Genomic DNA, 45,071 nt, shown 5'->3' on the forward strand with positions numbered 1-45,071 from the left:
AGTGAAACGATGCATCGCCGATGGTAGTGTGGGGTTTCCCCATGTGAGAGTAGGTCATCGTCAAGATTAAATTCCGAAACCCCTATCTGCGTATGCAGGTAGGGGTTTTGTTTTTGCGCGCGAAAAACTCAGCAACCTTGCTCCCATGCAATCTTTGTTCAGATAAACCCACGAATCTTCACTGATACCTTCAAGGGAATGCCCTGTCCGGCCGATAACCCGATGGACGGTAGTCTCGCGCGATGCCAAACAGGGCAGCGAAGTTGAGCGCGTCCCTGTGGTTCATCTTTTTAATTGCCTGGAATCTTTGATGCTGGCGTACCACCAAAAGAGCTTTTTGATCGTCGATGATTTCTCGGATTTCCGTAGTTCGGTCCGGTCGATGTTGCGCGAGTTGGGTGTGAAAGATGTCGACACGGCCGACACGGGCGAGGTCGCGCTGCGCATGTGCTCGCAGAAGCGCTACGACTTCATCCTGCAGGACTACCACCTGGGCGACGGCAAGAAGAACGGTCAGCAGGTACTCGAAGACCTGATGATCGAAAAACTGATCAGCCACGAAAGTATCTTCGTCATGGTTACTGCCGAGAGCAGCCAGGCCATGGTGCTCAGTGCCCTCGAACACGAGCCGGATGCCTACCTGACCAAACCGTTCAACCGCGCCGGCCTGGCCCAGCGTCTGGAGCGGTTACAGCAGCGCAAGACCTTGCTCAAGCCGATCATGCAAGCGCTGGATCGCGGCAAGCCGGTTGAGGTCCTCAACGCCTGCATTGCGCTGTGCAAGCAGGACCCGCGTTACTCGCCGCTATGCCTGCGCTATCGCGCTGACGCACTGCGCGACATGAACCAGAACGAAGTGCTCGAACGGTTGTACAACAGCATCCTCGCCGACCGTCCGTTGCCCTGGGCCTACGTGGGGCTGGGCCGCCTATTATTCAAGCGCGGCCAGGTCGCCCAGGCCAAGGCGCTGTACGAAAAGGCGCTGAAGGTCTTTCCGATGATGCCGGGTCTGTACGACGGGCTGGCCGATGTTCTGGTGGCGCAAGGCAACAGCAAGTCGGCACAACGGGTGCTCGAAGAGGCGGTGCGCCTTTCCCCCCTGGCGGTCCGTCGGCAATCGCTGCTGGGCAAACTGGCCATGAGCAACGAAGACTTCGACACCGCCGCCAAAGCCTATCGCCAGGCGGTCTCCCAAGGTGCGCAGTCGCGCTTCAAGGATCCGGAGAGCAACCTCGGCCTGGCCCATGCACTGATCAGCAAAGGTAGTGAAAGGGGCTTGGACACCCGTGCACGGCTGGAGATCAACCAGACCTTGAGCGCGGTCGCCAAGGAAAACCCCAGTGACCCCGGCTTGCAGATTCGCGCGCGGCTGATGAAAGCCACCAGTTTGCTGATCAACGATGCGGAAACGGCCGACAAGCTCACCGAGCAGGCCTTGACCCGCCTCGACGGCATGGAGCAGTTCATGAGTGCCGATGCAGCCTTGCTGGTGGCCAAGCAGTTGAAGATGCTGGGACAGGCAGAGGCCAGCGACTCGATGCTCAAGAACTGTGCGGAAATCTACGGCGATGACCCGGCGGTGATGCGCGGTATCGCCAAGCAGACCGATGATCCGGCAATTCTCAACTCGGGCACGGCCGCAGCAGACCTCAACCGCCAAGGCGTGCGCAGTTACAAGGCCGGCGCCCTGACCGAAGCCCGCGAGCTGTTTCGCGGCGCCCTGTTGCTACAACCGAAGAACATCAGCATCGCCCTGAATATGGCGCAGGCCTTGTTGCACGGGGCCACGGCCGACCTCGAGCCGGGATTGCTCGAGGAGTGCCGCAAGTGTTTGAAGATGGTCGGCCTGATGCCCGAGAGCGACTCGCGGTATCCGCGTTATCAAAAGCTGCAGAACAAGGCGTTTGAGCAATGAGTGAAACTGATCAGGGGCTGGATTTTTCCACGGTGATTGCCTCCACCGTACACGACATGAAGAATTCCCTGACAGTGCTGATGCAGGCGCACGGCCAGTGGCTGGCCCGACTGCCCAGTGCCCAGCAGCACACCGATGAGCAGGGCGTGATCGACTTCGAATTCGCCCATCTGAATGGCATGCTGGTGCAGTTGCTGGGGCTATACAAACTCGGCGTCAACCAGTTGCCAGTGCGCCCGGATTACCATGAACTGGACGATTTCATCGAAGCCCAATTGGCCGCGCACCAAGAGGTGTTCAAGAGTCGTGGCATTCTCGTCACTTACGAAGTCGATCCCTTGAGCCCGCTGGGTTTTTTCGATCGCGAATTGATCGGCACGGTGCTGGCCAATGCCATCAACAACGCGATCCGTTTTGCCCGCCAGTCGCTGCTGATCAGCGTCGGTGAGGAAACCGGGCAGTTGGTGCTGACCATCAATGACGATGGCGAAGGCTACCCGGCCCAGATGATCGAGCGCCAGGAGCAGTACGTGCAAGGCATCAACCCGGCCAGTGGCAGTACCGGCCTGGGTCTGTACTTTGCCGCGCGCATTGCGCAGCTGCACCAGCGCAACGGCGTGCCCGGGCGGACCGAAATCAGTAATGGCGGGCCTCTGGGTGGCGGGCTGTTCAGTCTCTATCTGCCTTGAGACCCGTTAAAACCTGCGTCCACAGAGTCTGACTGAGCTTTTCAGCGGTTGTGCTTGATATTCCGAACGGCTGAAGCCTATTTTGTGCGGGTTGCCGTAAACGGCCTACACAACAACAAGGATAGCGTCATGACGACCGATGGCCTGGGTTCTCTCGCACAGCGATTGACCGGCATTGATGAGATTGAATGTGTCACCCCGGACCTCAATGGGGTGCCCCGCGGCAAGGTGATGACGGCCGCAGGATTTCTTGAAGGGCGGCGGTTGCAGATGGCACGAGGGGTGTTGCTGCAATGCATCATGGGCGGTTACCCACCTGCGCGTTTCTACGGCAGCGACGACGGTGACCTCGCGCTCAATGCCGACCCGCAACAGATCCATCGTTTGCCCTGGAGTGCCCAACCTCGCGCACTGGCCATCTGTGATGCCGACGAGTTGAGCGGCGAAAATTCGCGGCTGTCGACCCGCGGCCAGCTCAAGGCCGTGGTTGCCCGCTATGCCGCGCGAGGCCTGGCGCCCGTAGTGGCGACCGAGATGGAGTTTTTCGTCTTCGCCCCCAATACCGACCCGACCCAACCTTTCCAGCCACCCATTGGCGTGGATGGACGTCGCGAAGACGGTCATTCGGCGTTCAGCATCAGCTCCAACAATGGCTTGCGTCCGTTCTTCAATGAGGTCTACACCTGCATGGCGGCGTTGGGGTTGCCGCGCGACACCTTCATGCACGAAATGGGCGTCAGCCAGTTTGAGATCAACCTGCTGCATGGCGACCCCTTGCTGCTGGCCGACCAGACGTTCCTGTTCAAGCACCTGCTCAAGGAAGTGGCGCTCAAACATGGCTTGACCGTGGTCTGCATGGCCAAGCCTTTGGCCCACACGGCCGGCAGCTCGATGCACATTCACCAAAGCGTGGTCGAGCTCGGCACCGGCCGCAACGTGTTCAGCAACGAGGCCGGTGAGCCAACGGCGATGTTCCGTCACTTCATCGGCGGCCAGCAGGCCGGCATGGCGGACTTCACGGCGCTGTTCGCACCGAACGTGAATTCCTACCAGCGCCTGTGCCATCCCTTCGCATCACCCAACAACGCCTGCTGGTCCCATGACAACCGCGCCGCCGGGTTACGCATTCCCGCCAGTTCGCCAGCGGCACGCCGGGTCGAAAACCGCCTGCCGGGCGCCGACGCCAACCCTTACCTGGCCATCGCCGCCAGCCTGGCCGCCGGGCTGCACGGTATCGAGCAGCAACTGGAGCCGACCCCGGCTATCCAGGGCGAATTCAGCGTGCCGGAAAGTTTGTCGTTGCCATGTACCTTGCACGCAGCTCTTGAACGTCTGAAACGTAGCCAATTGGCGAAGGAACTGTTCGGCATGGAATTCATCGAAGGCTACATCGCCTCGAAGACCATGGAGTTGACCAGCTTCTTTGATGAAATCACTCCCTGGGAACGGCGCGTTTTAGCCGCCCAGGCCTAACCGACCCGTCGCTGTCGGGCTATCGTTGACGATAGTCCGATCCTCACCGCAAGGAGCCGCTCGGAACGCCGATGCGCCAAATCTGGAAATCCTTTCGAGCACTGTATTTCGCCTCGCTGATGATGTTGATCGGCTCAGGCTTGCTCAGCACCTACCTGGCCCTGCGCCTGGCCGCCGACCAGGTCGACGGCCTGTGGGTCGGTGCGTTGATGGCCGCCAACTATTTCGGCCTGGTCCTGGGCGGCAAGATCGGCCACCGGTTGATTGCCCGGGTCGGGCATATCCGGGCTTATTCGGCCTGTGCCGGGATAGTCGGGGCCGCCGTGCTCGGCCATGGACTGGTGGACTGGCTGCCGGCCTGGCTGATTCTGCGGATGGTCGTGGGCCTGGGCATGATGTGCCAGTACATGGTCATCGAGAGCTGGCTCAACGAACAGGCCGACGCCAAGCAGCGGGGCATGGTGTTCAGCGGCTACATGATCGCCTCCTACCTGGGCCTGGTGCTGGGCCAGTTGATTCTGGTCATGCACCCGTCCCTGGGGCTTGAGTTGCTGATGCTGGTGGCCTTGTGTTTCGCCCTGTGCCTGGTGCCCGTGACCCTGACCCGGCGCATTCACCCCGCGCCCTTGCATCCGGCGCCGATGGAGCCGCGCTTCTTCATGAAGCGGGTGCCGCAGTCCCTCAGTACAGTGCTTGGCGCGGGGCTGATCGTCGGCTCGTTCTATGGCCTGGCGCCGCTGTATGCCTCCCAGCAAGGGCTGTCCACCGAGCAGGTCGGCCTGTTCATGGGTAGCTGCATCTTTGCCGGCCTGGTGGTGCAGTGGCCGTTGGGCTGGCTGTCGGACCGTTATGACCGGGCAGTGCTGATTCGCAGCTTCGCCATTTGCCTGGCGCTGGCGGCATTGCCCCTGGCGATCATGCCCAAGGTGCCGCTGGAGGTATTGTTCATCGCCGGTTTTGCCTGCTCGCTGGTGCAGTTCTGCCTGTATCCGCTGGCGGTGGCGTTTTCCAACGACCATGTCGAGGGCGATCGACGGGTGTCGCTGACCGCCATGTTGCTGGTGACGTACGGGGTCGGGGCGAGCATAGGGCCATTGGTGGCGGGGGTGCTGATGAAGTTTTTCGGCAGCCAGATGCTCTACGCGTTTTTCAGCTTCTTTGCCCTGGTACTGGTCTGGCGCATCCGACCAAAAGCGGTGACCAACCTGCATCAGGTCGATGACGCGCCCCTGCACCACGTGGCGATGCCGGACAGTATGTCCAGTTCACCACTGGTGGCTGCGCTCGATCCGCGGGTCGACGAGCAGGTGGTGCAGGACCAGATGCAGAATGGTGCCAGCCCTGAACCGGAGCCTGATCCGGAGACCGAAGCGGGTACCAAGGCCGAACAGACGGATACCGATCCACCGCCGGACGATGAGCACCCCCACACGTTCACCGGGGCCAGGCCTTGATCTGAGGGCAAAAAAAACGGGCAGTCACCGCAAGGGGCTGCCCGTTTTTTTGCCTAGCGAATCAGAAATCGTCTTTGTCGAAACGCCGGGCTTCACGCTGCAGTTGATAGACAAAACGCTCGACCTGGCGCTGCACCAGGCCGCTCATGTTGTGAAAGCGAACACCGGCGAAGGTGGTGTCGATCCGCTCTTCGTGATGCAGGTAACGCAGCTCCACCGAGGTGCTCATGCTGCCGAAGGGCAGGGCGGCCAGGAAACGGTCGTAGACCTGGCCCAGTTGCAGCCCGCTGGTAATGTCGCCATCAAAACGCAGCTTGCAGCCGGTGGCGGAGATGTCCAGCAGCTTGCCGTTCAGGGGCACCTTGAGCTTCTCGCCAGCCAGTTCGATATTCACCAGTTGCGCCAGCTTCAGGGCTGCACGAAAGGCATTGCGGCGCTGGTGGTAGACCACCTCGTCGGGCAGTGTACCGCGGTAGCAGCGACCACCGTTGGATTCGTCGATGGCCAGGGTGCCGCTGCTCTCCCAGGCGATGCGCACGCCTTCGTGAAAGCCTTCGATCCGGAACGGTTCGCCCGCCAGCAGGAAGCGCTCGCCATCGCGCGGGATCATTTCGTCGAGGGCGATCATGTTGCTTTCGCGATCGACGTCCACCAAGTAGCTCTGGAAACGCTGGCTGCGCTCATGGAACGTGATGATCAGGGGATCATGGCTCTCTTGCAGCATGCGCAGGGTGCTGGCGATTTCCAGAGGTGTCGTGAGCACTTTCGGTGGCTGCGGAGTATCTTCCGCGCTTGAGGCATTGAACACGGTTTATCACTCTCCAGACAGAATACGGTCACACGCAATGGCTGGCATTCTGCCAGTATGTTTCGCGCCTTGATAGAGCGCGCTCAGTGGCGGGGTCAAGCCTGGCTGAGTGGGCGCGGCTTCACGAGCATGGCGGTTGAGCCGCGAGCGTCATAAAGGGTGGGGGACTCGCCGCCATTGAGAATTCTCAACTGATGGGCGGTGGAGGCTTGTTGCACCTGGATCGAGCGACCGTTGTGCGCGTTGGCGCTCTGGCACTCGTTAAGCAGATGATTAAGCGCTTCGCTCTGGGCCAGCAGTTGCGCGCCAAGACTGGACTGGGCGGCAAGCTGTTGCAGGCCACTGCTGTCGGTCGGCAGGTTGAGGCTGGCGAGTATTTCGCTGCGTCGGCGACCATGCTGGTCGAGCAGGACGATCAGGCCTTGCTTGCTGGCCAGGATCTGCTCCAGCCGTTGCATGTCGCGACCGTGCAGCGCCAGGGATTCTTGCCCCAGCAAATCGAGCAACTGTTGAGCTGGCTCAAGGTCGTCGGTGATCAGTTGCAGTAGATTGTTATCGTGCATGGCTGGCCTTGGGTTTTAAGCGTCCAAAAGCCTGGCGCAAGCCTGGGGCTAGCGCTGGGCTTCGAAGTTGAGCAGTTTGCTGGCGACGCGGTTGCTGTCGACTTTATAGCTGCCATCGGCAATCGCGGCCTTCAACTCGGCCACACGGGCTTTGTCGACTGCGGGCTGATCGCGCAGCGTGTCGCTGATCTTCTGCAACTGCTGGGCCTCGTTGCTGAAGTGGACCGATTCCCCACTCTGGCTGGTCGCGACCTGTTGGGACTGGGTCGACAGCGGCGCGGTTTGAGCGGCGTCAGCAGATTCCTGGTTGGCGCTGGTGCGCGTGCTGCTGGTGAGCGTGGGGGAGCTGTTCAAACGGCTGAAATCGATAACCATGATGCAAAAAACCTCTGGGAATTTGGACGCTTGCCATGTTTTCGGCCAAATCGCGAAAAACTTTAGGCTCATTTCTCGATGAGCACGGGCGCGTCGGCATTTGCCCTGCGTGAGGCACAGTTTAGGGAGTGGCTCGCAGCTGCGCCAGTTATCTACATGGCCACTTCCACCTGGCCGGGGGCTATGACCTGGGCCTTGATCACCCGCTGGGAGTTCAGGTTCTTGACCCGAATCTGTTGATTCATACCGCCATTGGCCAGGGCTTCCCCGGGCATTCGCACGCTGAGGGTACCACTGCGGGCCGTGATCACCACATGGTCGCCCTTGCGCACCACTTCGGCCTGCTCCAGGTGCACCAGGGTAATGACCTGGTCATTGACCATTGGTCGGACAATTTTTTGCCCAATTGCCTGGTCGACGCTGGTCAGGTACCCCTGGTTGATCAAGCTGATGTCGCGTTCACGCAGGATCACATCCGCCGGCTCGATGATTCCAGCACGCTTGAGCGGGCGAGTGCTGGTCACCACCTCACGGAACAGCCGGACTTGCGCGGGCACGAACACGGTCCAGGGCGAGGCGCCGTCGCAACGAACCTTCACCGTCACCCGGCCCACCGGCTTGGCCGGGCTCTCCAGGGAGGCTGTCAATTCCTTGTCGCAGGTGGGCAGGCGCAGGCGGGGATCGAGTTGCTTGACCTCGATCTCATAACGGCCTTCGGTTTGGCTGGACGCCAGATAGTCTTCAACAGTGAATTCAAGAAAGCCCTGAGTGACGCCGATAAGTAGATCAGGCAAGGTAAGCGGATCTGCAAGGGCAGGGCTGCCAGCGTTGAACAGGCACGCCGTCGCAGCCGCGCCGAGCAATCGGCGGCAGGTTGAAGTCAGGCGTCGGAAAAATGTCGTGTTCGCGTTCATAGCGGTTAAAAAGCAAGCGCCGTGCCGTTTAGTGATGAATGTGCGTCGCAACACACTTAGCGTTGGTGTAGGGGGCTGGGCATGGCTGGAGTAATGGATTCGGTAAACCAGCGCACACAACTGGTAGGGCAGAATCGCCTGGAGCTGTTGTTGTTCCGTCTCGACGGTCCGCAGCTCTATGGCATCAATGTGTTCAAGGTTCGGGAAGTGCTGCAATGCCCGAAATTGACCCTGATGCCCAAATCCAATCCTGTCGTGTGCGGTGTGGCAAGTATTCGGGGCGCAACCATTCCGATCATGGACCTGGCAATGGCCACGGGGGCGGGCGGGTTGCAGGACCAGAGCAATCCCTTTGTGATCATCACCGAGTACAACACCAAGACCCAAGGGTTCCTGGTGCGCTCGGTCGAGCGGATCGTCAACATGAACTGGGAGGAGATCCATCCGCCACCCAAGGGCACGGGCCACGATCACTACCTGACGGCGGTGACACGGGTCGATAATCAGTTGGTGGAAATCATCGACGTCGAGAAGGTCCTGGCCGAAGTGGCACCGGCACCGGAAGCGATTTCCGCCGGGGTGGTGGATGACGAGACGCAACACAAGGCGCTGTCGTTGCGGGTGCTGACGGTCGATGATTCGTCGGTGGCACGTAAACAGGTTTCCCGTTGCCTGCAGACGGTGGGGGTCGAGGTCGTGGCGTTAAACGACGGCCGGCAGGCGCTGGACTATCTGCGCAAGCTGGTGGAGGAGGGCAAGAAGCCGGAAGAGGAATTCCTGATGATGATTTCCGACATCGAGATGCCGGAAATGGATGGCTACACCCTCACGGCCGAGATCCGCAACGACCCGCGCATGCAAAAGCTGCACATCATCCTGCATACTTCGTTGTCAGGCGTGTTCAATCAGGCGATGGTCAAGAAAGTCGGTGCCGATGACTTCCTGGCCAAGTTCCGTCCTGATGACCTGGCATCCCGGGTAGTCGACCGGATCAAAGCAGCAGATATCAGCTAGGTGGCCTTTGCCCCTGGCGATCAACACGATTTTAGAGGCGGCATCTTTGTCTACGGGTAATTTGGATTTCGAACAGTTCCGGGTCTTCCTGGAAAAAGCCTGTGGCATTTTGCTCGGTGAAAACAAACAGTATCTGGTCTCGAGCCGTCTCAACAAACTGATGGAACAGCAAGGCATCAAGTCGTTGGGTGAACTGGTCCAGCGCATCCAGGTCCAGCCGCGCGGTGGTTTGCGTGAGATGGTCGTGGACGCGATGACCACCAACGAAACCCTCTGGTTTCGTGATACTTATCCGTTTGAAGTGTTGAAGAACAAGGTCTTGCCCGACGCGATCAAGGCCAGTCCCGGCCAGCGTCTGCGGATCTGGTCGGCGGCCTGTTCGTCGGGGCAGGAACCCTATTCGCTGTCGATGTCGATCGACGAGTTCGAGCGGACCAACATGGGCCAGTTGCGGATGGGGGTGCAGATTGTCGCCACCGACCTTTCCGGGACCATGCTGACCAACTGCAAGTCCGGCGAGTATGACAGCCTGGCGATTGGCCGCGGTCTATCGCCTGAGCGCCTGCAACGTTACTTCGACCCGAAAGGGCCGGGGCGCTGGGCGGTCAAGGCACCGATCAAGAGCCGGGTGGAGTTCCGCGCGTTCAACCTGCTGGACAGCTACGCCGGCCTGGGCAAGTTCGACATCGTGTTCTGCCGCAACGTGTTGATCTACTTCTCTGCTGAAGTGAAGAAGGACATCCTGTTGCGCATTCACAGTACGCTCAAGCCGGGTGGGTACCTGTTCCTCGGTGCGTCCGAAGCCCTCAACGGCCTGCCGGATCATTACCAGATGGTCCAGTGCAGTCCGGGGATCATCTACCAGGCTAAGTGATGGTCAGGTGGCAAAAAAGCGGGAGTCCTCAGAGGCTAATGCCGATCAGTTAAGGAGAAACGCCCCCCCCTATGTGGGAGCGAGCTTGCTCGCGATGGACGTGAACGATAACGCGTAAATGAATAAATACGCGGCGCTTTCAAGTCCATCGCGAGCAAGCTCGCTCCCACAATAGACGGCGTCGCTTAACTGATCAGCATTAGTCCTCAGAGGCTCCCGTTTTTTATCGTGCTGCACAATCCTTGTAGCAAGCCTGTCGAGCCGCCCAGGGCGGCAGAAAAGCGGCAGGTGCCGGAAGACGCTTGCCGCTTTTCTGGCATTGCCGCCTTGCCGCTGTCGGCCAGGGCCCCTGTTTGCGGGGGCGGGCAAGCTGGCACGGGGCTTGCTTTGAACCTGTTACGAAAAATCAGGTCACCCAAAGGTTTCCGACATGAGCATCAGCTTCGATAAAGCGCTCGGTATCCACCAACAAGCCCTCAGCTTCCGCGCCCAGCGTGCCGAAGTGCTGGCCAATAACATCACCAACGCCGACACGCCGAACTACAAGGCGCGGGATCTGGATTTCTCCGCGGTCCTGGCCGCCCAGGCCGACAAGAGCAAGAACGGCAGCTTCGCCTTGAACAAGACCAACAGCCGTCATATCGAAGCCCAGGGCCTGAGCAGTGGCGACGAGTCGTTGCTGTACCGCACGCCGATGCAACCGTCGATCGACCAGAACACCGTGGACGCCCAACTGGAACAGGCCAACTACGCCGAGAACTCGGTGAACTTCCAGGCCAGCTTCACCTTGCTCAATAGCAAATTCAAAGGGCTGGTAGCAGCCCTGCGCGGAGAGTAATCCATGTCCCTGTCCAGTGTTTTTAATATTGCCGGTAGTGGCATGAGTGCCCAGACCACGCGCCTCAACACCGTGGCCAGTAACATCGCCAACGCCGAGACCGTCTCGTCGAGCATCGACCAGACCTACCGCGCCCGGCACCCGGTGTTTGCCACCCTGTTCCAGGGCGGCCAGTCGGGCGGTGGTGACTCGTTGTTCCAGAACCAGGATGCGGCCGGCCAGGGCGTGCAAGTGCTGGGCGTGGTCGAGGACCAGAGCAATCTGGAAGCCCGTTACTTGCCGAACCATCCAGCAGCTGACCCCAAGGGATACGTCTACTACCCCAACGTCAACGTGGTTGAAGAAATGGCCGACATGATTTCCGCCAGCCGTTCGTTCCAGACCAACGCGGAAATGATGAACACCGCCAAGACCATGATGCAGAAGGTCCTGACCCTCGGTCAGTGATAAGGGGCAGCTTTGATGAGTGTTACCGATTCCACCAGTGGCCTGAGTCTCAACGACATTCTTGCGAACTCCAAGACCACCGTCAGCAACACCAGCAATGATGGCCTGGCCGCCGCTGCCGGCAGCAAGACCGGCAAGAACGAGCTGGGCAAGGACGCGTTCCTGCAACTGCTGGTGACCCAGCTGAAGAACCAGAACCCCCTCGACCCGCAGGACAACAGCGAGTTCGTCGCCCAACTGGCGCAGTTCAGCAGCCTGGAAGGCATCACCACCCTGAACTCCTCGGTCAACAACATCTCGAGCTCGTTCAAATCGTCCCAGGCCCTGCAGGCGTCGTCGCTGGTGGGCCGTTCGGTGGTGGTACAAACCGGTTCGGCCTATGTCGACAGCACTAAGAGCATGACCGGCTCGGTGGTCATCCCGGCCTCGGTGGCCGGCACCACGGTGACCATCAGCGACAAGGACGGCAAGGCGGTGAAAACCATCGAGCTGGGCAGCCAGGCCCAGGGCAACGCCAGTTTCGTCTGGGACGGCACCAACACGGCGGGCGAGAAAGTCGACCCGGGTACCTACACCTTCAAGGCCAGTGCGCAGATCGACGGCAAGGCCACTGACCTGATCACCTACCTGCCGGCGACCGTCAACAGCGTGACCCTGAGCCAGACCGGCGGCGAGATGATGCTGAACCTCGCCAACATGGGCTCCATCGCCCTGTCCAAAGTACAGACCATTGGTCTATAGAGCCGGCTAGCGCGGCAACAAGGAGTGGAATATGTCTTTTAATATCGGCCTTAGCGGTCTCTATGCGGCCAACAAACAACTGGACGTTACCGGCAACAACATTGCCAACGTCGCCACCACCGGCTTCAAATCTTCCCGCGTGGAGTTCGAAGACGTGTACGCGGCAAGCAAGCTGGGTAACGGCAACAAGTCCATCGGCAGTGGCGTGAGCCTGGCCAACGTGTCCCAGCAATTTCGCCAGGGTGATGTGACCAACACCGGTAACGTGCTGGACATGGCCATCCGCGGTTCGGGCTTCTTCGTGCTCAATGACGGCGGTTCGCTGACCTACACCCGCGCCGGGACCTTCAACGTCGACAAGGACGGCTTCATCACCAACAGTGCCGGCACCGCGCGCTTGCAAGGTTATGCGGTCGATGAAAACGGCAAGATCCTCAAGGATGTGATCGGCGACCTGAAAATCGACCAGGCGAACCTGCAGCCGAAAACCACCGGCAACATTTCCTCGAGTATCAACCTGAACTCCAGCAAGCCGATCATCGATCCGGCAGTCACCCCGTTCGACCCGACCAAGATCGGCACTTACACCGACATGTTCACCACCCCGATCTACGACAGCCAGGGTAACCAGCACAACCTGGACCAGTACGTGGTCAAGACCGGCGCCAACACCTGGCAGACCTACACCCTGGTAGGGGGGCGCAACCCGGACGGCTCGGCCTTCGTACCGGCCGGCCTGGGTTCGCCACCGGCAACGCCGAGCAACCAGGCGGCCATGACCATGAACTTCGGTTCCGACGGCAAGCTGCTGGACATCGACGCGCCAGCCAGTGGCAGCCCCTACACCGTCAGCGGCAACTCCATTGTCATGGGCGCGGACGTCTGGACGCCGGGCACAGTCAAGGATGGCGTGTGGACGGCCAACGGCGCCGTGGGCAATGCCACCGGCGTCACCAACGACCTGGCCCTGACCACCCAGTACAACTCGGCAACCATCCGCAACCTGCCGACCCAGGACGGCTACGCCACCGGCCAGATCACCAACCTGACCATCGACGGTACCGGTACGCTGTTCGCCAACTTCAGCAACAGCAAGTCCAAGGCGATCGGCCAGGTCACCCTGGCCAGCTTCAACAACGAGCAGGGCCTGCAGGCCGCCGGTGGCACCAGCTGGAAGGAGACCTACCTGTCCGGTTTTGCCGCGTACGACGCCGGCCAGACAGGCACCCTGGGTTCAGTGGTGTCCAACTCGCTGGAAGACTCCAACGTCAACCTGACCAACGAGCTGGTGGACTTGATCAAGGGCCAGAGTAACTACCAGGCCAACGCCAAGACTATCTCCACCCAGAGCACCATCATGCAGACCATCATTCAGATGGCCTGATGCCGGTGGGTTAAGCCTGCGGTACAAAAAAGCCCCTCATCGAGGGGCTTTTTCGTGGGGGCGAGACGCGTCAGCCCATCATGTCCTTGATCATCCGCTCCTGTTCCATGAGCTCGCGTTGCCGGGCATCGATCCGTGACGACAGCGGGAAGTTGCTGCCGGCGCGCCGCTTGGCGAAGTCCAGTTGCTGAATGGCCTGGCGGTAGTCGCCCACCAGCGCGAAATACTCGGCGCGCGCCTGGTGCAGCCCAATGATGTTGCCGGACAGGCCGCGGGTTTCGGCGACCATGTACCAGACATCCGGATCGTCCGGGCGGGTCTTGAGCAGGGCTTCCAGGGCTTTTTCGGCCTCGGCTGGGCGATTCTGCTTGAGCAGCAGGTCAACCCGGACCTGATTGAGCGGGTAGTTGCCCGGGAACTGACTGAGCATCCGGTCGACCCGGCTTTGCGCATCGGGCAGGCGGTTGCTGGCCATGTCCAGGTCGACCTGGGCCAGGTTGTAGATGATTTCATTGGGCGCCTTGGCCAGTAGCGGCTTCAGGCTCTCGCGGGCATCGCTGAGCTGGCCACCCTTGATCTGGGCAATGGCCAGGCCATAACGCGCCACGTCGTTTTTCGGGTTGTCATCCAGTTGCGCGCGAAAACGCTTGGCGGCCAGGCCCGGGGTTTCTTCGTAGATCAACTGCACGCGGGCGCGAATCAGCTGATAGGTCTGGGTATCTTCCTTGCCGCCGGCGGGCGCCTGCTCGGCGCGGTTGCGGGTGTCGGCGATTCGCGATTCGGTCACCGGGTGAGTCAGGAGGAATTCCGGCGGCTTGGCATCGAAGCGGTACTGGCGCCCCAGCCGTTCGAACATGCTCGGCATGGAGCGCGGGTCGTAGCCGGCTTTCTCCAGATTGACGATGCCGATGCGGTCGGCCTCCTGCTCGTTCTGTCGGGAGAAGCGCCGTTGCTCCTGGATCGCGGCCGCCTGGGTCCCGGCGATTGCCGCGATCCCGGCGTCACCGGCGCCGGCCGCGGCCACGATAATCCCGGCGAGCAGGGCGGCCATCATCGGCACTTGCATGCGTTGCTGGGCTTCTACACCGCGGGCGAAGTGACGTTGCGACAAGTGCGCCAATTCGTGGGCCAGTACCGAGGCGTATTCGCCTTCGGTCTGGGCGTTGAGAAACAGGCCACCGTTGACCCCGACAATCCCGCCCGGCGCGGCAAAGGCGTTGAGCTGGGGGCTGTTGATCAGGATGAACTCAAGCCGCCGGTCGTTCAGTTGGCTGGTTTCCACCAGGCGATAGACGCTGGTTTCCACGTAGTTTTTCAGTTGCGGGTCATTGAGCTGTGACACCTGGCTGCGCAACATGGCCAGCCAGGCGCGCCCCAGGTCGTGCTCCTGCTGGGGCGAGACGATGGCAGAACTGGCGTCGCCAAGTGACGGCAAGTCGTCGGCGAAGCCTGGTGAGGCAAGCAGGCAAGCGAGCGTCAGCAGCGTGGGGCGCAGAAAAGTCATGCACAAAGCCTTAGTCGACAAAGAGCTTACTGTAGCCGGACACTTGCCTCGGGACCAGATATTCTAGGCGGCTCAATCACCTGTGCGGAGTGAAGTAATGACCGACGTTGTAGCCCATGATGCCGAACTGGACGCCAGCGGACTCAATTGCCCGTTGCCGCTGCTCAAGGCCAAGATGGCGCTCAACGGCCTGCCCAGTGGCGCCGTGCTCAAGGTAATCGCCACCGACGCCGGTTCACAGCGCGACTTTCGCACCTTTGCCCGTTTGGCCGGTCATACCCTGCTGCGCGAAGAAGACGAAGCCGGTGTCTATCGCTACTGGCTGAAAAAAGCCTGACTGACTGGCCTGCCCCCCCGCCCTTAAGGATCATTGATGTTCAAAGTGCTACGCGACTGGATTCAGCGCTACTTCTCCGACGAAGAAGCAGTGGTGCTGGCCGTCCTCCTGGTCCTGGCCTTCACCGCCGTGCTGACCCTGGGCGGCATGCTCGCGCCCGTGTTGGCGGGGATGGTCCTGGCGTACCTGATGCAGGGCCTGGTCAGCACCCTGGAGCGCCTGCGCCTGCGCCTGCCCGGCGGGGTCGCGGTGGGGCTGGTGTTCGCGCTGTTCATGGGGGTGTTGCTGGTGTTTATCGTGGTGGTGGTGCCCTTGCTCTGGCATCAGCTCATCACCCTGTTCAACGAACTGCCTGGGATGCTCGCCAAATGGCAATCGCTGCTGCTGTTGCTGCCTGAGCGTTATCCGCATCTAGTGTCGGATGAACAGGTACTGCGGGCCATCGAAGTGGCGCGCAGCGAAATCGGCAAGTTCGGCCAGTGGGCGCTGACCTTCTCGCTGTCGAGCCTGCCACTGCTGATCAATATCATGATCTACCTGGTGCTGGTGCCGATCCTGGTGTTCTTCTTCCTCAAGGACCGGGCCATGATCGGCCGCTGGGTACGCGGCTACCTGCCGCGTGAGCGGGCGCTGATTACCCGGGTCGGCCAGGAAATGAACCGCCAGATCGCCAATTACATTCGTGGCAAGGTCATGGAAATGGCCATCTGCGGCGGGGTGACCTACATCGGTTTTGTCGCCATGGGCCTCAACTACTCGGCGCTGCTGGCGTTATTGGTCGGGGTGTCCGTGGTGGTGCCCTATGTGGGCGCAGTGGTGGTGACGGTGCCGGTGATGCTGATTGCCTTGTTCCAGTGGGGCTGGAGCGATCAGTTCATCTACCTGATGGCGGTCTACGGGATCATCCAGACCCTGGATGGCAACGTGCTGGTGCCGTTGCTGTTCTCCGAAGCGGTCAACCTGCACCCGGTGGCAATTATCTGCGCGGTGCTGCTGTTCGGCGGGCTGTGGGGGTTCTGGGGCGTGTTCTTCGCGATTCCCCTGGCGACCCTGTTCAAGGCCGTGCTGGATGCCTGGCCGCGCAAAGAGCCGGTGGTGGCGCCGCTGTTGTAGTTGTGGGCCTCATCGCGAGCAAGCTCCGTCTGCTCGCGATGGCATCATCCAAGACGCCGAACAAATCAGCCCTTGGCCAGCGCCAGCGCCGCCGCCAATACGGCATCCACATGGCCCGGCACTTTCACCCCGCGCCATTCCTGACGCAGTACACCGTGCTTGTCGATCAGGAAGGTGCTGCGATCAACCCCCATGTATTCCTTGCCATACAGCTTTTTCAGCTTGATCACGTCGAACAGCTGACACAGGGCTTCGTCCTTGTCGCTGATCAGCTCGAAGGGGAATTGCTGCTTGCACTTGAAGTTCTCGTGGGACTTCAGGCTATCGCGGGAGACGCCGAACACCTGGGTGTTGGCCGCGAGAAACACTGGGTACTGGTCACGAAAACCCTGACCCTCGGTGGTGCAGCCCGGCGTACTGTCCTTGGGGTAGAAGTAGATCACTACCTGCTTGCCCTTGAGGGCGGCCAGGCTGATGGTCTGCCCGCTGGTGGCGGGGGCTTCGAAGTCGGCGACCGGTTGGTCGATAGCGACGGCCATGGAAAAAGCTTCCTTACATTGGGTTCTGTGGGCGCCACGGTTCGATCAGCGCGTCCAGGTTCAGCGCGTCGGCGAAATCGAGGAACTGATCGCGCAGCCAACTGATCTGCACACCGGCCGGCAGGGTCACGGTGAAAGTGGCGTTGAGCATGGTGCCGCCAGTCTGGGGGGCTTGATAGGTGTCGCAAGTCAGGTTTTCCAGCTCGACGTGATGGTCGATGAAGAACTGGCACAGCTCATTGACGATGTCCGAGCGGTAGGCAGAGCTGACGTAAGCCACATACGGCAAGGCTTGCGGGCGGTTCTCCAACGCCGCGCTGCGCACCACGTTGACGGTGAAGGCGTGTTTCTTGGCCAGGCTCGGCAGACCGGCTTCCAGGCGCGCCAGGGCGTCCCAGGAACCGGAAATCTCCAGGATGAGTGCACTGCACTCGCCATGGCGAGTCAGGCGGGAGGTGACCACGGCGCAGCGATTTTCATGGCTGGCGCGGCACAGGACGTTAGTCAGCTCCATGGGGTTGGCGCCGAGGGCACTGATGACAAGGAATTGTTCGCGAACTGTGGGGGTGGACATGCAGCATTCCTAAAGCGATGAGCGGTCGGTACGTTTATAGGCTGATTCGTCGGGTGTGGGTCCGGATGCGCTATCAACAAAGCCCGAGCCAGAGGGTTGCTACGAGCTCATAAAAAGGTGAGTTCGGGTAGATGGCAACGCAGGGGCGGGGCTTGTGGAGCCGAAAATGGAGGCTGGAACCCGGCGCACGAGCCTGTCGGTACTGATCAAAGTCTGAAGGGTAGCGAAAAGCGGCGCCAAGGGGAATGGCATGAGCGCAGTACTTCGCTTGTGCAAGCATCTTGGCGCCAGTACCATTACCGCTCTCTTTTTCCGGCAGGAGCGGTTGCATGATTGCGGGCAGTATGGTGGCACTGGTCACACCCATGGATGCACAGGGTCGTCTGGACTGGGACAGCCTCAGCAAACTGGTAGACTTTCACCTGCAAAACGGCACCCACGCCATCGTGGCCGTCGGTACCACGGGTGAGTCGGCAACCCTCGACGTCAACGAACACATCGAAGTGATTCGTTATGTGGTCAAGCAGGTAGCCGGGCGTATCCCGGTGATCGCCGGTACCGGCGCCAACTCGACGCGTGAAGCGATCGAGCTGACCTCCAATGCCAAGACCGCCGGCGCCGATGCCTGCCTGCTGGTGACGCCGTACTACAACAAACCGACGCAAGAAGGCCTGTACCAGCACTTCAAGGCCATCGCCGAAGCCGTCGACATCCCGCAGATCCTCTACAACGTACCGGGCCGCACGGCGTGCGACATGCAGGCCGAGACCGTGATCCGCCTGTCGACCGTGAACAACATCATCGGGATCAAGGAAGCCACCGGCGACCTGTCCCGCGCCAAGGCCATCCTCGATGGCGTGAGCGAGGACTTCCTGGTGTTCTCCGGTGACGACGCTACTGCCGTGGAACTGATCCTGCTGGGCGGCAAAGGCAACATCTCGGTGACCGCCAACGTTGCCCCGCGCGACATGGCCGACCTGTGCAACGCCGCCCTCAAGGGTGACGCTGTGACCGCACGGGCGATCCACGAAAAACTGATGCCACTCAATAAAACCCTGTTTATCGAGTCCAACCCTATCCCCGTGAAATGGGCGCTGCATGAGATGGGCCTGATGCCGGACGGTATCCGTCTGCCGCTCACCTGGCTCAGCGAAGCCTGTCACGAACCGCTGCGACAGGCCCTGCGCCAGTCCGGCGTATTGGTTTAATTGAGGAAGTAATACGCATGAAGCGACTGGCCGGACTTTCCGCACTTGCCTTGATTATCTCCAGCACCAGTGGCTGTGGATGGGTCTGGGGCCCGGAAGGTTATTTCCGTGACCGTGGTAGCGATTACCTCGAAGCGCAACAGACTGCCCCGATGCAACTGCCGCCGGATGTCCAGACCGCCAAGCGCCTGGACCCACTGCTGCCGATCCCGCGCAACGTGGCCGACGACTCCGTCAAGGGCGAGTACGTGGTGCCACGTCCGCAGCCGTTGTCGGCCATTGCCGAGGCCAGCGACTACAGCCTGCAGAAAAGCGGCGACTCGCGCTGGGTGATGGCGCAGCGTCCACCGGCCGAAGTCTGGCCAGTGGCGGTGCAGTTCTTCCAGGACAACGGTTTCCGCCTGGATCAGCAGCGTCCGCAGACCGGCGAGTTCACCACCACCTGGCAGCGTGCCGACGAACTGTCGGCCACCATGACCAAGCGCCTGGCCAGCGCCGGCGTAGCCTCCGATGCCGAAACCCGCGTGCGGGTGCGCATCGAGCCAGGCGTGCAGCGCAACACCAGTGAAGTCTACGTGGTCAGCGCCGAGCGTCCCGCCGGCAGCAGCGACGACGTGGCCTTCACCAACCGTTCGGTCAACACCAGCCTGGACGCTGCGCTGGTCGACGACATGCTCGTCAGCATGAGCCGCATCTCCGAGAAGGGCGGTTCGGTGTCGATGCTTGCCTCCCGTGATTTCGATACCCCAAGCCGTGTCAGCCTGATCGAAGACGGCAGCGGCAACCCGGTGCTCAACGTCGGCAACGATCTGGACCGTGCCTGGTCGAGCGTGGGCCGTGCGCTGGAGCAGGGCGAATGGCGCGTGGAAGACATCAACCGCAGCCTGGGCCTGTACTACATCAACCTGGCCGAAAAAGCCGAGCGTAAAGACGAGAAGCCTGGCTTCTTCGCCAGCCTGTTCGGCAGTTCTCCGGTCAAGGAAGAAGTCGAGGCGCGCGCCGAGCGTTACCAGGTGCGCCTGAGCAAGGTCGGCGAGAACGTCCAGGTCACCGTCGAGAAAGACATCAACACCGTTGCGCCGGCTGAAGTGGCGCGCAAAGTGTTGGGCATGATTCAGGACAACCTGGGCTGATCAAATGCGTTTTGCCGTTCTCGGCAGCGGTAGCCAAGGGAACGGCACGCTGATAGCCAGTGACGACACCGTCGTGCTGGTCGATTGTGGTTTCTCCCTGCGAGAAACCGAAAAACGCCTGCTGCGCCTGGGGATAACCCCGGCGCAACTGAGCGCGATACTGGTGACCCACGAACATGCCGACCACGTGCATGGCGTGGGTTTGCTGTCTCGGCGCTACAATATTCCGGTCTACCTCAGTCGCGGCACCTTGCGCGGGATGCGCAAGCCGGTTGATCCGGCAGGGTTCGTGGCCGGGGGCGACCAGTTGCAGATCGGTGGGCTGGACATTGGCGTCATAGCCGTGGCCCACGACGCGCAGGAACCGACGCAGTACGTCTTCAGTGACGGCACCCGGCGCTTTGGCCTGCTGACCGACCTGGGTTCGTACTGCGCCACCGTGTTGGACGGCTACAAGGACCTCGATGCGTTGATGATCGAGTCCAACCACTGCCGCGACCGCTTGGCTCGCGGTCACTACCCGACCTTTCTCAAGCAACGGGTGGGTGGCGAGCTGGGACATTTGAACAACCACCAGGCGGCATTCCTGGTGTCCGAGTTGGGCTGGAAAGACCTGCAACACCTAGTACTGGCCCACCTGAGCAGCAAGAACAACCTGCCGCAGCTGGCCCGGCAATGTTTTGTCGACACCCTTGGGTGCGACCCGGACTGGCTGCAACTGGCCGATCAAGATTCAGGGCTCGACTGGCGACATCTCGCCTAGCCCATCTACTTAGCAAGCGGAGCCCATCATGGAAAAACGTGAAGAACTCTACCGCGGCAAAGCCAAGTCGGTTTACCAGACCGACGACGCTAACCGTTTGATCCTGCTGTTTCGCAACGACACCTCGGCGTTCGACGGCAAGCGCATCGAACAGCTCGACCGCAAAGGCATGGTGAACAACAAGTTCAACGCCTTCATCATGCAGAAGCTCGAAGCGGCCGGCGTGCCGACCCAATTCGACAAACTGCTGGGCGACAACGAGTGCCTGGTGAAGAAGCTGGACATGATCCCGGTTGAATGTGTCGTGCGTAACTACGCCGCCGGCAGCCTGGTCAAGCGCCTCGGTGTGGAGGAGGGCATGAAGCTCAACCCTTACACCTTCGAACTGTTCCTCAAGGACGACGCCAAGGGCGACCCGTTCATCAACGAATCCCACGTCGTGGCGTTCGGTTGGGGCACCGCCGAGCAACTGGTTCGCATGAAAGAACTGTCGCTCAAGGTCAACGAAGTGCTGAGCAAGCTGTTCGACGACGCCGGCCTGCTGCTGGTCGACTTCAAGCTCGAATTCGGCGTATTCCATGACGGCAGCATCGTCCTGGGCGACGAATTCAGCCCGGACGGCTGCCGCCTGTGGGACAAAGCCACCGGCAAGAAAATGGACAAGGACCGCTTCCGCCAGGGGCTGGGCGACGTGATCGAAGCCTACGAAGAAGTCGCCAACCGCCTTGGCGTACCGCTGTAATCGACGCAAGCATCTGATAGCACGGAAAAAAATTCACTTTAGGGTTTGCATTCGGTGAACCTGCTGTTATGATGCGCGCCGTTGGAGAGATGCCAGAGTGGCCGAATGGGACGGATTCGAAATCCGTTGTACCTTCACCGGTACCTAGGGTTCGAATCCCTATCTCTCCGCCATTATTGAATAAGACTAAGCCCCTGTAATCGTTAGAGATTACAGGGGCTTTTTCGTTTCCGTCATATTGTTTAGGGCATTTTTAGGGCATAAATTCTGCCCTGTATACCGCTCTAGTCCGCTCTAAACCCCAACATTTTCGACACTATCCCCGCCATGCTCTTGGTGTCTTTAGGTATCCATCTCCCGTAATGCTTTCGCACCATCGTTGTATCTGCGTGGCCCAGTTGCCTGGCCACCCATTCGACCGGGACGTAGCTCGACAGCATCTGGCTGGCAAAGGTGTGGCGACACTGGTTCGCCCCGCGGTGCCGGACCTCTGCTTTTTTCAGATGGGTGGTAAACCAGTTGCTCAACGTCTTACCACTCCAGAGCAGGCCGCTGGTCGAACTGCGGAAAAGAAACCTGACTTTCATTTTTTTGGAGGTGATGTTGTCGCGCTGGATGACAGTGATCTCCAGAGTGGGGGCTTCTTTGGCAGCGGCAATAATCTCCCGCATCAGTTCGAGGGCTGGGTCGATGAGCTCGACGACTCGAACCCTGGAGCGCTCTTTGGGGACTTTGAATTCACCGACGACCAATGCCCGGCGGACGTGTACCAGGCCGGCTTCAAGATCGACGTCTTCAACGGCGAGCCCGATTAGCTCGGACAGGGACAGCCCGGCCCAGCAGTTGAACTCAATCATCCGGGCGTCAGCTCGCCGGTCGGGATCCGCATTGCTGATCAACTTGATCTCGGTGCGACTGAAGGGGTCGGCATGCTCCAGGTCGACGTCAGATCCGACGTTGCTGATCCGGTCGAGCGGATTGGCTTTTAGAATGCCGTCTCCGAAGGCATCAGCCCAGACCCCGCGAACGACGGTGAAGATGTCGTTCACTGTCTTTGGGGCCAAGCCTTGCTTGAGCAATTGCGCCTGAAACAGCTCGATGTCGCTTTTGCTGATATCAACGATTCGACGTTTGCCGAATTTATTCTCGACGTGCCCGGACTTGCTCACGTAGTTGACTACCGTGCTCGATGCTTTGAGGGCGCGCTGAACCTCCAGCCACCTATCAATACCTTCCTTCACCGTGCGCTTGAGTGATGGGCCGCCGGTGCCAGTGAACATGGCGGCCCTGGGTGAGTTAGGGAAGTGGGCCGCATAGTCGAAGCGCCGACTATGCGCGCATCGACATGGAAAGCCTCATGGTGCCGGAGCTGGTCGATGCCCCGGCCGAACCTGCGCCCGCCCCGGCTGCGAAAGCAGTCGAGCGTCAGAGCGACGGTTTCTGGGAAAAGTTTGCTGGCGCCCTGGGTGTGGATCTCAACGGCCTTGACCACGATGCCCGCGAAGCCCTCGCGCTGAACGCTGCACGTCTGCTCAAGCAAAGTGTTGGCGGTTTGCAGCAGAGCCTGCGCACCCGCAGCGAGCTAAAAAACGAACTACGCCTGGCCCATACCATCGTTCAGGGCACCAACAAAAACCCGTTGAAGTTCGCCGTTGATGCCGGTGAAGCGCTGGACATTCTGTTGCAGCCCAACAAGCCAGGGCAGTTACCGCCTGAACAGGCGATCTCCCGTGCTTTTCGCGATTTGCAGGCGCATCAGGTGGCCTTGCTCACAGCCAGCCGCGCCGCTGTTCGCAGCACCTTGGAACACTTCTCGCCTCAACAGCTCACCTTGCGATTCGAGCGCGACAACAAGCCGTTGCTGGCCACGTCCGGCAGCCGCTGGAGGGCTTACAGCCGTTATCACCAGGCCCTGCGTCAGGACGATGACTGGAGCGAGCGCTTGTTGGCCCGTGACTTCGCCCAGGCCTACGAAGAACAGATCCGCCTGATTTCCACCCTCCACACCAACCACCAAGGATGATGCGCATGTCTCGCCGTTCGACTGATTTTTTTAAGGTGCTGACTGCGCTGACCACCTTGGTACTGCTGGGCGGTTGCTCAACGCTATCGCCGTATTCGCACGTCACGAAACTCAACCTGAAGTTGACGGCCAGCGACCAGTTGAACCCGGATCTCAACGGTCGCCCGTCGCCGATTGTCGTACGCCTGTTTGAACTCAAGCACCCGGTGGCGTTCGAGAACGCGGATTTTTTCAGCCTTTACGAGCGCGCCAAGGAATCCCTGGCTCCCGATATGGTTGCGACCGAGGAGCTTGAGCTGCGTCCGGGAGAAACCGTCGAATTCAAGCTCAGTGTCGAGGAGGGTAGCCGCTATGTCGGTGTCCTCGCCGCCTACCGGGACCTGCCGGATACCCAATGGCGCTACACCCTGCAAGTCGCCCCGGAGGAAGTCACCGACGCCGACCTGACGCTCGACCAGAGCGGCATTCGCAACACCCATGAACTGCTAGTCAAGGCGGCTGACTGACCATGAACTCCCATAAAGTCATTTGGCAGGAAGGCATGTTGCTGCGTCCGCAGCACTTCCAGCACAACGATCGCTACTACGACCACCAGATGAAGACCCGCACCCAATTGCTGGGCAGCTACATCTGGGGCTTCCTCAACCTGGACATCGACTTGCAGTTCCTCAACATGGGCAAACTGGTGATTAGTCAGGCATCGGGGATTCTGCCGGACGGTAGCCTGTTCGAGTTGGGTGGTAACACCGAGCCGTTGGCCCTGGACGTGCCACCGAACACCGGCAACACGCCAATCTATCTGGCGTTGCCGCTGGTCACCGGCAACCACATCGAGTCCCGTCGCCCGGAGCAGTCCGACGTGCTGGCGCGCTATACCGCGTACGAAGCGGAAGTAGCCGACTCCAACGCTGGCGACGACTCCGCCAGCCAGGTCAGTTGCGCTCGACCGGACTTCAAGCTATTGCTCGGCGAGCAGCAGAGCGATCAGGCGTACGTGAAGCTGAAGATCTGCGAAGTACTCGATACCACGCCGGACGGCATAATCAGCCTCGACTCGGAATTCGTACCAACCTACATCCAGGCGCACGCCTCCAGCTACTTGCTGTCGTGCCTTAAGGAAGTAATTAGCATGCTCGGCAACCGCGGGGACGCCATTGCTGACCGGATCCGTTCCAATGGCAAGGTGGGTGGTGCAGAAGTCGGCGACTTTATGATGCTTCAACTGATCAACCGTACCGAACTACTGCTGCGTCACTACCTCAGCCTGGAACAGGTGCATCCGGAAGAGTTGTACCGCACGCTGCTGACCATGCTCGGCGATCTGGCGACATTCTCCAGCGAAAGCAAACGTCCTCGTCTGGACAGTCGTTACCAGCACAGCGATCAGGGTGCAAGCTTCCGTAAATTGATGGACGCGATCCGTCAGGTGTTGTCGATGGTGCTGGAACAGCACGCCATTGAGTTGGAGCTGCAAGCGCGTCAATACGGGATCATCGTCTCGCCATTGCACGACCACAAACTACTAGGTTCTGCCTCGTTTGTACTGGCGGCGAGTGCCAACTGCGATTCCGAAGAACTGCGCCATCGCTTACCGGCGCACCTCAAGGTCGGCCCGGTGGAGCGTATCCGTCAACTGGTCAACCTGCACCTGCCAGGCATCAAGGTCAAACCGTTACCTGTGGCCCCGCGGCAGATTGCGTTCCACTCCAACAAAACCTACTTCATTCTCGAACTCAGCTCCGAAGACTTGGCGCGACTCGAACGCTCCGGCGGTTTCGCGTTCCACGTGTCCGGCGAATTTGCCGAGCTTGAACTGAAATTCTGGGCCATCAGGAACTGACCGACATGATCAAGGATACGGAATACAGCCAGGACGATAGAACCGTCCTGCTCGACCGTCAGGGCCACGGCCCGGCGTCGAGTCCGATGACGGATTTTGCTGCGCCGCCACGCTTCGAGCAGCTCGAAGAACGCATGATCTACGCTGCGCGCTTGCGCCCGGCCGAAGCGTTCAATATCAGTCTGAACTCGCTGGTGGCTGCTGCCTCAGAATTATTGTCTGAAGTAGTGCGGCTCAAGCACAGCAGTACCCGCGAAGACATGCTTGTGCTCAACGAGCGACTGACCACCGGGCTGAAATTATTTGAAGTCAGCGCCTTGCACAATGGCGTAGAAAGCAGCCAGGTGATGGCTGCCCGTTACGTGCTCTGCACCGTGGCTGACGAAGCTGTCGTCACCACGCCGTGGGGTAACGAAAGCGAGTGGTCGCAAATGAGCCTGCTCAGCAGCTTTCACAACGAAACCTTCGGGGGTGAGAAATTTTTCCAGTTGCTTGATCGGCTGTCGAAAAATCCGGTCAAGCACCTGCCGATGCTGGAGTTGATGTACCTGTGCCTGTCTTTGGGCTTCGAGGGCAAGTACCGCGTACAGGCCCGCGGCATGCTCGAACTCGACGGCATCCGCGACGCCTTGTATCGCCAGATCCGCCAGTTGCGCGGTGATGTACCACGCGAGTTATCACCGCACTGGGAAGGCCTGAGCGATCAGCGCCGCAGCCTGGTACGTATCGTGCCGGCGTGGATGGTGGTGCTGTTCACCTTTGTTTGCCTAGTGGTGATGTATTCGGGCTTCGCCTGGGTACTGGGCGAGCAACGCGATACCGTTCTGCAGCCTTATCAGTCGTTTGATCCGGCAGCGGCCCAGCCGCAGTCGCAGCCGTAAACAGGGACGCGTAATGAAAAAGCTTTTCAAGAAAGTCGGTGCATTCTTGCGCAAGACCTGGGTCTGGACGCTGCTGCTGGTGCTGTTTGTCGCGCTCATGGTGTGGTTCGCCGGGCCGCTGCTGGCGGTTGATGACTACAAGTTTTTGGAAGGCTCGACCTCCCGCTTGCTGACCATCAGTGTGCTGTTCCTGTTCTGGGGCCTGACCATGGTCTTTGTCAGTTGGCGCGCGGGTGTTCGCAAAAAAGCCATAGAAGACACGGAGTACGGCCAGGATCGTATCCGCCGCGAAGAACAGATCGACGAAGAGCAGAAAGAGTTAAGGACGCGTTTCAAAGACGCGCTGAAAACCCTGAAGACGTCGAGCCTGTATCGTGGTCGCAGCGAACGCTGGCGCAGTGATTTGCCGTGGTACCTGCTGATCGGTCCGCAGGGCAGTGGCAAAACCAGCTTGCTGGACTTCTCGGGGCTTGAGTTTCCGATCAACAAGATTGATCGAAAACTGACCCGCGATACCCTCGGCACCCGTCACTGTGACTGGTATTTTGCCGATCACGGCGTGCTGATCGACACCGCTGGCCGTTACTTGACCCAGCCAGATGCCGACGTCGATGGCAGTGCCTGGAGCACGTTGCTCGACCTGCTGCGCAAGCGTCGCCGCAATCGTCCGCTGAACGGTGTACTGGTGACCATCCCGGTGGAAACCCTGTTGGGCGGCAGTGAACAGGAGCTTGAAACCCTGGCCCGCCAAGTGCGTGCGCGCTTGCAAGATGTGCATCAGAAATTGCACGTCGATGTGCCGATTTACCTTGTATTGAGCAAGGCTGATCGCCTGCTTGGTTTCGATGAGTTCTTCGACCAATTGACTCGCGAAGAAAGCGATCAGGTGCTCGGTACCAGTTTTCGCAAGGATCAGAGCGGCACTGATGTGACGGTGCTGCGCACTGAGTTCGAAGCGTTGCTGCATCGCCTCAACAGCCAGGTGATCATGCGCATGTACCAGGAGCGTGATACCCAGCGCCGTGGCCGCATCCTCGACTTCCCGCATCGACTGGGGAAAATCGGCGAGCGTCTGTGCCTGTTCGTCGATATGGCGTTCACCGGAAACCGCTACCAGCGTGTAAGCCAGTTGCGCGGTTTCTACTTGACCAGCGCACCGTATCTGACTGAGGAAATGGACGCAACCACCGCAGGTATCGGTGCCAACCTGGGCATGAACGCCGGCGTGCTGCCGACGCTGCGCAGTGGCCATTCGCGCTTCATCCACCATTTACTCAGTCGGGTAATTTTCCCTGAGGCCGATCTTGCAGGCCTGGACAAACGCGAACGCAGCCGCATCCACTGGGGCCAGCGTGCGCTGTACGTGGGCGCACTGGCCGCACTGACGCTATTGGGCATGCTCTGGGCGGGCGGTTTCTCCGCGAACTACGAGCGCCTGGAAAACCTGCGTAACCTGGCACAAAACTGGAGCCAACAGAGCTCGACCCTCACCACCCGTGATGACTCCATGGCGGTGCTCAAGACCCTCGACACCCGCTACGCGGCTACTCAGGTGTTCCCAAAAAAAGGCGATGTGGGTTACTACGAGCGTGGAGGTCTGTATCAAGGTGAAGACGTTAATCCGGTGGTTAAGACGGCCTATGAACGTGAGCTTGAAGGACAGCTATTACCACGGGTCGCGACCCTGCTAGAAGGGCAGATTCGCGCCAACATGAAGGACCGCGAACGCCTGCTCAATAGCCTGCGTGCGTACCTGATGTTGAATATGAAGGATCGCCGCGACGCGCCATGGCTCAAGGACTGGGTTGCCACCGAATGGTCCCAGCGATACACCGGCAACACCACTGTGCAAAACGGCTTGAACAGCCACTTCGAGCGCTTGCTACAACAGCCGTTTATCTATCCGCTTAATGATCAGTTGGTGGCTCAGGCGCGTCAGGTTTTACGCAGTGAGTCCCTGGCTAACGTGGTATATCGGATGCTGCGCGAGCAGGCCCGTAACCTGCCGGAATACCGTTTGAGCCAACATCTTGGCCCACAGGGGCCGCTGTTTGTTGGCACCGATTACGTGATCCCGGGGTTCTACACCCAACAGGGCTATCAGCAGTATTTTTCGGTTAAGGGCTCGATGCTGGTTACCGATATCCTGAGTGACAACTGGGTACTGGGTGAAGGCTCGAGTATCAGTGGTATGGACTTACGTCGCCTGATGGTCGAACTCGAGCAGCTGTATTTTCGCGACTACGCCAACTACTGGGGTGAGGCAGTGGGCCGGATTGCGCTGCCGGCCATCAACGATTTTAGTGACGGCGCGGAGCAATTGGCTGGCCTGACATCTGCCAATTCGCCGATCCTGCAACTGCTAGTGGAAGTGCGTGAAAACACCCGGTTCCCAGTGGTCGCTGACACGGCAGATGACGCCGCCGATGCGGCAGGGAAACTGGCAGATAAGGGCGGTAAGCTCGGGAAACTAGCGGTCACCGCGGCCGGTAAGGCGGCTGACGCCTTGGTGAAAAAATTGCCGGACACCGCGAAGAAGTCCCTGCAAAGTCGCTTTGAGTCGCTGCACCGCTTGCTGGATGACAACAACGGCCCAACCGCTGACCTGATCCCGGCCCTGACCGCCCTCAATGACCTGCAAATGCAGATGGCCAGCCTGGCCCGTGCCAGTTCGCCAGAGCAAGCCGCGTTCGAAATGGCCAAGACCCGTATGGGTGGCCAGCGTGATGCGCTGAGCAACCTGCGCAATGCGTCGGGCCGTCTGCCGCGCCCGGTGAGTGTGTGGTTCAACGTATTGGCTGAAGACACCTGGCGTCTGGTACTCAGCGATTCTTATCGTTATCTGAATCAGCGCTATCAGAGTGAGCTATACAGCTTCTACGACAAAGCGATCAGCAAGCGCTATCCGTTCAGCGCCCACAGCGCCAGCGACGTAGCGATCAGCGACTTCCGCGAGTTTTTCAAGGCCAGGGGGATTGCCGACCGCTTCTTCGACAGCTACCTGCGTCCGTTTGTCAGCGGTGATCCGGGTAACTACCGCATGCGCAGTGTCGATGGTCACAGTCTACCGATCTCCAAGGTCTACCTTGATCAGATGGCCGCCGCGCTCGTGATCCGCCAGAGCTTCTTCGCCGACAACCCAGCCGAACCTCAGGTGCAGTTCAAACTGGAGCCTTACACCCTCGACCCGGCTGTCAGCCGTTCCGAGTTCAAGTTTGGCGACAAGACCATCGAGTACCGTCATGGCCCGATAGTACCGGTGTCGTTCAAATGGCCAACCGACGCTGAAGACGGGCGTACCAGCCTGGTACTCGACAAAATGGTCGGCCGCCCGCTGGGTATCGAGAAGAACACCGGCCCTTGGTCGTTGTTCCGTCTGTTTGATTTGATGCAGACCGAATACCTGACCGGCCGTGACGTGCTGGTGCTCAAGGCTGACATAGGAGGCCTGCGCGCCAACTACTTGCTGACCAGCCAGCGCACGCCAAATCCGTTCGACATGGGCGTGCTGCGCACCTTCCGCATGCCGGTGCAGCTTTGACGCTGATGGCCGGCCCCTGGCGCAGCGCAGCACGCACCGATGCCGGCAAGGTTCGGGCGCGCAACGAAGATGCTTTTCTGGACGCTCCACAGCAGGGGTTGTGGGTGGTTGCGGACGGCATGGGCGGTCATCAGCGGGGCGATATCGCCAGCCAGTTGATCGTCGCCAGCCTGGCGGAACTGCCAGTGCAGGATGATTTCGACGAACGACTCAAAGGCATTCGCCAGTGCCTGCACTGGCTCAACCGTCGTTTGGGTCAGGAGTTGACCGTCACCGCCGGGCGCCACGACAGCATCATGGGCAGCACCGTGGTGGTGTTGCTGGTGGAAGGCAATCGTGCGGCCTGTATCTGGGCCGGCGATAGCCGTTGCTACCTGTGGCGCGGCCAGCGTTTGTATCAGCTCTCCAAGGACCATTCACTGCAACAACAACTGATCGACGAACAGCAAATGAGCGTCGAACAGGCCAAGGCCCATCCTGCCGCATATGCCTTGACCCGAGCGGTCGGGGCGGCGGAGCAATTGACCCTGGATGTGCTGGAGCTTGAGATCTGTCCCGGCGATGCGTTCTTGCTCTGCAGTGATGGTCTGTACCTAGGACTTGGCAGCGATGCACTCGGCGACGCCTTGAGCCTGACCGCGCCGCAGGTTGCGCTAGATCGTTTGTTTGACGGTGCACTGCGTGGCTCGGCCCGGGACAACCTGACAGCTGTAGTGATCCGGCAATGACTGAACACATGCGACCGATCGACGACCTGCTGGAGAGCGAGGCGCAGGTCAGCAACCTGACCTACTTTGCGTTCGCCAAGTCGTACAAGGCTGAAGCCGTGCTAGCGCCAACCAGGGCTACCATCGGTGAAATACCCGATGTGCTGGCAGGCCGTTACCGCATCGAGCGCTTGCTCGGTGCCGGTGGCATGGGCGCGGTTTACCGTGCACGAGACTTGCTGAGCGAACAGTTCGGCGATCCCGACCCTTACGTCGCGCTGAAAGTTCTCAGCGAAGAATTCGCCGAGTCGCCGGACGCCAGTGCGTTGCTCTACAACGAGTTCGCCCTGACCCGGCGCCTGCGGCACGACAACGTGCTGCGTTTGCACACTTTTGAGGTGGACACTGACTGCCAGCGTGCCTTCGTCACCATGGAGTTCATGCGTGGCTTGACCCTGGATAACTTACTCTGCGAGCGTCCCCAAGGCCTGCCGTGGGAGGAATTGCGCGACATCGTGCTGCCGCTGCTCGATGCACTGGCCTACTCTCATGCTCGCGGCGTGCTGCATGGTGATATGAAGCCGAGCAACGTGATGCTCAGCGAAGAAGGCGTTCGCCTGTTTGACTTCGGCCTCGGTCAAGCGGAGAGGGGCATCCTGCCCGACCTGCCGCACTTGAGTCGTGAGCGCTTCAATGGCTGGACACCGGGCTACGCTGCGCCAGAATTGCTCGAGGGCCAAGCGCTGTCGGCCAGTGCCGATGTGTACGGAGTGGCTTGTGTGATCTACGAGCTGGCCGGAGGCAAGCCCCCGTTTCGCCGAGTGCCCTCGAACCAAGCCCGCAATGAGCATCTGGAGCGCGAGCTGCAAGCACCTAAGAACTTACCGAAACACTGCTGGCCAGCCCTGCGAACGGCACTGGCTTTCGATGTGGCGGACCGAACGATCACTGCCAAACAATTGCGTGACGCTTTCGCTGTCACTTCGTCCTGGCTGCAACGCTTGATGCATTGGCGTAACGGATGACTACGTGATGCATTACTTCCTTGTCGAACTTCGGTTTCCAACTCATAACCCGAGCGCTCCGTCAGGTCTCGGTAGAACTCCAAGACTTTACGGGGCGATTCAAACCCCTGGCCCGCCTGACCCGACCGCGAAGCCTCCTGGCACAACCTGCCAACGTATTGTAGGACCGAGCAACGATCTCAAGCACACCACGCACCTCATCACGCCGAAACCACCACCCCACCCGCCAACGGCTCCGCCCCCGCCACCTTGCACAATTCCACCCCCGCCGCGGCATAGCGGATGGCGCTGCGCATGTACATCACCCCACTCGTGGTGCTGCACACCACCTGGGTCGTGCCGCTGATGGGGTCAATGAGGTGGACCACCGGTTGATCGCACTCAATCCAGGCCCCCGGGCTGTGCAGGAACACCACCAGCCCGGCGCACGGGGCGCGCAGGGTCAGGGAGCCGTCGAAGGGGGTGATGGGTTGGAGCAGGGCCGGTAGCGGCGGCGCGGTCCCGGCGAGGAGTCCTCGGTGCTGCAGGAAGGCGCAGAGCGCGGCGGCGTCCTGGCGGGCCAGTGGATGCTCGACTTGCGCTTCGCCACGCAGCTCGACGGTGGCAGCCACGCAACCGAACGGTATCGGGAAGCGGCCTTCAAAGTGTTGCGCCAATCGCCACCACGGCTGGCCGCAGGCTTCGTCGAACGAGCCGGCGCCGGTGCCGCTGGCCAGCAGGGTGGCCTGGGCGCCGATGTAGCGGGCCAGGGGTTCGAGTTGGGCCTGATAGGGCGTTTCGCCGTAGAGGTGGACCACCGCCTGGGCATCGCAATGCAGGTCGAGGACGAAGTCGGCGTCGTGGGCCAGCAGCAGTTGGGCCTGGCGCAAGGAGTCGAGCTCGGTGCCCGGCAACATCCGCTGCAAGGCTGCGGCCATGGCGCGGCGAATCAACTGCAGATTGTGTTGCGGGTCGTCGTTCAGCTCAGCGCCAAGCTGCGCCTGGATCATCTGAGCCAGGTCCGGGTAACGCCGGTTGAAGTTCTCGCCGCTGTTGAAGTCAAAACGACCCATGGCATCGTGCATCAGGGTCTGTTCCAGGCCGATCGGGTTGGCGATCGGCACCAGCACGATTTCCCCGAGGACCTCGCCACGGGCCTCAGCCTCGTCCAGCAGCAAACGCAAATGATGCAGCGCCAGCATGCCGGGCAACTCGTCGGCGTGCAGGCTGGCTTGCAGGTACACCTTGCCGGCGCCCCCGGGCTGACCGTAATGCAGGCTGATCAGCTGGCGCTGGGTGCAGGGATTGCGGGTCAAGAGGGGGTGGTGCCGGACGTGCATGGGGTCTTCCTTATGGGGGCCGTCGCAGCATCTTTATGAAAAACACCGACCCCCACAATCGAATAATTTGCCCGCCACTGGTGAGCAATATGATCCTTTCGTCCGGTCATCGACGGCCGCTCTGTTCAATTAAATTGGACAAAGACGCAAATTTATTTCGATTGATGTAATTATTTTGTCACCAATACTAGAGCCCTCGAATCAGGCCGCGCATGCCTGACATAACCATAACAATACAGAGGTGCTCGCATGACCAGTTGTGCCCAGGCGCTCGTCCAGTTACTCGAAGGCTATGGCGTGGAGTCGGTGTTCGGCATTCCCGGCGTGCACACGGTCGAGTTGTATCGCGGACTGCACGGCAGTTCGCTGCGCCACATCAGCCCACGGCACGAACAGGGCGCCGGGTTCATGGCCGACGGTTATGCCCGCGCCAGCGGCAAGCCGGGGGTGTGCTTCATCATCACCGGCCCCGGCATGACCAATATCCTCACTGCCATGGGCCAGGCCTACGCCGACTCGGTGCCGATGCTGGTGATCTCCACCACCAGCCGTCGCGAACACCAGCGTCTGGGTCACGGCTACCTGCATGAAATGCCCGACCAACGTGCCGTCGTCTCCGGGGTCTGCGCCTTCAGCCATACCCTGCAGCGCCCACAGGAATTACCTGAAGTGCTGGCCCGCGCCTTTGCGCTGTTCAGTTGTGCGCGGCCGCGGCCGGTGCACATCGAAATCCCTCTCGACGTACTGGAGATGCCGGCCGATGGCCTCGACCTGCGTCCGCGCCCCTTGCCGCAAGCCCCGGCCCCAGCGGCGGTGAACATCGACGCGGCGGTGCAACTGCTGGTCGCCGCGCGCAAGCCATTGATCCTCGCTGGCGGCGGCGCCCGGCGTGCCGGCCCGGTGCTGCAAGCGCTGGCCGAGCGGCTGCAGGCCCCCGTCGCCCTGACCACCAATGCCCGTGGCCTGCTGGCGCCGGAGCATCCGTTGTTGCTCGACGGCGTGCAGTCGTCGGCCCATGGCCGGGCGCTGTTTGCCGAGGCCGACGTGGTCCTGGCAGTCGGCACCGAACTGGGCGAAACCGACTACGACTTCTTTGGCCTCGGGCCGCTGGTCCTGAATGCACCGCTGATTCGCCTGGACATCGACCCACTGCAGATTCTCGGCGCGGCCCGTGCCGATGTCGGTTTGCTGGGGGACGCCGGGCAAGGTCTGTTGGCGCTCCTCAACGCCGTGCCTGAGCGCGCCGCCAGTGACTGGGCCGACCTCAGCGTGGCGCGGGTCAATGCCGCCGAGCGGGCGAGCTGGAGCCCCAAGCAAAACGTCATGCAGCAGATGCTCGACACCCTGCGCGACAGCCTGCCAGCGCCAATTGTGGTCGGCGACTCGACCCAACCGGTGTATCAGGGCGCGTTGGGCTACCGGGCGCCGCAAGCCAACAGCTGGTTCAACGCCGGCACCGGTTTCGGCACCTTGGGCTACGGCTTGCCGGCGGCGATCGGCGCCAAGCTGGCGATGCCCGAGCGCCCGGTACTGGCAGTGGTGGGGGATGGCGGGGTGCAGTTCTCCAGCGCCGAGTTGATCGCCGCGCGTGAAGCCGAAGCCGGGGTGATCGTGGTGCTGTGGAACAACCACTGCTACGCCGAGATCCGCGACTACATGACCGCCCGTGAGATCCCGCCACTGGGCGTCGACATCCTGCCGCCGGACTTCGCCGCGCTGGCCACGTCCTGCCACGTCCAGCACCAGTGCGTAAGCAGCCGCGAGCAGTTGCGCGAAGCGCTGATCCGCCTGGCCGACACCCGCCAGCCGGTCCTGCTGGAACTGGACGCCGCAGCCTTCCTGTCTGCCTGAGCACCCCTTTGCCGAACCCTTGGGAGAACGCCGCATGGAATTGCAGAAAAGATTTGCCCGTAAATGGATCGACCAGCACCGCCAGCAGTTGTCCGATTGGCACCAGATCATCTGGCACTACGCGGAACCGGCGTTTCGCGAGTACAAGTCCTGCGCCTGGTATGTAGAGCTGCTGCGCAAGGAAGGCTTCACCGTGGAAGAGGGCAGTGGCGGCATGCCGACCGCCTTCTGCGCCACCTTCAGCAACGGCAATGGCCCGGTGTTGGCCACCTATGCCGAGTACGACGCGGTCCCTGGCAATTGCCAGGCCGCGACCACCCGCAAGATGCCGCGTGACGGCCTGTCGCGGTTTGCCCCCGGCCACACCGATCCGCATTCGGCGCTGGGCATCAGTGCCCTGGGTGGGGTGCTGGCGGCCAAGGCGGCGATGCTCGAGTTTGGCATCCAGGGCACCATCCGCTTCTTCGGCGAGCCGGCCGAAAAGCTGCGCGCCTCCAAGCCGGTGCATGCCGCCAAGGGTTACTACGACAACCTGGATGCGGCCATCAGCTTTCACCCCACCTACATGCTGCCTCTGAACAACACCACCACCTGGGATACCCATTGCGGAATCGCCTACGCCTACATCTACAGCTTCACCTGCGAAGACCCGCAAAACTGGATCGCCGCCGACCGCTACAGCCCCATCCCGCAGAACCACCTGGCAGCCCGCGCGCCGGGGGCCAACGATGCGCTGATGCACTTCTACAACCTCAATGAAAGCCTGCGCCGTTCGACCCTGCCGTTCACCGGCCTGTGGAGCTACAACGAAGCCATCCTCACTGCCGGCCAGGCCACCGCCGACAACCTGCCGCCGCACCTGTCGCAGATCCAGTACCTGCTGCGTTGCGACTCGATCGAGCAGGCCGAAACCATTTCCTCGGTGATGGACAACAACGCCGCCGCCGCGGCGATGGCCACCGGTTGCCAGTGGAAAAAGACCTGGGTGTGCAAGTCCCGTGGTGGCTTGGCCAACCATGTGCTGGCCCAGGCCACCTACGACAACCTGGCCGCCATCGGCGCGCCGCAATGGGGCCTGGAAGCCTGCGAGATCGCCCGCGACATCCAGCGCAACCTGGGCCTGGAACCGATGGCCGAACCCTTCCTGCCGGCCATCGAACAATTGATCGAGCCGCAGGAGTGCGAACGCCAGATGCGCCTGCAAATGCCGGCCTGGCAGAAGTACCTGACCTCCGACGACTACCCCGAATACACCTGGCATTGCCCGACCGTGCGCCTGCTCGTCGCGCGGCCGATGCTCTCTGCGCCCGCCGGCCATGTCTATCCGGACTGGGTCTCCAACGCCCTGGGCGGCATCCCGCAGACCATCGACCCGATGATCGACGTGGCGGCCAAAACCATCGCCAGCACCTTGCTCGACCTGTTCTGCAACGACGACCTGCTGGCGGCGGCCAAGGCCGAGTTCGACCAGCGCACCGGCGGTGGCATCGGTGGTGAGCATTGGCAGGCGCCCCTGTTGCCCGCCGACTTCCAGGCGCCGCACCGTTTCCGCTGGCCGGAGTACATCACCACCGTGCGCGGCGAGGAGTGGTGGATTCCGGCGCGCGAGGACGAGTAGTGATCCGCAGCCCTGCGTACCGCACCCCCCAGCATTCGAGGAGCCAGACGTGCAAGCACTCACCAACGTGAACATCCCGCAGCCGGCAGCGGACACCTCGGTCGTTGCCATCGACGACCTGCACAAAAGCTACGCCGACCACCACGTGCTCAAGGGCATTTCGATGCGCGCCAAGGAGGGCGAGGTGGTCTCGCTGATCGGCTCCAGCGGCTCGGGCAAGAGCACGCTGCTGCGCTGCATCAACCTGCTGGAAATTCCCTGCAGCGGCAGCCTGCGCATCAATGGCGAAGAAGTACGCCTGAAGACTGGACGCCATGGGGTCGCGCAGGTCGCCGATCCGCGTCAGGTCGAGCGCCTGCGCACCCGCCTGAGCATGGTGTTCCAGAGCTTCAACCTGTGGCCGCACCGCACAGTGCTGGAGAACGTCATCGAAGCCCCGGTCTATGTGCTCGGTGAGGACCGCAAGGACGCCACCGCCCACGCCGAGCAACTGCTGGAAAAAGTCGGCCTGATCGACAAGCGCAATGCCTACCCGGCGTTTCTGTCCGGCGGCCAGCAACAGCGCGTGGCCATCGCCCGGGCTTTGGCTATGCGCCCGCAAGTGATGCTGTTCGATGAGCCGACCTCGGCCCTCGACCCGGAGTTGGTGGGCGAAGTGTTGCGGGTGATCCAGGGCATCGCCGAGGAAGGCCGCACGATGATTCTGGTGACCCACGAAATGGCCTTTGCCCGGGATGTGTCGAGCAAGGTGATTTACCTGCACCAGGGCCGGGTCGAGGAAGAAGGCCCGCCCCAACAGGTACTGCTGGATCCGCGCAGCGAACGCTGCCGGCAATTTGTCATGGCCCAGGACAACCGCGGGTAACCGCGTCGGTTTTTTCAACCTCGATAACAACAACCTGAAAGAGGCACCCTGCATGAAAAAAACTCTGTTGGTTACCCTGCAAGCCTGCTTGCTGGCCGGCATCGCGAGCAGCGCGATGGCCGCGGACAAACTGGTGTTCGGCATCGCCCTGGAACCCTATCCGCCGTTCTCGTTCAAGAGCGGCAAGGGCGATTGGAGCGGCTTCGAGCCGGAGATGATCACCGCCGTCTGCGCCCGCATGCAGGCCGAATGCAGCCTCAATGAAATGTCCTGGGACGGTCTGATCCCGGCGCTCAAATCGCAGCAGGTCGACGTGGTGCTCAACTCCCTGTCGATCACCCCCGAGCGTCAACAGGTGATCGACTTCACCCAGCCGTACTTCTTCACCCGCGCCCTGTGGATCGGCGAGCGCAACCTGGAACTGGACCCGACCCCGGCCGGCCTCAAGGGCAAGATCATCGGCGTGCAGGGCTCGACCACCCACGCCGCCTTCGTCAAGAAGTACTACGCCGAGGACTCGACCATCCGTTACTACAACGACCAGGACGACCTGCTTGCCGACCTACGCAGCGGACGTGTCGACATCATGCTGGCCGACCAGTTGGTGGTCGAGCCGCTGCTCGAACTGCCAGACAACGCCATGCTCGCGAGCAAGGGCGTGGCTCCGATGGACCCCTTGTTCGGCGACGGCGTGGGGGCTGGCGTGCGCAAGGGGAGCGACGCCTTGCGTGAGCGCCTGAACGTGGCCCTGCAAGCGATGCGTGCCGACGGCAGCTACGAAAAAATCCGTGAGCGCTACTTCAAGACCGACATCTCGGCCCTCGAGTAAGCCGGTACCTCAAGCAAACCCAGCGAAGGTGTGCTCATGACTGTTTCTGAAATTTCCCGGCTGTTTTTTGCCGACGGTTGGCTCCAGGCCCTGGCGCAGGGCATGGTGAAAACCCTGGGTATTTCCCTGGGCGCCTTTGTCCTGGGCCTGTCGATCGGCCTGATCGTGGCCATGGTCAAGCTCAAGGGACCACGCTGGATGGTGCTCTGTGCCAATTGCTACACCACCCTGTACCGCGCAGTGCCGGAGCTGTTGCTGATCCTGCTGCTGTATTACGCCGGTGCCGACCTGATCAACCTGACGATGGCGGCGCTCGGCCAACCGAGTGTCGAAATCAACGGCTTCATGGCCGCCGTGGTGGTGCTGGGCATCGTGCAGGGCGCGTACTCGGGGGAGATCATCCGCGGGGCAATCGAATCGATACCCCATGGCCAGATCGAAGCCGCGCGCGCCTATGGCATCAACCGCTTGATGCTGGTGCGCCGGGTGATCCTGCCCAGCATGCTGCCGTTCGCCATCGCCGGGCTGTCCAACCTGTGGCTGGTGCTGGTCAAGGAAAGCGCGCTGATCAGTGTGGTGGGCTACAGCGAACTGCTGACCGCCGGGCGCCAGGCCGCGGCCTCGACCAAACACTACTTGCTGTTTTACCTCGCGGTCGCGGCGTTCTATTACCTGATCACGCTGGTTTCCAGTTCGGTGTTCCGGCAGGTCGAAGTTCGCTTCGAACGCTGGATGCCACGGCACTCATAGGGAAGGGCAGGCATGGACTTTCAGTGGTTGAGCAGTTTTTACAACGAGTTGGTCAAGGGCGCAGGGCTGACCCTGCAGCTGTTGCTGATCTCGGGTTTCTTCGGGTTCCTGATGGCGGTGGGCGTGGCCCTGGGGCGCTTGTCGAAGAACCGCTTCCTGGCCAACGGCCTGCGGTTCTACACCAGCGTTCTGCGTGGCACGCCCTTGCTGGTGCAGATCTACGTGCTTTACTACGGCGTGGGTAGCCTGTTCGCCACCTTCCCGTTGATTCGCGGCAGCCTGTTCTGGCCGTACTTGCGCGAGGGTTTCTGGTACGTTGCGTTCGCCTTGACCCTGAGCGTTTCGGCCTATGTTGGCGAAGTGCTGCGCGGTGGCCTGCGTGCGGTGCCGCGCGGCGAACTGGAAGCGGGGCGGGCCTATGGCATGCGGCCCTGGCTGGTGCTGCGGCGAGTGTGGATGCCGCGCGCCTTGCAGATGCTGCGCCCGACCCTGGCAGGGGAGAGCGTGATGCTGCTCAAGGCCACGGCGCTGGCCTCCACCGTCGCGGTCACCGACTTGCTCGGCGCCGCCAACCTGGTGCGTGCGCAAACGTTGCGGGTCTATGAGCCGCTGCTGGTGGTAGCGGTGATTTACATCATTCTGGCGATCTTGATCGAACAAGGCTTTGCCCGTATCGGCAAAACGCCCCAACGACAGGCCTGACTTCACGCTGTGTTGATACGTCGGCCCGAGGGCTCACAAGGAGTTTTTTATGAAATATTCGTCCATGGTCCAACGCATCAGCGGTGAGACGGTCAGCGCCTGGGACATTCATTACGCCGCGTGTGATGCACAGGCCCGGGGTGAAGATGCCATCGTCCTGAGTATCGGCGATCCGGACTTCGCCACCGCCGACGAGATCTGCGCGGCCGCGATCCAGGCCCTGAACGAAGGCGACACCCACTACTGCCACGTGATCGGCCGCCCGGCCCTGCGCGAGGCCATTGCCGCCAAGCAGACCGCCTTGCTCGGCCAGCCGGTGTCCGCCGCCAACGTGGCCCTGGTGGCCGGTGCGCAGAATGGTTTGTACGCCACCGCCATGTGCCTGTTCGAAACCGGCGATGAAGTGCTGGTGCCAGCACCGATGTACCTGACCTACGAGGCCAGCATCCAGGCCAGCGGCGCGCGTCTGGTGCCGATTGCCCAGCCGGCGGAAAACGATTTCCGCCTGACCCTGGCCGCCATCGAGGCGGTGGTGACCGACAAGACCCGCGGCATCGCCCTGGCCACACCCAACAACCCCACCGGCAACGTCTACACCCACGAGGAACTGGAAGCCGTGGCCCTGGTGGCCCAGCGGCACAACCTGTGGGTCATCAGTGACGAGGTCTACGGCCAGCTCACCTACGATCGCGCGCACCAGAGCGTGGCGACCCTGGAAGGCATGGGCGAACGCACCGTGGTGCTCAACAGCCTGTCCAAATCCCATGCCATGACCGGCTGGCGGGTGGGCTGGGTGGTCGGGCCACAGGCGCTGATCGGCCATCTGGATAACCTGCTGCTGTGCATGCTGTATGGCTTGCCGGGCTTCATCCAGGCCGCCGCGTTGAAGGCGCTGGAACTGGATGAGCAGGTGGTCGGGCAGGCACGTGAGCTGTATCGCCGTCGGCGTGACCTGGTGGTCGCCGGGTTGCGCAACGTGCCGCTGCTCAAGTGTAAGGTGCCCGAGGCCGGCATGTTCATGTTGGTGGACGTGCGGGATACCGGCCTGTCGAGCACCGATTTCGCCTGGCAGCTGTTCCGCGCCACGGGTGTCTCGGTACTCGATGCCAGCGCTTTCGGGGCCAGCACCGCCGGTTTCGTGCGGATCTCCTTCACCGTCTCCGATGCTGCGTTGAGCGATGCCTGTGGGCGTATCGCCGGCTTTATCGAAGGGCTTCGGGCGCGCAACTGAAGGTTGCGCCTGGCACCCGGCGACCCGCGTGAGCGGGCCGCTGGGCGTCATCCGCGTCAAGCCTGTTTGTGGCCCAACTGCTTGTGGATCAGGTCATACACCTGCTGGTGGGTGGCGTTGTTCAGCAGCTTGGTCTGGCAAGCCCGTTTCAGGAAGTCTTTGACCTCTTTCTTCACGGTCTCAGGGTAAAGCCCTGCCACATACTCGGCTTCATGTTCCTCGGTGCAGTTGAAGTGCAGGTCGTCTTTGGCTTTGTCTCTGGCCACGGGTTGCTCCTTGATTATTGATGACGGTTTCGCACGGATGTGGCGAAACCTGTCTGAGGGTAATCAGGTTTTTTCCGTGGGCCAGCCCTGCCGACGAAAAAGGAAAAGGCTGTACGACGTCGGTGGCGTCGCGCGAAATGTTAAACGCACTCGTGCAATCAATCGTCGATGTCGATGGACGGCGCTCCCCACGGCTTCATAAACTGTCGCCAGTCTTGGAGACTGGGGGCGGTAGATGAATCGCAATGAACTGCGCAAGGCCGACATCAACCTGATGGTGGTGTTTGAAACGCTGATGCTCGAACGCAACGTGACACGCGCGGCGGAAAAGCTGTTTCTCGGCCAGCCCACGATCAGCGCGGCCCTCAATCGCCTGCGGACCATGCTCAACGACCCGCTGTTTATCCGGGTTGGGCACCGCATGGAGCCCACGGCGCGGGCCGAAGAGCTGATCCAGCATCTGTCTCCGGCGCTCGATGCCTTGTCCTCGGCCCTGAGCCTGACCCGCGAGTTCGATCCCGCCAGCAGCACCATGACCTTTCGCATCGGCCTGTCCGATGACGTCGAGTTTGGCCTGCTGCCCCCACTGTTGAGCGCCTTGCGCCAGGAAGCGCCACAGGTGGTGTTCGTGGTGCAGCATGTCGACTACTGGCGAATTCCCGACTTGCTCGCCTCTGGCGATATCACCGTGGGCATCAGCCAGACCCGTGGCCTGCCGGCCAATGCCAAGCGCAAATTACTGCGCCACATCCAGCCCAGCATCCTGCGCGCCGACGCCTCGGACACGCCCCTGACCCTCGACGAATACTGCGCCCGGCCCCACGTCCTGGTCTCGCACACGGCCAACGTCAGCGGCTATGCCGATGAGTGGCTGGCCGAGATCGGTCGTACCCGCCAAGTGGTGTTGTCGGTGCCGCAATACAGTGCCTTGCCGGCCTTGCTGGCGGGTACCGACCTGATCGCCAGCCTGCCGGACTACACCGCCACCGCCATGGCTGCCTCGGGGCAGTTGTTCAAGGAGCCGTTCCCGTTCCACACCCCGACCCTGGACCTGTCCATGGTCTGGCTCAGCCACGTCGACACTGACCCGGCCGAGCGCTGGCTGCGTTCGCGCCTGGAAGCCTTCATGAGTGACCGCGGCGCGGCGCAGAGCTAGACCTACGTCGCAGAGGGCGGCAGGAGCGGTCTGTGCTATACCTAGGCGCTTTGATCGTGACCTCAAGGAGCACTGCAATGCCTCACCTGCACATGGAATACACCGACAACCTGCCAGGGCTCAACGCGGACGTGGCGTTGCTGCGTTTGAACCACGCGTTGGCCGGTTCCGGGCAGTTTGCCGACGAGTTCGACATCAAGAGTCGGGCCGTGCAGGTGGGCGCTTTCCGGGTGGGCACTGGCATGGGCGAGCGAGGCTTCGTGGCGGTGCGGCTGGCCATACTCAGCGGCCGTTCGCCGACGATCAAGAAGCAATTGTCCGATAGCCTGTTGGCGGTCCTGCAGGAGCTGTGTGAATGGCCGGCCGGGGTCGAGGTGCAACTGAGTGTCGAGGTGCTGGACATCGACCGCGAGTCCTACACCAAGACCGCCATCGGTCGCTGAGACCCGCCGCTTCCGTCAACCCAGCGCTTGCGCGGCGCAGGCCTCGAGCACCTGCTCGCGCAGCCAGGCGTTGGCGCTGTCCTGGTCGCGGGCCTCGCTCCACAGCATGTCCAGGCTGAACCCCGGCAAACCCTGGGGCGCCTCGAAATGGCTGAACCCAGGCTCGCTGGCCAGCAACTGCTGGATGCGCCGGGGCATGGCCAGCAGGTAATCGGTGCCGACAATCAACTTCAGCGCCGCACTGTAGCTGTTGGCCCGGGCGACCACCTGCCGTTTGTGGGCCTGTTGCGCGAGCCAGCCGTCGACCATGTTGGTGCTGGAGGTCCAGGGCGTAGGAAAGACATGCCGGCGCTGGGCGAAATCCTGCAGGCTGAAGCGCGGCGTCGGGTGCGGCGCGCGCGGGTCGACCACGCACACCAGGTCATCGGTGAGCAGAACCTGGGACTTGAAGTCGCTGTGGTTCTGATGAAAATTCGGGCCGAAGCCGATCACCAGGTCCATGCGGCCGCTGCGCAGATCCTCGGCGGGAATGTCGCTCTCGAGTTTGTGCACATTGATGGTCACCGGCAGGTCGACCTGGGCGAAGCGTTGCAGCAGGCGCGGCAGAATCAACTGTTCGAAGTACTCCGGGGCGCAGAGGTTGAAGGTCACGGCCCGGCGGGTCGGGTCGAACGCCTGGACCCCGGCATGGCACAGGTTGATGCTCTCGATGATCTTCAGCACATGGGGGTACATGCTGCTGGCCCTGTCGGTCGCCCGCATGCCGGTCCGGGTGTTGATGAACAACTCGTCCTCGAAGCTGGTGCGCAGTTTCTTCAGGCAATAACTCACAGTGGACTGGCTGACACACAGGGCGTCGGACACGCCGCTGACATTGCGCTGTTCATAGACCGCGATGAACACCATGAGGTCTTGCATATCGAGCTTGCGCAGCAAGTTACTGTTGAGCATCCATACCATCCGTTGGGCGGCGTGCGCAGGTTGCGCGCACGCCTGAACCAGGGATGCTAACGGAAGGCGCGGCTCAGGACCATGCGCCGCAGACCGGCCTGCTCAGTCGATGTGCCTGGCGTAGTGGCGTGGGTCAAAGCGCAGGACCATCACCATCATGACCAGCACCACCGCCGTCAGCGCCCACCAGGCCCATTCGAAACTGCCCAGTTGATCGCGGATCATCCCGGCAATCAGCGGCGAAACCCCGGCAATCAGGTAGCCGATGCCTTGCACGAAGGCCGTCAGGCCGCCCGCGCGCTGGGGGTTGTCGAGGTGGTCCAGGGACACGATCAGGCTCATGGGAAACAGCCCGCCGATGCCCAGCCCCAACAGGCACGGCCAGAGCAGGCTCAGGAACTCGGGGCTGAGGATCAGCCCACAGAAACCGGCCACGATCAGGCCCAGCAACACCATCAGCACCAGGCGTTTGTCGCGGCTGCGGTTGGCCAGGGCCGGGGTCAGCAGGCCGGAGATGACTTCCATGGCGGTCAGGAACCCCAGCAGCAGGCCAGCACTTTGTTCGCTCCAGCCTTTCTCCACGTAGTAGGGCGCCAGCCATGCCAGCACACAGGTGTAGGACGCCGTACCCAGGCCAAAGAAGATGGCCAGCAACCAGGCGCGGCGATTGCCGGCAAAGGGTGTGTGGTTGGCTGTCGGGCTGGCCTGGGGAGCGATGGCCGAGCGTTGGGCGTACCAGAACAGCAAGGCGACAACCGCCAGTGCCGCCCAGATCGCCAGGCCGATGCGCCAACTGCCGGTGTGGATCATCACCAGGGGAGAGAATGACGCGGCGATGGCTGCGCCGGCCATGATCGAGGTGACGTACAGGCCCATGAACAGCGAGACGTTGTCGCTGAAGCGGGATTTGATCAGCGCTGGCAGCAGGGCCTGGATCAGGGCAATGCCGATGCCGGCCAGGACGGCGCTGACGATCAGTTCGGCGGCCGAGTCGAGCAACAGCCGGGAAGCGGTGGCCAGGCCGATGATCAGCAGCGACAGGACCACGGTGCGATGTTCGCCCAGGTAGCGGCTGATGCGCATGCCGAAGAACATGGCCAGTCCCATGGCCATGACCGGCAGCATGGTGAGCAGGGAGGCGAGGCTGAAGCTCAGGGGGATGTCGTTGCGGATGCCGGTCAGCAGCGGGCCGATGGCGGCCATGGAGGGGCGCAGGTTCAGGGCGACCAGGACGACGGCGAGCATCAGCCAGATGGCGGGGCGGGTGGTGGCGCGGACGGTTTGCATAATCGGACCTTGGGGGGCGAGGCCTGAATTAGGCGGGTAGGGGGTGGGGGGCGGCAAATCAGAAAGTCGGCGGGGGGATTTAGAAATTAAATTTGTTGGGGGTGGGGGGTATATCCGTTGCTGCGGTAACGGCTGCTATTGGTTCCGCCCTTACGGCGGGTCACTTGGAAAAGCCCCAAGTAACCAAGGGCTCTTGCCCCTTACGTACGGCCCCTCGCTAGGGCTCGGGGTACCTTCGCTACGGTGCCCATCCGGGGGCATCGCCTCCGGTTTGCTTCGCTGCACCTCCTCTCGATGTATGCGGCTTCGCCGCACGACGCTACGCGCCTCCCCCCCCTGATGGACACCTTCGCTCAGCCTGCCGATGGGGCGGGTGGATCAAGA

At 61.4% G+C, this 45,071-nt stretch carries 43 protein-coding genes, 1 tRNA gene and 1 pseudogene; 33 read left to right on the forward strand and 12 right to left on the reverse strand.

Translation table 11 applies throughout. From position 1 onward, the window contains the following. The first annotated feature begins 310 nt into the window (after window positions 1-310). The 4 genes from AACY45_RS24930 (at window position 311) to AACY45_RS24945 (ending at window position 5,531) form a co-directional block, all read left to right on the forward strand. Window positions 311-1,915 (forward strand): response regulator, encoded by a 1,605-nt coding sequence (locus AACY45_RS24930; protein ID WP_339548011.1) that lies wholly within the window; start codon window positions 311-313, stop codon window positions 1,913-1,915. Next, window positions 1,912-2,604, forward strand: coding sequence for a sensor histidine kinase (locus AACY45_RS24935; RefSeq protein WP_339548013.1), 693 nt, complete (start codon window positions 1,912-1,914; stop codon window positions 2,602-2,604). The genes AACY45_RS24930 and AACY45_RS24935 overlap by 4 nt, the downstream gene beginning before the upstream one ends. Window positions 2,605-2,835: 231 nt before the next feature. Further along, window positions 2,836-4,077 (forward strand): glutamine synthetase family protein, encoded by a 1,242-nt coding sequence (locus tag AACY45_RS24940; protein WP_339548076.1) that lies wholly within the window; start codon window positions 2,836-2,838, stop codon window positions 4,075-4,077. 71 nt (window positions 4,078-4,148) lie between these two features. Further along, entirely contained in the window at window positions 4,149-5,531 is a 1,383-nt protein-coding gene (locus AACY45_RS24945) for an MFS transporter (RefSeq protein ID WP_339548015.1), read from the forward strand. Between the two features lie 61 nt (window positions 5,532-5,592). Here the strand turns inward: AACY45_RS24945 and AACY45_RS24950 are convergent, their stop codons facing one another. The 4 genes from AACY45_RS24950 to flgA form a co-directional block, all read right to left on the reverse strand. Then, entirely contained in the window at window positions 5,593-6,339 is a 747-nt protein-coding gene (locus AACY45_RS24950; RefSeq protein WP_339548018.1) for a flagellar brake protein, read from the reverse strand. Between the two features lie 95 nt (window positions 6,340-6,434). Continuing rightward, the gene (locus AACY45_RS24955; protein ID WP_339548020.1) at window positions 6,435-6,902 is read right to left on the reverse strand and encodes a flagella synthesis protein FlgN; all 468 of its coding nucleotides are present in this window, start codon (window positions 6,900-6,902) and stop codon (window positions 6,435-6,437) included. A gap of 48 nt (window positions 6,903-6,950) precedes the next feature. Beyond that, window positions 6,951-7,277, reverse strand: a complete 327-nt coding sequence (gene flgM, locus AACY45_RS24960) for a flagellar biosynthesis anti-sigma factor FlgM (RefSeq protein WP_339548022.1) — start codon at window positions 7,275-7,277, stop codon at window positions 6,951-6,953. A 152-nt stretch (window positions 7,278-7,429) separates the two neighbouring features. After that, window positions 7,430-8,191, reverse strand: coding sequence for a flagellar basal body P-ring formation chaperone FlgA (gene flgA, locus AACY45_RS24965; RefSeq protein ID WP_339548024.1), 762 nt, complete (start codon window positions 8,189-8,191; stop codon window positions 7,430-7,432). A gap of 81 nt (window positions 8,192-8,272) precedes the next feature. On the opposite strand from flgA, the gene AACY45_RS24970 reads away from it, so the two are divergent. The 6 genes from AACY45_RS24970 (at window position 8,273) to flgE (ending at window position 13,489) form a co-directional block, all read left to right on the forward strand. Beyond that, entirely contained in the window at window positions 8,273-9,205 is a 933-nt protein-coding gene (locus AACY45_RS24970; RefSeq protein ID WP_339548026.1) for a chemotaxis protein CheV, read from the forward strand. 46 nt (window positions 9,206-9,251) lie between these two features. After that, window positions 9,252-10,079, forward strand: a complete 828-nt coding sequence (cheR, locus tag AACY45_RS24975; protein ID WP_339548028.1) for a protein-glutamate O-methyltransferase CheR — start codon at window positions 9,252-9,254, stop codon at window positions 10,077-10,079. A gap of 430 nt (window positions 10,080-10,509) precedes the next feature. Further along, complete coding sequence (flgB, locus tag AACY45_RS24980; protein WP_095171814.1) at window positions 10,510-10,917, forward strand: flagellar basal body rod protein FlgB; 408 nt, start codon at window positions 10,510-10,512, stop codon at window positions 10,915-10,917. A gap of 3 nt (window positions 10,918-10,920) precedes the next feature. Further along, complete coding sequence (gene flgC, locus AACY45_RS24985; RefSeq protein WP_339548030.1) at window positions 10,921-11,364, forward strand: flagellar basal body rod protein FlgC; 444 nt, start codon at window positions 10,921-10,923, stop codon at window positions 11,362-11,364. Window positions 11,365-11,379: 15 nt separating this feature from the next. Next, window positions 11,380-12,105, forward strand: a complete 726-nt coding sequence (gene flgD, locus AACY45_RS24990) for a flagellar hook assembly protein FlgD (RefSeq protein ID WP_339548032.1) — start codon at window positions 11,380-11,382, stop codon at window positions 12,103-12,105. A gap of 31 nt (window positions 12,106-12,136) precedes the next feature. After that, window positions 12,137-13,489 (forward strand): flagellar hook protein FlgE, encoded by a 1,353-nt coding sequence (flgE, locus tag AACY45_RS24995; protein WP_339548034.1) that lies wholly within the window; start codon window positions 12,137-12,139, stop codon window positions 13,487-13,489. A gap of 70 nt (window positions 13,490-13,559) precedes the next feature. Here flgE and AACY45_RS25000 read toward each other — a convergent pair whose 3' ends face one another. Beyond that, complete coding sequence (locus AACY45_RS25000; RefSeq protein ID WP_339548036.1) at window positions 13,560-14,993, reverse strand: M48 family metalloprotease; 1,434 nt, start codon at window positions 14,991-14,993, stop codon at window positions 13,560-13,562. A gap of 97 nt (window positions 14,994-15,090) precedes the next feature. Between AACY45_RS25000 and AACY45_RS25005 the strand changes: the two genes are divergently transcribed. After that, window positions 15,091-15,330 carry a sulfurtransferase TusA family protein gene (locus AACY45_RS25005; RefSeq protein ID WP_339548038.1) on the forward strand — a complete coding sequence of 80 codons (240 nt, stop codon included), beginning with the start codon at window positions 15,091-15,093 and terminating at the stop codon, window positions 15,328-15,330. Window positions 15,331-15,366: 36 nt separating this feature from the next. Then, the gene (locus tag AACY45_RS25010; RefSeq protein WP_339548040.1) at window positions 15,367-16,443 is read left to right on the forward strand and encodes an AI-2E family transporter; all 1,077 of its coding nucleotides are present in this window, start codon (window positions 15,367-15,369) and stop codon (window positions 16,441-16,443) included. 65 nt (window positions 16,444-16,508) lie between these two features. On the opposite strand, the gene AACY45_RS25015 is transcribed toward AACY45_RS25010, so the two are convergent. Next, window positions 16,509-16,982, reverse strand: a complete 474-nt coding sequence (locus AACY45_RS25015; RefSeq protein WP_339548042.1) for a peroxiredoxin — start codon at window positions 16,980-16,982, stop codon at window positions 16,509-16,511. A gap of 13 nt (window positions 16,983-16,995) precedes the next feature. Beyond that, window positions 16,996-17,556 (reverse strand): glycine cleavage system protein R, encoded by a 561-nt coding sequence (locus AACY45_RS25020; protein WP_339548044.1) that lies wholly within the window; start codon window positions 17,554-17,556, stop codon window positions 16,996-16,998. Between the two features lie 329 nt (window positions 17,557-17,885). Between AACY45_RS25020 and dapA the strand changes: the two genes are divergently transcribed. From dapA to AACY45_RS25045, 5 genes are all read left to right on the forward strand, one after another. After that, window positions 17,886-18,764 carry a 4-hydroxy-tetrahydrodipicolinate synthase gene (dapA, locus tag AACY45_RS25025; protein WP_185818680.1) on the forward strand — a complete coding sequence of 293 codons (879 nt, stop codon included), beginning with the start codon at window positions 17,886-17,888 and terminating at the stop codon, window positions 18,762-18,764. Window positions 18,765-18,781: 17 nt separating this feature from the next. Continuing rightward, entirely contained in the window at window positions 18,782-19,897 is a 1,116-nt protein-coding gene (gene bamC / locus AACY45_RS25030; RefSeq protein ID WP_339548048.1) for an outer membrane protein assembly factor BamC, read from the forward strand. Between the two features lie 4 nt (window positions 19,898-19,901). Further along, a complete protein-coding gene (locus tag AACY45_RS25035) occupies window positions 19,902-20,660 on the forward strand; it encodes an MBL fold metallo-hydrolase (protein ID WP_339548050.1) in 759 nt (252 codons plus the stop codon). Window positions 20,661-20,688: 28 nt separating this feature from the next. Next, on the forward strand, window positions 20,689-21,402 hold the full coding sequence (gene purC, locus AACY45_RS25040) for a phosphoribosylaminoimidazolesuccinocarboxamide synthase (RefSeq protein ID WP_095171833.1): 714 nt from the start codon (window positions 20,689-20,691) through the stop codon (window positions 21,400-21,402). Window positions 21,403-21,485: 83 nt separating this feature from the next. Next, a tRNA-Ser gene (locus AACY45_RS25045) sits at window positions 21,486-21,575 on the forward strand. Window positions 21,576-21,686: 111 nt separating this feature from the next. On the opposite strand, the gene AACY45_RS25050 is transcribed toward AACY45_RS25045, so the two are convergent. Next, window positions 21,687-22,682 carry a tyrosine-type recombinase/integrase gene (locus AACY45_RS25050; protein ID WP_339548053.1) on the reverse strand — a complete coding sequence of 332 codons (996 nt, stop codon included), beginning with the start codon at window positions 22,680-22,682 and terminating at the stop codon, window positions 21,687-21,689. Window positions 22,683-22,726: 44 nt separating this feature from the next. Here AACY45_RS25050 and tagH point away from each other — a divergent pair. From tagH to AACY45_RS25085, 7 genes and pseudogenes are all read left to right on the forward strand, one after another. After that, window positions 22,727-23,425 (forward strand): annotated as a pseudogene (tagH, locus tag AACY45_RS25055) (type VI secretion system-associated FHA domain protein TagH); the annotation flags it as partial. Window positions 23,426-23,430: 5 nt separating this feature from the next. Beyond that, the gene (gene tssJ / locus AACY45_RS25060; RefSeq protein ID WP_339548054.1) at window positions 23,431-23,931 is read left to right on the forward strand and encodes a type VI secretion system lipoprotein TssJ; all 501 of its coding nucleotides are present in this window, start codon (window positions 23,431-23,433) and stop codon (window positions 23,929-23,931) included. Window positions 23,932-23,933: 2 nt separating this feature from the next. Continuing rightward, a complete protein-coding gene (gene tssK, locus AACY45_RS25065; RefSeq protein ID WP_339548055.1) occupies window positions 23,934-25,265 on the forward strand; it encodes a type VI secretion system baseplate subunit TssK in 1,332 nt (443 codons plus the stop codon). A gap of 5 nt (window positions 25,266-25,270) precedes the next feature. After that, a complete protein-coding gene (gene icmH / locus AACY45_RS25070) occupies window positions 25,271-26,146 on the forward strand; it encodes a type IVB secretion system protein IcmH/DotU (protein WP_339548056.1) in 876 nt (291 codons plus the stop codon). Between the two features lie 13 nt (window positions 26,147-26,159). Further along, window positions 26,160-29,687: a type VI secretion system membrane subunit TssM gene (gene tssM / locus AACY45_RS25075; RefSeq protein WP_339548057.1), complete on the forward strand. Its 3,528-nt coding sequence runs from the start codon at window positions 26,160-26,162 to the stop codon at window positions 29,685-29,687. Window positions 29,688-29,692: 5 nt separating this feature from the next. Next, window positions 29,693-30,415: a PP2C family protein-serine/threonine phosphatase gene (locus AACY45_RS25080; RefSeq protein ID WP_339548078.1), complete on the forward strand. Its 723-nt coding sequence runs from the start codon at window positions 29,693-29,695 to the stop codon at window positions 30,413-30,415. After that, entirely contained in the window at window positions 30,412-31,419 is a 1,008-nt protein-coding gene (locus tag AACY45_RS25085; protein WP_339548058.1) for a serine/threonine-protein kinase, read from the forward strand. The genes AACY45_RS25080 and AACY45_RS25085 overlap by 4 nt, the downstream gene beginning before the upstream one ends. A 200-nt stretch (window positions 31,420-31,619) precedes the next feature. On the opposite strand, the gene AACY45_RS25090 is transcribed toward AACY45_RS25085, so the two are convergent. After that, complete coding sequence (locus AACY45_RS25090) at window positions 31,620-32,738, reverse strand: succinylglutamate desuccinylase/aspartoacylase family protein (protein WP_339548059.1); 1,119 nt, start codon at window positions 32,736-32,738, stop codon at window positions 31,620-31,622. 249 nt (window positions 32,739-32,987) lie between these two features. On the opposite strand from AACY45_RS25090, the gene AACY45_RS25095 reads away from it, so the two are divergent. The 7 genes from AACY45_RS25095 to AACY45_RS25125 are packed head-to-tail and all read left to right on the forward strand — an operon-like array spanning window position 32,988 to window position 40,584. Continuing rightward, window positions 32,988-34,589, forward strand: a complete 1,602-nt coding sequence (locus AACY45_RS25095; protein WP_339548061.1) for a 5-guanidino-2-oxopentanoate decarboxylase — start codon at window positions 32,988-32,990, stop codon at window positions 34,587-34,589. A 34-nt stretch (window positions 34,590-34,623) separates the two neighbouring features. After that, window positions 34,624-36,207, forward strand: coding sequence for an amidohydrolase (locus AACY45_RS25100; protein WP_339548062.1), 1,584 nt, complete (start codon window positions 34,624-34,626; stop codon window positions 36,205-36,207). 49 nt (window positions 36,208-36,256) lie between these two features. After that, complete coding sequence (locus tag AACY45_RS25105) at window positions 36,257-37,072, forward strand: ABC transporter ATP-binding protein (RefSeq protein WP_445261221.1); 816 nt, start codon at window positions 36,257-36,259, stop codon at window positions 37,070-37,072. Window positions 37,073-37,124: 52 nt separating this feature from the next. After that, a complete protein-coding gene (locus AACY45_RS25110; protein ID WP_339548063.1) occupies window positions 37,125-37,901 on the forward strand; it encodes a transporter substrate-binding domain-containing protein in 777 nt (258 codons plus the stop codon). 36 nt (window positions 37,902-37,937) lie between these two features. Then, window positions 37,938-38,651, forward strand: a complete 714-nt coding sequence (locus AACY45_RS25115; RefSeq protein WP_339548065.1) for an ABC transporter permease — start codon at window positions 37,938-37,940, stop codon at window positions 38,649-38,651. Window positions 38,652-38,663: 12 nt separating this feature from the next. Beyond that, complete coding sequence (locus AACY45_RS25120) at window positions 38,664-39,353, forward strand: ABC transporter permease (RefSeq protein ID WP_339548066.1); 690 nt, start codon at window positions 38,664-38,666, stop codon at window positions 39,351-39,353. Window positions 39,354-39,402: 49 nt separating this feature from the next. After that, window positions 39,403-40,584: a pyridoxal phosphate-dependent aminotransferase gene (locus AACY45_RS25125; RefSeq protein WP_339548068.1), complete on the forward strand. Its 1,182-nt coding sequence runs from the start codon at window positions 39,403-39,405 to the stop codon at window positions 40,582-40,584. Between the two features lie 56 nt (window positions 40,585-40,640). On the opposite strand, the gene AACY45_RS25130 is transcribed toward AACY45_RS25125, so the two are convergent. Continuing rightward, a complete protein-coding gene (locus tag AACY45_RS25130) occupies window positions 40,641-40,850 on the reverse strand; it encodes a hypothetical protein (protein WP_339548069.1) in 210 nt (69 codons plus the stop codon). A gap of 235 nt (window positions 40,851-41,085) precedes the next feature. Between AACY45_RS25130 and AACY45_RS25135 the strand changes: the two genes are divergently transcribed. Both AACY45_RS25135 and AACY45_RS25140 read left to right on the forward strand, forming a co-directional pair. Continuing rightward, the gene (locus AACY45_RS25135; RefSeq protein WP_339548071.1) at window positions 41,086-42,006 is read left to right on the forward strand and encodes a LysR family transcriptional regulator; all 921 of its coding nucleotides are present in this window, start codon (window positions 41,086-41,088) and stop codon (window positions 42,004-42,006) included. Between the two features lie 77 nt (window positions 42,007-42,083). Further along, window positions 42,084-42,449: a 5-carboxymethyl-2-hydroxymuconate Delta-isomerase gene (locus tag AACY45_RS25140; protein ID WP_339548072.1), complete on the forward strand. Its 366-nt coding sequence runs from the start codon at window positions 42,084-42,086 to the stop codon at window positions 42,447-42,449. A gap of 15 nt (window positions 42,450-42,464) precedes the next feature. On the opposite strand, the gene AACY45_RS25145 is transcribed toward AACY45_RS25140, so the two are convergent. After that, window positions 42,465-43,400 (reverse strand): LysR family transcriptional regulator, encoded by a 936-nt coding sequence (locus AACY45_RS25145; protein WP_339548073.1) that lies wholly within the window; start codon window positions 43,398-43,400, stop codon window positions 42,465-42,467. Window positions 43,401-43,502: 102 nt separating this feature from the next. Beyond that, window positions 43,503-44,687: a cyanate transporter gene (locus tag AACY45_RS25150; protein ID WP_339548074.1), complete on the reverse strand. Its 1,185-nt coding sequence runs from the start codon at window positions 44,685-44,687 to the stop codon at window positions 43,503-43,505. Window positions 44,688-45,071: the final 384 nt, after the last annotated feature.

The sequence above is a fragment of the Pseudomonas sp. RA_35y_Pfl2_P32 genome, from assembly GCF_963970735.1.
In the GTDB taxonomy this organism is placed as follows: Bacteria; Pseudomonadota; Gammaproteobacteria; order Pseudomonadales; family Pseudomonadaceae; genus Aquipseudomonas.

What these genes read in the sequence shown, in the direction of transcription:
- AACY45_RS24930 (WP_339548011.1), top strand. Translation starts at nt 311, where the DNA reads ATGCTGGCGTACCACCAAAAGAGCTTTTTGATCGTCGATGATTTCTCG.
- AACY45_RS24935 (WP_339548013.1), top strand. Translation starts at nt 1,912, where the DNA reads ATGAGTGAAACTGATCAGGGGCTGGATTTTTCCACGGTGATTGCCTCC.
- AACY45_RS24940 (WP_339548076.1), top strand. Translation starts at nt 2,836, where the DNA reads ATGACGGCCGCAGGATTTCTTGAAGGGCGGCGGTTGCAGATGGCACGA.
- AACY45_RS24945 (WP_339548015.1), top strand. Translation starts at nt 4,149, where the DNA reads ATGCGCCAAATCTGGAAATCCTTTCGAGCACTGTATTTCGCCTCGCTG.
- AACY45_RS24955 (WP_339548020.1), bottom strand. Translation starts at nt 6,902, where the DNA reads ATGCACGATAACAATCTACTGCAACTGATCACCGACGACCTTGAGCCA.
- flgM (WP_339548022.1), bottom strand. Translation starts at nt 7,277, where the DNA reads ATGGTTATCGATTTCAGCCGTTTGAACAGCTCCCCCACGCTCACCAGC.
- flgA (WP_339548024.1), bottom strand. Translation starts at nt 8,191, where the DNA reads ATGAACGCGAACACGACATTTTTCCGACGCCTGACTTCAACCTGCCGC.
- AACY45_RS24970 (WP_339548026.1), top strand. Translation starts at nt 8,273, where the DNA reads ATGGCTGGAGTAATGGATTCGGTAAACCAGCGCACACAACTGGTAGGG.
- flgB (WP_095171814.1), top strand. Translation starts at nt 10,510, where the DNA reads ATGAGCATCAGCTTCGATAAAGCGCTCGGTATCCACCAACAAGCCCTC.
- flgC (WP_339548030.1), top strand. Translation starts at nt 10,921, where the DNA reads ATGTCCCTGTCCAGTGTTTTTAATATTGCCGGTAGTGGCATGAGTGCC.
- flgD (WP_339548032.1), top strand. Translation starts at nt 11,380, where the DNA reads ATGAGTGTTACCGATTCCACCAGTGGCCTGAGTCTCAACGACATTCTT.
- flgE (WP_339548034.1), top strand. Translation starts at nt 12,137, where the DNA reads ATGTCTTTTAATATCGGCCTTAGCGGTCTCTATGCGGCCAACAAACAA.
- AACY45_RS25000 (WP_339548036.1), bottom strand. Translation starts at nt 14,993, where the DNA reads ATGACTTTTCTGCGCCCCACGCTGCTGACGCTCGCTTGCCTGCTTGCC.
- AACY45_RS25005 (WP_339548038.1), top strand. Translation starts at nt 15,091, where the DNA reads ATGACCGACGTTGTAGCCCATGATGCCGAACTGGACGCCAGCGGACTC.
- AACY45_RS25010 (WP_339548040.1), top strand. Translation starts at nt 15,367, where the DNA reads ATGTTCAAAGTGCTACGCGACTGGATTCAGCGCTACTTCTCCGACGAA.
- AACY45_RS25015 (WP_339548042.1), bottom strand. Translation starts at nt 16,982, where the DNA reads ATGGCCGTCGCTATCGACCAACCGGTCGCCGACTTCGAAGCCCCCGCC.
- AACY45_RS25020 (WP_339548044.1), bottom strand. Translation starts at nt 17,556, where the DNA reads ATGTCCACCCCCACAGTTCGCGAACAATTCCTTGTCATCAGTGCCCTC.
- dapA (WP_185818680.1), top strand. Translation starts at nt 17,886, where the DNA reads ATGATTGCGGGCAGTATGGTGGCACTGGTCACACCCATGGATGCACAG.
- bamC (WP_339548048.1), top strand. Translation starts at nt 18,782, where the DNA reads ATGAAGCGACTGGCCGGACTTTCCGCACTTGCCTTGATTATCTCCAGC.
- AACY45_RS25035 (WP_339548050.1), top strand. Translation starts at nt 19,902, where the DNA reads ATGCGTTTTGCCGTTCTCGGCAGCGGTAGCCAAGGGAACGGCACGCTG.
- purC (WP_095171833.1), top strand. Translation starts at nt 20,689, where the DNA reads ATGGAAAAACGTGAAGAACTCTACCGCGGCAAAGCCAAGTCGGTTTAC.
- AACY45_RS25050 (WP_339548053.1), bottom strand. Translation starts at nt 22,682, where the DNA reads ATGTTCACTGGCACCGGCGGCCCATCACTCAAGCGCACGGTGAAGGAA.
- tssJ (WP_339548054.1), top strand. Translation starts at nt 23,431, where the DNA reads ATGTCTCGCCGTTCGACTGATTTTTTTAAGGTGCTGACTGCGCTGACC.
- tssK (WP_339548055.1), top strand. Translation starts at nt 23,934, where the DNA reads ATGAACTCCCATAAAGTCATTTGGCAGGAAGGCATGTTGCTGCGTCCG.
- icmH (WP_339548056.1), top strand. Translation starts at nt 25,271, where the DNA reads ATGATCAAGGATACGGAATACAGCCAGGACGATAGAACCGTCCTGCTC.
- tssM (WP_339548057.1), top strand. Translation starts at nt 26,160, where the DNA reads ATGAAAAAGCTTTTCAAGAAAGTCGGTGCATTCTTGCGCAAGACCTGG.
- AACY45_RS25080 (WP_339548078.1), top strand. Translation starts at nt 29,693, where the DNA reads ATGGCCGGCCCCTGGCGCAGCGCAGCACGCACCGATGCCGGCAAGGTT.
- AACY45_RS25085 (WP_339548058.1), top strand. Translation starts at nt 30,412, where the DNA reads ATGACTGAACACATGCGACCGATCGACGACCTGCTGGAGAGCGAGGCG.
- AACY45_RS25090 (WP_339548059.1), bottom strand. Translation starts at nt 32,738, where the DNA reads ATGCACGTCCGGCACCACCCCCTCTTGACCCGCAATCCCTGCACCCAG.
- AACY45_RS25095 (WP_339548061.1), top strand. Translation starts at nt 32,988, where the DNA reads ATGACCAGTTGTGCCCAGGCGCTCGTCCAGTTACTCGAAGGCTATGGC.
- AACY45_RS25100 (WP_339548062.1), top strand. Translation starts at nt 34,624, where the DNA reads ATGGAATTGCAGAAAAGATTTGCCCGTAAATGGATCGACCAGCACCGC.
- AACY45_RS25110 (WP_339548063.1), top strand. Translation starts at nt 37,125, where the DNA reads ATGAAAAAAACTCTGTTGGTTACCCTGCAAGCCTGCTTGCTGGCCGGC.
- AACY45_RS25115 (WP_339548065.1), top strand. Translation starts at nt 37,938, where the DNA reads ATGACTGTTTCTGAAATTTCCCGGCTGTTTTTTGCCGACGGTTGGCTC.
- AACY45_RS25120 (WP_339548066.1), top strand. Translation starts at nt 38,664, where the DNA reads ATGGACTTTCAGTGGTTGAGCAGTTTTTACAACGAGTTGGTCAAGGGC.
- AACY45_RS25125 (WP_339548068.1), top strand. Translation starts at nt 39,403, where the DNA reads ATGAAATATTCGTCCATGGTCCAACGCATCAGCGGTGAGACGGTCAGC.
- AACY45_RS25135 (WP_339548071.1), top strand. Translation starts at nt 41,086, where the DNA reads ATGAATCGCAATGAACTGCGCAAGGCCGACATCAACCTGATGGTGGTG.
- AACY45_RS25140 (WP_339548072.1), top strand. Translation starts at nt 42,084, where the DNA reads ATGCCTCACCTGCACATGGAATACACCGACAACCTGCCAGGGCTCAAC.
- AACY45_RS25145 (WP_339548073.1), bottom strand. Translation starts at nt 43,400, where the DNA reads ATGCTCAACAGTAACTTGCTGCGCAAGCTCGATATGCAAGACCTCATG.
- AACY45_RS25150 (WP_339548074.1), bottom strand. Translation starts at nt 44,687, where the DNA reads ATGCAAACCGTCCGCGCCACCACCCGCCCCGCCATCTGGCTGATGCTC.